43 protein-coding genes, 1 tRNA gene and 2 pseudogenes (2 of these 46 cut by a window edge) are annotated in these 57,671 nt (G+C 58.4%); 34 read left to right on the top strand and 12 right to left on the bottom strand.

The window, feature by feature from the left end:
- Positions 1-740 carry the beginning of a dolichyl-phosphate-mannose--protein mannosyltransferase gene (locus CJ187_RS05380; protein ID WP_102217173.1) on the bottom strand. Its footprint begins 997 nt before the window's first position, so the window shows 740 of its 1,737 coding nt (coding positions 1-740); it begins with the start codon at positions 738-740; the stop codon falls past the left edge of the window.
- A 72-nt stretch (positions 741-812) separates the two neighbouring features.
- On the opposite strand from CJ187_RS05380, the gene rsmI reads away from it, so the two are divergent.
- Together rsmI and metG are read left to right on the top strand one after the other, a co-directional pair.
- Positions 813-1,685 carry a 16S rRNA (cytidine(1402)-2'-O)-methyltransferase gene (rsmI, locus tag CJ187_RS05375; RefSeq protein ID WP_233187414.1) on the top strand — a complete coding sequence of 291 codons (873 nt, stop codon included), beginning with the start codon at positions 813-815 and terminating at the stop codon, positions 1,683-1,685.
- A gap of 157 nt (positions 1,686-1,842) precedes the next feature.
- Positions 1,843-3,656: pseudogene (metG, locus tag CJ187_RS05370) on the top strand (methionine--tRNA ligase).
- A gap of 39 nt (positions 3,657-3,695) precedes the next feature.
- Here the strand turns inward: metG and CJ187_RS05365 are convergent.
- Positions 3,696-4,295: a hypothetical protein gene (locus tag CJ187_RS05365; RefSeq protein WP_102217171.1), complete on the bottom strand. Its 600-nt coding sequence runs from the start codon at positions 4,293-4,295 to the stop codon at positions 3,696-3,698.
- A gap of 84 nt (positions 4,296-4,379) precedes the next feature.
- Positions 4,380-5,453: a PspC domain-containing protein gene (locus CJ187_RS05360; RefSeq protein WP_102217170.1), complete on the bottom strand. Its 1,074-nt coding sequence runs from the start codon at positions 5,451-5,453 to the stop codon at positions 4,380-4,382.
- A gap of 114 nt (positions 5,454-5,567) precedes the next feature.
- On the opposite strand from CJ187_RS05360, the gene CJ187_RS05355 reads away from it, so the two are divergent.
- The 6 genes and pseudogenes from CJ187_RS05355 (at position 5,568) to CJ187_RS05330 (ending at position 14,436) form a co-directional block, all read left to right on the top strand.
- Positions 5,568-6,782 (top strand): ATP-binding protein, encoded by a 1,215-nt coding sequence (locus CJ187_RS05355; protein WP_102217169.1) that lies wholly within the window; start codon positions 5,568-5,570, stop codon positions 6,780-6,782.
- Positions 6,779-7,425 (top strand): annotated as a pseudogene (locus CJ187_RS05350) (LuxR C-terminal-related transcriptional regulator). The gene CJ187_RS05355 and the pseudogene CJ187_RS05350 overlap by 4 nt, the downstream one beginning before the upstream one ends.
- 89 nt (positions 7,426-7,514) lie before the next feature.
- On the top strand, positions 7,515-10,133 hold the full coding sequence (locus tag CJ187_RS05345; RefSeq protein ID WP_102217188.1) for a UvrD-helicase domain-containing protein: 2,619 nt from the start codon (positions 7,515-7,517) through the stop codon (positions 10,131-10,133).
- A 185-nt stretch (positions 10,134-10,318) separates the two neighbouring features.
- On the top strand, positions 10,319-11,479 hold the full coding sequence (gene sucC / locus CJ187_RS05340; protein ID WP_102217167.1) for an ADP-forming succinate--CoA ligase subunit beta: 1,161 nt from the start codon (positions 10,319-10,321) through the stop codon (positions 11,477-11,479).
- 11 nt (positions 11,480-11,490) lie between these two features.
- The gene (gene sucD / locus CJ187_RS05335; protein WP_102217166.1) at positions 11,491-12,408 is read left to right on the top strand and encodes a succinate--CoA ligase subunit alpha; all 918 of its coding nucleotides are present in this window, start codon (positions 11,491-11,493) and stop codon (positions 12,406-12,408) included.
- A gap of 222 nt (positions 12,409-12,630) precedes the next feature.
- The gene (locus CJ187_RS05330) at positions 12,631-14,436 is read left to right on the top strand and encodes a cell division protein PerM (RefSeq protein WP_102217165.1); all 1,806 of its coding nucleotides are present in this window, start codon (positions 12,631-12,633) and stop codon (positions 14,434-14,436) included.
- Here CJ187_RS05330 and CJ187_RS05325 read toward each other — a convergent pair.
- Positions 14,433-15,041 (bottom strand): TetR family transcriptional regulator, encoded by a 609-nt coding sequence (locus CJ187_RS05325; RefSeq protein WP_158237762.1) that lies wholly within the window; start codon positions 15,039-15,041, stop codon positions 14,433-14,435. The two genes, CJ187_RS05330 and CJ187_RS05325, sit on opposite strands and share 4 nt — an antisense overlap.
- 271 nt (positions 15,042-15,312) lie before the next feature.
- Between CJ187_RS05325 and CJ187_RS05320 the strand changes: the two genes are divergently transcribed.
- The 13 genes from CJ187_RS05320 (at position 15,313) to CJ187_RS05260 (ending at position 36,085) form a co-directional block, all read left to right on the top strand.
- Positions 15,313-19,794: an acyl-CoA dehydratase activase-related protein gene (locus CJ187_RS05320; protein WP_102217163.1), complete on the top strand. Its 4,482-nt coding sequence runs from the start codon at positions 15,313-15,315 to the stop codon at positions 19,792-19,794.
- A 124-nt stretch (positions 19,795-19,918) separates the two neighbouring features.
- Positions 19,919-21,136: an NADP-dependent isocitrate dehydrogenase gene (locus CJ187_RS05315; RefSeq protein WP_102217162.1), complete on the top strand. Its 1,218-nt coding sequence runs from the start codon at positions 19,919-19,921 to the stop codon at positions 21,134-21,136.
- Positions 21,137-21,383: 247 nt separating this feature from the next.
- A complete protein-coding gene (locus CJ187_RS05310) occupies positions 21,384-22,460 on the top strand; it encodes a DNA adenine methylase (RefSeq protein WP_102217187.1) in 1,077 nt (358 codons plus the stop codon).
- A gap of 207 nt (positions 22,461-22,667) precedes the next feature.
- Positions 22,668-24,968 (top strand): 6-phosphofructokinase, encoded by a 2,301-nt coding sequence (locus tag CJ187_RS05305; protein ID WP_102217161.1) that lies wholly within the window; start codon positions 22,668-22,670, stop codon positions 24,966-24,968.
- A gap of 11 nt (positions 24,969-24,979) precedes the next feature.
- Complete coding sequence (gene pgi, locus CJ187_RS05300; protein ID WP_434737345.1) at positions 24,980-26,644, top strand: glucose-6-phosphate isomerase; 1,665 nt, start codon at positions 24,980-24,982, stop codon at positions 26,642-26,644.
- Positions 26,645-26,727: 83 nt separating this feature from the next.
- Entirely contained in the window at positions 26,728-27,714 is a 987-nt protein-coding gene (locus CJ187_RS05295; RefSeq protein WP_102217160.1) for a malate dehydrogenase, read from the top strand.
- 235 nt (positions 27,715-27,949) lie between these two features.
- Positions 27,950-29,038 carry a sugar-binding transcriptional regulator gene (locus CJ187_RS05290; protein ID WP_102217159.1) on the top strand — a complete coding sequence of 363 codons (1,089 nt, stop codon included), beginning with the start codon at positions 27,950-27,952 and terminating at the stop codon, positions 29,036-29,038.
- 17 nt (positions 29,039-29,055) lie between these two features.
- Complete coding sequence (locus CJ187_RS05285) at positions 29,056-30,117, top strand: NAD(P)H-dependent glycerol-3-phosphate dehydrogenase (RefSeq protein ID WP_102217158.1); 1,062 nt, start codon at positions 29,056-29,058, stop codon at positions 30,115-30,117.
- 138 nt (positions 30,118-30,255) lie between these two features.
- Positions 30,256-31,110 carry a formyltetrahydrofolate deformylase gene (gene purU, locus CJ187_RS05280; protein ID WP_102217157.1) on the top strand — a complete coding sequence of 285 codons (855 nt, stop codon included), beginning with the start codon at positions 30,256-30,258 and terminating at the stop codon, positions 31,108-31,110.
- A gap of 57 nt (positions 31,111-31,167) precedes the next feature.
- Positions 31,168-32,451 carry a serine hydroxymethyltransferase gene (gene glyA / locus CJ187_RS05275; RefSeq protein WP_102217185.1) on the top strand — a complete coding sequence of 428 codons (1,284 nt, stop codon included), beginning with the start codon at positions 31,168-31,170 and terminating at the stop codon, positions 32,449-32,451.
- Complete coding sequence (locus CJ187_RS05270) at positions 32,448-33,338, top strand: bifunctional methylenetetrahydrofolate dehydrogenase/methenyltetrahydrofolate cyclohydrolase (RefSeq protein WP_102217156.1); 891 nt, start codon at positions 32,448-32,450, stop codon at positions 33,336-33,338. Before glyA ends, CJ187_RS05270 begins: the two co-directional genes overlap by 4 nt.
- A gap of 163 nt (positions 33,339-33,501) precedes the next feature.
- Positions 33,502-34,326 carry an exodeoxyribonuclease III gene (locus CJ187_RS05265; protein WP_199171127.1) on the top strand — a complete coding sequence of 275 codons (825 nt, stop codon included), beginning with the start codon at positions 33,502-33,504 and terminating at the stop codon, positions 34,324-34,326.
- 112 nt (positions 34,327-34,438) lie between these two features.
- A complete protein-coding gene (locus CJ187_RS05260; protein ID WP_102217155.1) occupies positions 34,439-36,085 on the top strand; it encodes a Rib/alpha-like domain-containing protein in 1,647 nt (548 codons plus the stop codon).
- 332 nt (positions 36,086-36,417) lie between these two features.
- Here the strand turns inward: CJ187_RS05260 and CJ187_RS05255 are convergent, their stop codons facing one another.
- Entirely contained in the window at positions 36,418-37,719 is a 1,302-nt protein-coding gene (locus CJ187_RS05255) for a YihY/virulence factor BrkB family protein (protein WP_102217154.1), read from the bottom strand.
- A gap of 132 nt (positions 37,720-37,851) precedes the next feature.
- Positions 37,852-38,391: a 2'-5' RNA ligase family protein gene (locus tag CJ187_RS05250; protein WP_102217153.1), complete on the bottom strand. Its 540-nt coding sequence runs from the start codon at positions 38,389-38,391 to the stop codon at positions 37,852-37,854.
- Positions 38,392-38,522: 131 nt separating this feature from the next.
- On the opposite strand from CJ187_RS05250, the gene pth reads away from it, so the two are divergent.
- From pth to CJ187_RS05215, 7 genes are all read left to right on the top strand, one after another.
- Positions 38,523-39,122 (top strand): aminoacyl-tRNA hydrolase, encoded by a 600-nt coding sequence (gene pth / locus CJ187_RS05245; protein WP_102217152.1) that lies wholly within the window; start codon positions 38,523-38,525, stop codon positions 39,120-39,122.
- A 259-nt stretch (positions 39,123-39,381) separates the two neighbouring features.
- The gene (mfd, locus tag CJ187_RS05240) at positions 39,382-42,984 is read left to right on the top strand and encodes a transcription-repair coupling factor (RefSeq protein ID WP_102217151.1); all 3,603 of its coding nucleotides are present in this window, start codon (positions 39,382-39,384) and stop codon (positions 42,982-42,984) included.
- Between the two features lie 61 nt (positions 42,985-43,045).
- Positions 43,046-43,594 carry a hypothetical protein gene (locus tag CJ187_RS05235; RefSeq protein ID WP_102217150.1) on the top strand — a complete coding sequence of 183 codons (549 nt, stop codon included), beginning with the start codon at positions 43,046-43,048 and terminating at the stop codon, positions 43,592-43,594.
- A gap of 305 nt (positions 43,595-43,899) precedes the next feature.
- Entirely contained in the window at positions 43,900-45,180 is a 1,281-nt protein-coding gene (eno, locus tag CJ187_RS05230) for a phosphopyruvate hydratase (RefSeq protein WP_102217149.1), read from the top strand.
- A gap of 168 nt (positions 45,181-45,348) precedes the next feature.
- Complete coding sequence (locus CJ187_RS05225) at positions 45,349-46,017, top strand: FtsB family cell division protein (protein WP_102217148.1); 669 nt, start codon at positions 45,349-45,351, stop codon at positions 46,015-46,017.
- On the top strand, positions 46,007-46,597 hold the full coding sequence (locus CJ187_RS05220) for a DUF501 domain-containing protein (protein ID WP_102217147.1): 591 nt from the start codon (positions 46,007-46,009) through the stop codon (positions 46,595-46,597). The genes CJ187_RS05225 and CJ187_RS05220 overlap by 11 nt, the downstream gene beginning before the upstream one ends.
- 30 nt (positions 46,598-46,627) lie before the next feature.
- Entirely contained in the window at positions 46,628-47,557 is a 930-nt protein-coding gene (locus tag CJ187_RS05215) for a Ppx/GppA phosphatase family protein (protein WP_102217146.1), read from the top strand.
- 75 nt (positions 47,558-47,632) lie between these two features.
- Here the strand turns inward: CJ187_RS05215 and nhaA are convergent, their stop codons facing one another.
- Complete coding sequence (nhaA, locus tag CJ187_RS05210) at positions 47,633-49,021, bottom strand: Na+/H+ antiporter NhaA (RefSeq protein WP_102217145.1); 1,389 nt, start codon at positions 49,019-49,021, stop codon at positions 47,633-47,635.
- Between the two features lie 142 nt (positions 49,022-49,163).
- Here nhaA and CJ187_RS05205 point away from each other — a divergent pair.
- From CJ187_RS05205 to CJ187_RS05195, 3 genes are all read left to right on the top strand, one after another.
- Positions 49,164-49,237, top strand: a tRNA-Leu gene (locus tag CJ187_RS05205).
- 83 nt (positions 49,238-49,320) lie between these two features.
- Positions 49,321-50,235 carry a Bax inhibitor-1/YccA family protein gene (locus tag CJ187_RS05200; RefSeq protein WP_102217144.1) on the top strand — a complete coding sequence of 305 codons (915 nt, stop codon included), beginning with the start codon at positions 49,321-49,323 and terminating at the stop codon, positions 50,233-50,235.
- 58 nt (positions 50,236-50,293) lie between these two features.
- A complete protein-coding gene (locus CJ187_RS05195; RefSeq protein WP_102217143.1) occupies positions 50,294-50,701 on the top strand; it encodes an FKBP-type peptidyl-prolyl cis-trans isomerase in 408 nt (135 codons plus the stop codon).
- A gap of 21 nt (positions 50,702-50,722) precedes the next feature.
- Here CJ187_RS05195 and msrA read toward each other — a convergent pair whose 3' ends face one another.
- Positions 50,723-51,352 (bottom strand): peptide-methionine (S)-S-oxide reductase MsrA, encoded by a 630-nt coding sequence (gene msrA, locus CJ187_RS05190; RefSeq protein ID WP_102217142.1) that lies wholly within the window; start codon positions 51,350-51,352, stop codon positions 50,723-50,725.
- Between the two features lie 295 nt (positions 51,353-51,647).
- Between msrA and CJ187_RS05185 the strand changes: the two genes are divergently transcribed.
- Positions 51,648-53,012 (top strand): AI-2E family transporter, encoded by a 1,365-nt coding sequence (locus CJ187_RS05185; protein WP_284667102.1) that lies wholly within the window; start codon positions 51,648-51,650, stop codon positions 53,010-53,012.
- A 160-nt stretch (positions 53,013-53,172) separates the two neighbouring features.
- Here CJ187_RS05185 and greA read toward each other — a convergent pair whose 3' ends face one another.
- The gene (gene greA / locus CJ187_RS05180; protein ID WP_102217141.1) at positions 53,173-53,652 is read right to left on the bottom strand and encodes a transcription elongation factor GreA; all 480 of its coding nucleotides are present in this window, start codon (positions 53,650-53,652) and stop codon (positions 53,173-53,175) included.
- Positions 53,653-53,842: 190 nt separating this feature from the next.
- Positions 53,843-54,535 (bottom strand): PAQR family membrane homeostasis protein TrhA, encoded by a 693-nt coding sequence (trhA, locus tag CJ187_RS05175; RefSeq protein ID WP_102217140.1) that lies wholly within the window; start codon positions 54,533-54,535, stop codon positions 53,843-53,845.
- Between the two features lie 166 nt (positions 54,536-54,701).
- Here trhA and CJ187_RS05170 point away from each other — a divergent pair, with 166 nt between their 5' ends.
- Positions 54,702-55,469, top strand: a complete 768-nt coding sequence (locus tag CJ187_RS05170; protein ID WP_102217139.1) for an isoprenyl transferase — start codon at positions 54,702-54,704, stop codon at positions 55,467-55,469.
- Between the two features lie 146 nt (positions 55,470-55,615).
- Here the strand turns inward: CJ187_RS05170 and CJ187_RS05165 are convergent, their stop codons facing one another.
- Both CJ187_RS05165 and xseA read right to left on the bottom strand, forming a co-directional pair.
- Positions 55,616-55,870 carry an exodeoxyribonuclease VII small subunit gene (locus tag CJ187_RS05165; RefSeq protein WP_102217138.1) on the bottom strand — a complete coding sequence of 85 codons (255 nt, stop codon included), beginning with the start codon at positions 55,868-55,870 and terminating at the stop codon, positions 55,616-55,618.
- Positions 55,863-57,173: an exodeoxyribonuclease VII large subunit gene (xseA, locus tag CJ187_RS05160; RefSeq protein WP_102217182.1), complete on the bottom strand. Its 1,311-nt coding sequence runs from the start codon at positions 57,171-57,173 to the stop codon at positions 55,863-55,865. The genes CJ187_RS05165 and xseA overlap by 8 nt, the downstream gene beginning before the upstream one ends.
- A 149-nt stretch (positions 57,174-57,322) precedes the next feature.
- Between xseA and CJ187_RS05155 the strand changes: the two genes are divergently transcribed.
- Positions 57,323-57,671, top strand: the start of a protein-coding gene (locus CJ187_RS05155) for a 4-hydroxy-3-methylbut-2-enyl diphosphate reductase (RefSeq protein ID WP_233187412.1). 662 nt of this gene lie beyond the right edge of the window; 349 of the gene's 1,011 nt are visible here — the first part of the coding sequence; the start codon lies at positions 57,323-57,325; its stop codon lies beyond the right edge, outside the window.

Here is a 57,671-nt window from a genome sequence, read left to right as displayed (position 1 = left end):
GTCGTACCTGACTGGGGTGCGGTACTGGCAGCCCCGGTAGAGCTACTCGGATCCTGTGAGCCTGCACGGATGCGGTGGTCTAGCAAATGTGGAGGATTTGTGGTTTCCAAATACTTTTTACGCAACACGGCGCTGGAAGTGCGGTAATCCAAAACAATACACAAAAAAGCAGCGAGCGTGAACAAGGCCAGAAATACATCTAGCAATCCCGTGCGTGACAGCACGATGCTCACACCGTCTAACGCCACGAAACTGCCCGCAAGCGCCACGGCAATGCGCGAGTAAAACAAGTGCCACGCCAGCCGGCAAACCAGCATGACGCACAAGACTCCAGCGACCGCAGCGGCAATCCGCCACCCCAGGGGATTCGACTGGCCAAACAGACGCATCCCCATCCCGATCAGCCACTTACCTGTCTGCGGGTGCACCACGTACGCTGCCTCAGTGCTAAGCCCCGAGGTGTCGCCGCGTGCGAACGCTTTGTTAATCGCATCGCGTTCCGCCCCCGGATCCCCCTGAGCAACCGCGCTCGCATCCGCCGTTTCCCACTTACCCTCATATCCAAATTGCGTGAGGGACCACCCGTCTTTTACATAATAGGTTTCGTCAAAAACTATGGTTGGTATGGCGCTCAACCCCAGGATCCGGATTAACGCAGCGACCCCCATTATCACGAGCGTCAACACCCAGGCTTTAGAGCGTAACGGGTGGATTAGTGGTAGTTCGTGCACAGCCCTCATGTTACTTAAAATGCGCCTGTGGTTGTTGCACCCGCTGCTATAGGGGCGGGACGGGGATGCCCCGCGGGGTGTATGTGTGCGATGCTATTGCACGTGGAGCACAATAACTACGTTCAATCACCCGGAACGATCCTGCTGGCGGCAACCCCGATTGGGAAAACAGATGATGCCTCAACACGGCTCGTGCGTGCTATCGAGCAGGCGAATGTGATCGCTGCGGAAGATACGCGCAGGCTCCGCGGGTTATGCTCCCGGCTCGGAATTGAACCCGGTGGCCGCGTACTGGCACTGCATGAACACAATGAGAACCACAAGGCGCGGGCACTGGTGGAAACCGCAGCAACTGGCCAACGCGTGCTACTCGTGTCAGATGCGGGAATGCCCACCGTTTCGGACCCCGGTTACCGCGTGGTCCAAACCGCTATCGCAGCAGGCGTGCGGGTTAGTGCACTCCCCGGTCCCTCAGCGGTACTTACCGCACTAGCCGTTTCGGGTCTGCCCACCGACCGGTTTTGCTTTGAGGGATTCCTCCCTCGGAAAGGAAAAGAACGTAAGCACGCGATTGCGCAACTGGTAACGGAAGAACGCACCACAATATTTTTTGAATCCCCCCGTCGTCTGCACACAACTTTGGTGGATTTGGCGGCTGTGTGCGGGAAAGACCGGCAGGCGGTGGTGTGCCGGGAGCTGACAAAAACGCATGAGGAAATCTTGCGGGGCACACTACAAGAGTTAGCGCGGGCAACTGCGGGGGAGGTTCTGGGGGAAATCACGATCGTCATGGCGGGTGCGGCGCCGCAGGTGGCGGACCCTCAAGATCACGTGCAGACGGTACTGGAGTTAATGCAAGAGGGAATGCGGTTAAAAGACGCGGCCGCGCAAGTGGCTCGCGCGACGGGTCTGCGTAAAAACGAGCTTTACGATGCCGCGCTGGCAGCGAAATAGGTAGGGCGCTCGCTGCCAAATAAGAGGCGGTTCCAAAGGCGGAATAGGTAGCTGCAGTCGCTACGAATAAGAACCAGCGCTAGAAGCAAAAAAACTGCCAATGTAGGGGCGGGGCGCAAAGTAGTAAACGACGAGCGGAAAATAATAGACTGGGCGCATGAGTCGTATACTTTCAGCAGTTGCCTGGCCCTACGCGAACGGGCCGCGTCATATCGGACACGTAGCGGGTTTCGGAGTTCCCTCCGACGTATTCTCACGCTACATGCGCATGCGGGGCCACGACGTGCTGATGGTGTCGGGCACAGATGAACATGGCACCCCAATTTTAGTGGCTGCTGACCAGCAGGGAATGAAGCCGCGGGAACTGGCGGACAAGAACAACCGGATGATCGTTGAAGACCTGGTGGCGCTCGGCCTGTCGTATGACCTGTTCACCCGCACCACCACGGGTAACCACTACCGGGTGGTTCAGGCGATGTTTGAGGTTGTGCGCGACAACGGTTACATGATGGTGCAAACTACGCGCGGTGCCGTATCCCCGTCAACCGGACGGACGCTGCCGGACCGGTACATTGAGGGCACCTGCCCGATTTGTGGTACGGAAGGGGCGCGTGGGGACCAGTGTGATACCTGTGGGAACCAGCTGGACCCAACTGACCTGATTGATCCGCGGTCAAAGATTAATGGTGAGGTCCCGAAGTTCGTGGAGACTGACCATTATTTCTTAGACCTTCCCGCGTTGGCGCGGGCGTTGTCCGCGTGGTTGGATGACCGGGAGGAGTCCGGCAGGTGGCGTCCGAACGTGATCCGGTTTTCGAAGAATTTCTTGAGGATATCCGCCCGCGCGCAATGACTCGTGATATTGACTGGGGTATCCCCGTGCCGGGGTGGGAGGATCAGCCTAGTAAACGTCTGTACGTGTGGTTCGACGCGGTAGTGGGTTACCTGTCGGCCAGCATTGAGTGGGCGCGCCGCACCGGGGATCCGCAGGCGTGGCGGAAATGGTGGAACGATCCAGAGGCGTTGTCGTACTACTTCATGGGGAAGGATAATATCGTGTTCCATTCCCAGATTTGGCCCGCGGAACTGCTGGGTTATAACGGTGAGGGCGACAAGGGTGGAGAGCCCGGTGATTTTGGGAAACTGAACTTGCCGACCGAAGTGGTTTCCAGCGAGTTCCTCACGATGGAGGGGCGCAAATTCGCTTCTTCTAGAGGGATTGTTATCTACGTGCGGGACATGCTGGAGAGGTACCAGGCGGACGCGTTGCGGTACTTCATTTCCGCTGCGGGCCCGGAAACGTCTGACGCGGACTTCACGTGGGCGGAGTTTGTGCGCCGCACTAACGATGAGTTGGTCGCGGGGTGGGGGAACCTGGTGAACCGCACGGCTTCGATGATTGCGAAACGGTTCGGACAGATCCCAGCACCCGCGCAGCTGCAAGACATTGATAGTGCATTGCTGGCGGAAGTGCAGAGCGGTTTTGAAACCGTTGGTGGTTTGATTGAGCGCCACCACCAGAAAGCTGCGTTGGCAGCGATCATGAAGCTGGTGGCGAAGGCTAATAAATACGTGACGGAAACGGAACCATTTAAACTTAAGGCCGATGATGAGCGGGAGCGGTTGGGCACAATCTTATGGACGCTAGCGCAAGTGGTGGCGGATTTGAACCTCATGTTAAGCCCGTTCCTACCACATTCGGCGAACGCGGTGGACCAGGTGATGGGCGGCGCGGGGCAAGTGGCGCCGATGCCGCGGATTGAAGAAGTCACAGACCTGGATGCGAAAGCAGATGATGGGGCGGAACTTTCTTACCCTATAATCACCGGTGACTACACGAACGTCCCCAAGTGGGAGCGGCGCGAGGTTTCGGTGGGCACGCCTGTGTCCAAACCAAAACCGGTGTTCGTGAAGCTAGACCCGTCCGTGGTGGAAGAAGAGCTGGAGCGCTACGCGAACCTCGGGAAATAACGCGCGAACTTCGGGAAGTAAAACGCGGACGCTGCGGCGCTATTTTCGTCGGCGTGAACTGAAGAACGTGAACCCGGCGATAACTAGCATCACTACGCCTGCCGTGCCGAAGAATACGGTCGGTAACAACGCGGGGTTATACATTTGCAGGTTCGGGATAAACGGGAGTATCACGCACGCAAGCCCGATTAGAATGCACAAGATCGCCCAGGTTAACAGCCCGAAATGAATCGGCCGGTCCGGTGGTAGCGAACTGGTGCGCTCACCAGAATCCGCCTTGTACAAAGGCGTGCCCGCATCTGTTGCCTGCGTTTGCGCACCATAATCCCCGTGCGGGGCTTGTTCGCCCGTGGCCTCGGGGGAGAAAGCTGTGGTTGCCTCCGAGGCATCTGTCGGGTCAATCTCGGGTGAGTCTGTTGTGGCTTCCTCGGGTGAGTCTGTTTGGTCCCCCTCGGGGGGTTCTACCTTAGGAGCCTTTACCTCGGGTGCGTCTATTTGCGGGTTAAGAAACTCAGTCGTCGGCGTCTCGGCCTCGGCCGTGGCTTGTTGCTCGACTGGGGAAACCGGCGGTTCTTCGCTCTGCTGGTCTTGCGGAAGGATTTGCGTATCATCTTCAGGCTTCGTGTTGTCAGTGGTCATGTCTAATCCCTAGAACGGTCTTGGGTGTACAGATTATTAGTGTGCGCGAGGTGAACGCTGCAGTGCACCTGCGGCATAAAATACTTAGGCGCCGGTGAGTGCGATCAGTAGTGGAACTGGCACGAGGACCGCGCAGAATACGGTGAGGGCCGTCAGCCACGTACCGGGGAGGCCTTTCAATGCGCGGTACCCCAACGTGGAACCTGCCAAAATGAAACCGGAACCAGCCAGGATCGGCAGGTTGAACGGAGAAGTAATGTCGTACCCATCCACGCTGAAGTAAAACTGTGCTGCAAGCACAACCAGGAGCGCACCCGTTATCGCTAAAAACGTGGCTAAACCAGGGCCTTTCCGCGCGCGAACCGGCGGGTAATAAGGTGCGTCGGCGTATCTGTTGGCAGCGGTGTAACCGTTAGTGTCAGCGTGCGCGTTGGCAACAGTGTTGTGACCAGCCGCAGAATCAGTGGCCGCGTGGAAGCCCGCGATGTAGTCACCGTCCGCGTTCGTACGGGCAGCATCCGCATCCCCCGCAGGGACATTGCTAGCCTGCTGGCCCTCAGGTGAAAAAGCAGAATCTGGGCCGTTGAAACCGGTTTGGTTAGGTGCAAAACGGTCCCCATGCTGGCTGCCTGCATATGGCTGAGCGTGGGCACGCGTAAAGTCGCGACCATAGTTAGGAGTAGAACCGCGACGTTTCTTGGAACGGTGCTCCATCACCAGAATAAATACGATAATCGCGCCAATCGGCACCAGCGCGAACCCTAGAAGTCGGAACTGGAAAACCGGGGCGAAAGAATCAGACCCGGTAAAAGAAATGTTCAGGGGCGGCAAAATCAGTAGCGCTACGATCCCTAACAGCGCCACGTCCGCATTCCCACGCAGCAGTTCTTGAGCATGAATCCGCCCATCCACCTCCTCGGGTAAAAGGGCCCACGCCGCCGCGTACAACGTGCAAATCGCGGGCGCGAAAAACAAGGTAAGAACCACGCAAACGCCGCGCACAAGGGTCAGGTCCCAACCGTAACGCGCTGAAATGGCGGCACAAACTCCACCAATCCAACGATCATTCGGCCGACACCAACCCGTGCGCCGCACGGAGTTGAAAAACGCCTCACCGGCAGTGGGCCGATCTTGCTCAAACTCATTACTGCTGTCCATACACTCAATAATGCCCGCAAGCAGGTCATGAAACCATGGGGGAACCCCCTGAATAAACCCTGATTAACCACTAACAACTTCAGCTCCACCCGGAAAACTTGGCATGATAGACCTGTGAACAAAACCAGACCACCCCTACTGCGAACGCGGCGCACCGACCTGAATCGGCCCAAGCCGTGGATAGCGGGGGTGGCGTCTGGGCTATCCATACATTTAGGTGTTTCCGTCAAATCCCTGAGGCTGATTTTCACGCTCCTTGGAATAACCGGCGCGGGGGTTATGCTCTACCTCTGGCTGTGGCTTGGGCTGCCCCGCACCGGAAGTCTCGCCCCCGACCCGTCGCAGCGGATCGCTAAACCACCAGTAGAACAACTCAAACAAAAACGCGTTTCCACCTCCCGGTTGGCGCTGATAGTTGGTGGCGCATTCCTGCTCGTAGCGTTCATAACCGGGGTTGGACCACTGCTCGGACTCCAGCTGGTCAGTGGCCGGAATGCCGCGATCCTCGCGATCCTAGCGGGCCTCATGCTCATCTGGACGCAAAGCGAACACGTGCGCGCATGGCGGAAAAACCCGCAAGCGGCTGTGCTGGTGGGCCTCGGACTACTACTGCTACTGAGCGGCACCGTGGGGCTCGTCAACGTGTCCGCGTCCCGCTCCGAACTACTGTTCGGCATGGGCGTCGGCGTGGTGATTATCCTGGCGCTCGTGCTGGCATTCTTACCACCGTGGATAAAAATGAACCGCGAACTCACAGACACGTCCGTGGCCCGGGCAAAAGAAACACAACGCGCAGACATTGCCGCGCACCTGCACGACTCGGTGCTGCAAACCCTCACGCTCATAAAAACGCATGCGGACGAACCCGCGCGGGTGCGCGGGCTAGCGTTAGAACAAGAACGGGCCCTGCGGTCCTGGCTGTACACTGGGCGGGGCAAACCGGGGGATTCAACTCAGCAACTACTGCGCAGCGAAGTTGAAAAAATCGAAACCACGTACGGTTGCGAAGTGGAACTGGTGCAAGTGTCCGACGCGAAACCCACCTCAGGGTACCTAGCGGCGGTGTCCGCAGCTGCGGAAGCGGTGAAGAACGCGGTGCGTCACGGGCAACCCCCGATCTCGGTGTACTGCGAGGTTTCTTCTGGCGCCATGGCCGTGTACGTGCGCGACCGGGGCACCGGCTTTGACCTCGAAACAGTCCCAGCGGACCGGCACGGAGTACGCGAATCCATAATTGGCCGCGTGCGCCGCGCGGGGGGACGCGCTTCACTGCGCACCCTCACCCCGGGAACCGAAGTGAACATTTCAATGCCGAAGGAGGGCGCGTGAGCTTACGCGTAGTGATCATCGACGACCACCCATTGGTACGAGCCGGAGTGCTAAGTGAGCTGCAAAAACACCCCCAGCAGGTGGAGGTCGTGGGGGAAGCTGAAGACGTCGACTCGGGCGTGCGGTGCGTAACTGACTTAGAACCAGACGTGGCGTTACTAGACGTGCACATGCCCGATGGTAACGGAGGTGGAGGCGCTGAGGTGGCGCGCCGATGCGCAGATGGGCCCACGCGGTTCCTCGCTCTCTCGGTTTCAGACGCCCCGGAGGATGTGGTGGCAGTGATCCGCGCGGGCGCTCGCGGGTATGTCACCAAATCCATCGCTACCGCAGACCTGGTGCAGGCAATCGAACGCGTCGGTTCGGGCGACGCGGCTTTTTCCCGCGCCTAGCCGGATTCGTGCTAGACGCATTCGGAACCGCGCAAGTGTCGCAAACAGATGAGGAACTGGACCTGCTGTCGAAACGTGAGCAGGAAGTGATGCGGCTGATCGCCCGCGGTTTCACCTACAAGGAAGTGGCCAGTGAACTGTTCATTTCAATCAAAACGGTAGAAACCCACGTGTCGGCGGTGCTGCGGAAACTACAGTTATCCAACCGCAACGAACTAACCCGGTGGGCGGCCCGCCGGGGCGTGGTGTGAGCATCGCGGTGTCGTAAGGTAGAGCCGTGATGAATAACGACCGTACTTTCGCTTCGCAACTACCGGGTCTACCGGCCTTGACCGACCAGATGCTCGCCGGGCAGGTTCCCGCGGGTTCACCGGGCCAGTTTTCACCAGCGGCCCCCCAGTTTTCCCCTGAGGCAAATGGGCCGGGCGGGGGGAGCGGAACCGCTTTCGGTGGGCCAAGCGGGGGAGCGGCGGACCCGGCGGAACTGTTAGAAGGGTTGAACGCCCAGCAGCGCGAGGCCGTGGAGTACGCCGGGGGACCACTTTTGGTTGTGGCAGGCGCGGGGTCGGGGAAAACCCGGGTGCTCACCCACCGGATCGCGTACCTGCTGCGCACCGGGCGGGCCCAGCCCGGGCAGATCCTCGCGATCACCTTCACCAACAAGGCTGCGGCGGAAATGCGCGAACGCGTGACCCAACTCGTTGGTCCCAACGCGGCACGCATGTGGGTGTTCACCTTCCACGCGGCGTGCGTGAGGATTCTCCGGGAATCTCACGAGGCCGCTGGCCTGCGGTCTACGTTCAGTATCTACGACACGCAAGACTCGCAGCAGCTGTTGAACGTGATCTTAAAAGATAAGCAGGTGGACACCAAACGGTTCGCCGCAAAAATGCTACGCGGACGCATCTCGGACCTCAAGAACGAACTCATCACAGCCCAGCAGTACGCCAAAACCGCGCCCAACGACCCGATTTCACGAGTTGTCGAAGAAGTGTATCCGGAATACCAGCGTCGGCTAGAGAACGCGAACGCACTAGATTTTGACGACCTCATAATGCGTACGGTGCAGATGCTGCAATCAAAACCCGCGGTGGCGCAGCATTACCGGCGCCGCTTCCAACACGTGCTGGTTGACGAATACCAGGACACGAACCACGCGCAATACGTGCTGATCCGCGAACTCATTGGGGCAGATGAGCAGCAGCAGGGTGAACTCACCGTGGTGGGGGATTCGGACCAGTCAATCTACGCGTTCCGCGGCGCCACAATCCGCAACATTGAGGAGTTTGAAAAAGACTTCCCCGGCGCGCACACCGTGCTGCTAGAACAGAACTACCGGTCTACCCAAAACATTCTGAGCGCCGCTAACGCGGTGATTGCTGCGAATAAGGGGCGGCGGGCGAAAAACCTGTGGACCGGCCGGGGCGATGGAGCGCCCGTAGTGTATGACGCCGCTAATTCCGAACACGACGAAGCCCGGTTCGTGATCGCAGAAATCGACAAGCTCACCGATTCAACCTACCACTACGGTGATATCGCCGTGTTTTACCGCACTAACGCGCAGTCGCGGGCTCTGGAGGAAATGCTCGTGCGGTCCGGCATTCCCTACCGCGTGGTGGGCGGCACCAAGTTCTATGAACGCAAAGAAATCAAAGATGCGCTCGCCTACCTCGCGTCCGTGTCCAACCCCGACGACACGGTAGCGCTGCGCCGCATCCTCAACACACCCCGCCGCGGTCTGGGCGCCAAAGCGGAACAAACTCTCGTGGCCCACGCCGCTGCCCTCAACGCGAACCTGGGGGATGCGCTGCGTGACGCGTGGGTACAGGCGGGGTGTCCGCGCGGTGAAGGTAGTGAGATTGACCTGGAGGAAACCGCGTGGGCGGATGCGGTGGCGCAAGAAAAAGCGCGTGCTTCCGGGCGGGAAATATCACTTACCTCGCGCGCATTAAAACAGGCCGCGGGTTTCTACGGGCTCCTGGTTTCCCTGCGCACGTATGCGGATGCGGGCGCCTCTATCGCCGAGTTGCTGGACGAGGCGATGGAAGCCACCGGGTACCTGGTGCAACTTCGAGAATCCGAAGACCCTCAGGACGCATCTAGGGTAGAAAACCTGGCGGAACTACATGCAGTGGCGGCAGATTTTAAGAAAACTAACCCACAGGGGTCGCTCGCGGACTTTTTGGAACGCGTGTCCTTGGTGGCGGATTCGGACCAGGTTGCGGGCGCGGAAGACAGCGGGGAGGTCACCTTGATGACCGTGCACACTGCGAAAGGACTCGAGTTCCCCGTCGTGTTCGTAACCGGTATGGAAGATGGCACGTTCCCCCACCAACGGTCCCTGTTGGACGAGTGGGAATTGTCTGAGGAACGGCGCCTCGCGTACGTGGCGTTCACGCGGGCGCGGGAGAAACTGTATTTGACGCGCGCGGCTGTGCGAACCACGTGGGGAACCCCTTCTGATTTACCGCCCTCGCGTTTTCTTGACGACGTTCCCCTTGAGGTACTGGAGGTTCGCCGTGGTTCCACGCAGATGGATAGTTACCGAACCGGGGGTTCGGGTGGGTCCTTCGGCGGGTTCTCTAACGCCGTCCGCGGGCGCGGCAGCTTTGGCGGTAGTAGCACTGACCCGTGGGAGGATGATTTTGCCCCTGCGATCGGTTCCGGAGGGGGCCTGTCCGCCCGGGGATTCAAACGCACCGGTAGTCGCGGGCCGCGCGCTGGGATGACGAGTGGAACTGCAGGAGGCGGATTGAAACGCCTGGGGGTGTCGAAAAAAGACGCGGATAAACCCAAGGTCGCATTGAAGATTGGGGATCGGGTGAAGCACGGTTCCTACGGTGAAGGCACGGTAGTTGGCTTGGAGGGGGCGGGTGCGTCGCAAGTGGCAAAAGTGGATTTCGGTGACGCCAAACCACGGCGCTTACTGTTGCGTTACGCGCCGATTAAGAAGATCTGACGGGGCCAAAACCTCAAACTGACTATTGTGCTCTAGGCGATACAGATGATTCCCGTTTCTCGTGTGCGAGTCCGATTGGGACGTTAATCTAGTACTAGATGTCTCGATGTCGAGGTTTTAAGTGACCTGAGGCACATCGTGGTCGCGACACAGAACAGCCCATCCCGGGCAGAAAGGTGAACGGAGTGGATCTCTACGAATACCAGGCTCGTGAGCTATTCAAAAAGCACGCAGTGCCCGTTTTAGATGGCGTTGTCGTGCAAACGCCCCCTGAGGCCGAGCAGGCGTGGTCAACGTTAGGCACCCCCCTGCAGGTTGTGAAAGCGCAGGTGAAAACGGGTGGGCGTGGTAAAGCCGGCGGGGTAAAACTTGCCCACAGCGCAGATGAAGCCCGCGAGTACGCCGAGCAGATCCTCGGGATGGACATTAAAGGCCACACCGTCCACCGGGTCATGATCGCAGCGGGAGCGGATATTGCACAGGAGTATTACTTCTCAATCCTTCTTGACCGGGCGAACCGCCGGCACCTCGCCATGTGCTCTAAAGAAGGTGGGATGGATATTGAAACGCTCGCGAAGGAACGGCCCGAAGCACTGGCGAAAGTCCCGCTGGATCCCGCGGTTGGGATTGACGAAGCCAAGGCACTTCAGATTGCTGGTGAAGCCGGATTCACTGACGAGCAGGCCCGTGAACTAGCGCCCGTGCTGATTAAACTGTGGGAAGCGTACGCTGAAGAAGACGCCACGCTCGTCGAGGTGAACCCGCTGGTGAAAACTGAGCAGGGTGAGGTGATCGCGTTGGATGCCAAAGTGTCGTTGGATGACAATGCGGCGTTCCGCCACCCCGAGCACAGTGAGTACAAAGACACTTCAGCGCAGGACCCGCGTGAACTCATGGCGAAAGAAGCGGGTTTGAACTACGTGCGGCTCGAAGGTGAAGTCGGGATCATTGGCAACGGAGCTGGCCTGGTTATGTCCACGCTCGACGTGGTGGCTTACGCGGGCGAAAGCTTCGGTGTGCGGCCCGCGAACTTCCTCGATATTGGCGGGGGTGCGTCCGCGGAAGTGATGGCTAAAGGCCTGGAAGTGATCTTGGGTGATGAGCAGGTTAAGTCCGTTCTCGTGAACGTATTCGGTGGGATCACGGCTTGCGACCAGGTTGCTAACGGGATCGTGGGCGCACTCGACATGCTGGGGGAGTCGGCGACTAAACCAATAGTGGTGCGGCTCGATGGTAACCGCGTGGAAGAGGGACGCAAGATTTTACAAGAAGCGAACCACCCGCTGGTGACGATGATTGACACGATGGATGGCGCGGCTGCGAAGGCCGCTGAACTGGCTAAGTAGGAGAGGCGCAGATGTCGATTTTTTTGAGTAAAGAAGACCGCGTGATCGTGCAGGGCATGACGGGTTCGGAAGGTATGAAGCACACGACCCGTATGCTCGCCGCAGGCACCCAAGTGGTGGGTGGAGTGAACCCGCGTAAAGCCGGGCAGATCGTGAAGTTCAATATTGAACCGTACGGGCCGATGGCGGACCAGGTTGAAGCTGGGGAGCATGAAGTTGAGGTGTTCGGCACTGTGGCCGAGGCGAAGGCTGCGACGGGCGCGCAGGTGTCCGTAGTTTTTGTGCCTCCGCGGTTCGCGAAAGACGCGGTAATTGAGGCGATTGATGCGCAAATGCGCTTAGTTGTGGTGATTACCGAGGGTATCCCGGTGAAGGACGCGGTGGAGTTCCGCCAGCGCGCCGCAGACGCGGGCGTGCAGATCATCGGTCCGAACTGCCCGGGCATTATTTCACCAGAGCAGTCAAACGTGGGGATCACCCCGGCTGACATTACGGCTGCTGGCCCGCTCGGACTCGTGTCGAAGTCGGGTACTTTGACGTATCAGCTGATGTACGAGCTGTCCGACCTGGGCTTCACCACGTGCATTGGTATTGGGGGCGACCCGATTATTGGCACCACGCACATTGATGCGTTGCGGGCGTTTGAGGAGGACCCAAACACTAAAGCGATTGTGATGATCGGTGAGATCGGTGGGGATGCGGAAGAACGCGCCGCCGAGTTCATTAAGGAGCACGTGAGCAAACCCGTGGTGGCGTACGTCGCGGGATTCACCGCTCCGGAAGGGAAAACCATGGGGCACGCGGGAGCGATTGTCTCTGGTTCTTCCGGCACCGCGCAGGCGAAAAAAGAAGCGCTCGAGGCCGTGGGCGTGAAAGTGGGGAAGACCCCCACGCAGACCGCGCAGCTGGCACGTGAACTTTTGAAATAATCTAGAACGCGTTAGGTAAGTGGGCGCGGGGAGCGATCCTCGCGCCCACACGCATACCCGCGCTTGCCCTTTTGTTTGGTGGTGGATCCCATTTTCCGCAGCGCGGGATTTTACTTGCGCCCGGTCCGGGGCCGTGCCAGCCAGGCTGGGCCGCAGTTCACACGGTGGGTTTCGAAGTGCCTCGGAGCGCCTTGGGTGCAAAAGCTTGGTGAAAAGGCAAAAATGGAGGAGATGTTTGAAACCACCCGCACTCGTCTACGCCAGTTACGCCAACGCGTCTGGCGCCCTCAGGATCCCAAAAAATCAACCGAAACCGCATCTAAACAAAACGAGGATTCGGCGGTGCAAACGGAAACTGAACCGGTCGAGCTGAAAACTGAACTGCTAGAGCCAGAAACTGAGCCGGTACGGAAGCGGGAAGACAATGTGGGCGCGGCGTTCGAAACCACAGTGAATTTGCAGCGGCCCGAATACGTGATCTCGCTACCTAAAGGGTGGGCGCGCGTGATGGTGGCAGCAATTGAGGCATCGTTGTTCACGTGGGCACTGGGAGCGGGGTTGACGCTGGTCGCGTTCTTGCTCACCGCTAACAACTCGTGGGTGCTGTCGGTGGATTGGAACACGGCAATGAGCACCGGGGCGGACATCGTGGCCCTGGGCTACTTGTCGCCCCTGCGGTTCGCGGGCGTGAACCTCTCGTTCTACCCACTGGGGCTAACGCTCTTGTTCATCCTAATGGGCGTGGTTGGAGTGCGGTATTCGAACGCGATTTCCTCGCGGGTGAGCGCGCTGTTCATCCCGTTCTACACCGTGACGTCCGCCGTGGTGGCGTTCTTCGCCGCCCACCACGCGCAGGTGTGGCGGGTTGCGTTAGGCGCGGCCCTGGTATCCACAATCGCGTGGGCGTGGACGGCACGCAAGTCGTTGAGGTCCCTGCGTAGCCCGCGGAGCAAACTACTGGTCCGGGCACTGCGAGATAGCGCGATTGCGTTAGGTGCGACGACCCTGCTGGGCTTGGGATTAGTTTTGTATGCGACGGTCTCCTCGTGGAGCCAGATCGAGGACATTTCTGCCCTGCTGGGGGCAGCGGGGTGGGACCAGGTGTTCGTGTGGCTCGCACAGATCTTGTATGTGCCGAATGCCATCGCGGCAGCCCTGTCGTGGCTGGCGGGCCCGGGATTCGTGACGTCTGTAGGCGCTGTGCATGCGCCGTCGAAAGTGGTGTCCGCACCGATTCCGGCGATTCCTTGGTTGGGGGCCGTACCTCATGGCACTGTTACCGCGTGGGTAGTAGCGGTACTGATTGTTCTGGGGCTAGTTCTGGGTCTGGTGCACGTTTGGAAGTGCCGCGAATCGTCCCTGGGGGCGCACGCAACCCGGTTGGCAGTGGGGCTGGGGGTGTATGCGGCAGTGATGTTCGCGTGGATGTATGCATCGAACGGGGCATTGTGGAACGGGCAGATGGCTGATTTTGGCCCCCGATCCCTGCTCGGAGCTTTATTCGTGACGCTAGAAGTGGGGGGTGTTGGCGCCGCCGTTTCACTATTGCTGCACCCCGTTTGTTTAGCGCTTTACCGCCGGGGAGCGCAGGCTGCTGCAGCAAGTTTGCGTGTTGGGTCCAGTAATTTGAAGGATGAGGTTCGCGCTCGCGTGCAGGCTCGGCGCGCCAAGTCCGCGCCGCGGTCAGAAACCAGTGCTGTCCCTCAGGAAGCGAATCCTGTTAGTGAACAGGAGGTGAACCCGTCGCCTGATACGCAACTGCAGTCGCAAGACCAGGGCAGTGCCGCCGCGCACCCAGAATCGGGCTTGGAGGCCAACCCGAGGCAGGTGCCACAGCCAGAAACGGAGCCGGATCAGGCCCTTGAGGATCTGGGGGAGCAGCGGGGCGAACGGAAGGGGAAAGCAGGTCAACCGGCGGGCTCAGGAAGCGACCAGGCGGGGAAATCCCAGGCAGCCGCACCAAAGAGCGATCGGACCGAGGAAGACCAACCTGAAGCACGGGAAAGCGATCAGATTGGGGACGCCTAGCTCTTGGCGGAAAACCCCCAGGTGAATAAGAGTTGGACAATGGGGGTAAGGCGGTCGTGGAGTTCGCTCGCGGGGATGGAGGCGAGCGGTTCAATCCGTGCGACGTACCGCATCATCAGCACTCCCACTAGAGATCCGGCTACGAGTTCAGCTAGAAGCGCCGAATCTTCCCCTAGGGACGCTTCCACTTGCGACAGGATCTGCTCGCGAAAATACTGGTCGAACGTGCGTTGCGTATCCGCATCGTGCATCACCATACGCAGAAGAGTCGCTAAAGTACCGGCTGTAGATGCTTGCTCCCAGTTCTCTAATGCGGCGGCTATCAGCCGTGAAGCTAACCCGTCCACTCCCGGTTCGAGGATTTCCCTCACCTGCTGCGCCGGGTCTTCCGGCAAAGACATGGCTTCTCGGAACAACGCTGCTTTGCTTGGGAAATAATAGGAAGTCATCGCGGGGTCCACACCGGCCTCCCGGGCAATTTTGCGCATCGACGCCCGCTGATAATCGTGGGTAGAAAACACGCGGTGTGCGGCCCGCACAATTTCGTCCCTCACCTGGCCCCGAGCCGCCCGCGGCCCCCTTCCAGCCCGATTTTCTCTAGGCATACGTGGGCTCCGCCCAGCCTGAGCCGTTTGAGGTTCTCGCCTAGCCTGAGGTGCCCTGGTGGTCCCAGGTTCACGCTCCCTGCCCTCATTTTTCGAAACATGTTTCGTTTCATAATTAGGAGGGGTAGTTTCAACATTCGACATCTCTAATCTCGCTATCTATGCAGCTCAACCACTGTCGGGTAAAGAATAAAACCCTTAATTTCATCATGATTGAAAATAGATGTGTGCCTCCATAGTGTCACAGTAGGCAACCAGAGGGGCGAAAACGATGGCGAATTCCTTGACCACGAGCAGCAAAACAATCCCGAACGCCTTGCATATCGGCATCGACGTGGGGTCGACAACTGTCAAAGCGGTGGCGATGAGCAATACTGGCAAACGCGTGTTCGCAGACTACCGGCGTCACAACGCAGACGTGCGCCGCGAACTTGTGAAACTCCTGCGCGACGTCCTGCAGGACGTGGGGAATACGCCCGCACTAATGGCAGTTACCGGCTCGGGTGGATTCGCAGTTGCCCAAGCGATGGGCGTTCCCTTTGTGCAAGAGGTAATCGCTGAAACAGAAGCCACCCGCGTGTTCCACCCCGACACGGATGTGATCATCGAGCTTGGCGGTGAGGACGCCAAACTCACCTACCTGCACCCCACCCCGGAACAGCGCATGAACGGCACGTGCGCCGGGGGAACGGGCGCGTTCATCGACCAGATGGCCACCCTGCTGGACACCGACGCGTCCGGCCTAAACGAGCTGGCTGCCCAGGCGAAAACCCAGTACCCGATCGCCAGCCGCTGCGGTGTGTTCGCTAAATCTGACGTGCAGCCCCTGCTGAACCAAGGAGCTGCCCATGCTGACATCGCCGCGTCCGTATTCACCGCTGTAGCCACGCAAACCATCGCGGGCCTGGCTTGTGGGCGGCCGATCCGGGGCAACGTCATGCTCCTGGGTGGCCCCCTGCACTTCCTCCCTGAATTGCGGGAAGCGTACCGCGCGCTGCTACCTAAAGTGGAGAGCTTCATAACCCCACCGGATGCACAACTGTACGTCGCCCTCGGCGCAGCCCTCATGGCAACGCACACCAAACCCGGGCAAGATCCGCAAACCCCGCGTCCCCTCAAAGACCTCATCAAAGACCTGGTAGAAGCCGAAGTCGTAGCCGAATCCACGCGCATGCGGCCACTGTTCAAAGACACGGCAGAACGCCAGGCGTTCGACACCCGCCACGCACAAGAAACCATCGAACAAATCCCCGCTTCCCAAGCTCACGGGCGCTGCTGGTTAGGGATCGACGCGGGGTCCACTACCATCAAGGCGGTAGTTATAGACGAGCGCGACCGCATCGTGTTCACCCACTACGCTTCCAACGAAGGGGATCCACTGCGTGCCGCCATTGAAATCGTTAAACAAGTGCGGACGCAACTGCCAGAGGACGTGGTGATTGGCCGGTGCTGCTCAACCGGATACGGCGAAGGGCTCGTCAAAACCGCGTTGACCATGGATGAAGGCGAAGTGGAAACCATGGCGCACTTTAGGGCTGCGAACTACATGTCGCCCGGCGTTTCCTCCGTAATCGACATCGGTGGGCAAGACATGAAGTACATCCGGATCAAAGACGGCGTGGTGGATTCAATTTCCGTAAACGAGGCCTGCTCCGCCGGATGCGGCTCGTTCCTGCAAACCTTCGCCGCCTCCATGGGGGTCAGCGTAGAAGAGTTCGCTAACCTCGCCACGCAATCACCCGCCCCCGTAGATTTGGGGACGCGCTGCACCGTGTTCATGAACTCCTCGGTTAAACAAGCACAAAAAGAGGGGGCGGACACGGGAGCGATCGCCTCCGGCCTATCCTATTCCGTAGTGCGCAACGCACTGTACAAAGTTATAAAACTAAAATCCCCCGAAGATCTGGGCGAAAAAGTAGTTGTTCAAGGCGGCACCTTCCTCAACGACGCCGTGCTGCGCGCCTTCGAACTGCTCACCGGCCGGCAAGTAGTTAGGCCCAACATAGCGGGCCTCATGGGGGCGTACGGGGCGGCCCTCACGGCAAAAAACCACGACGACGGCACGGGCGTGTCCTCACTGGTGCAGTTAGAGGACCTCAAGAACTTCCAAGTGGAAACCACCCGCAAAACCTGCCGACTGTGCCAAAACCACTGCAACATGACGATCTCAACGTTCTCAAATGGGGAACGGCACGTGTCTGGGAACCGGTGTGAACGCGGTGCCTCCCTAGAGCGGATCCCAAAGAAATCCGAACTTCCGAACCTGTACGAATGGAAGTACAAACGCATGTTTGGGTACCGGCGGCTGCGTGAAAAAGACGCGTACCGCGGCGACATGGGGGTGCCGCGCGTGCTGGGAATGTACGAAGACTACCCACTGTGGTTCACCGTGCTCACTAAACTCGGGTTCCGCGTAATGATTTCGGGACGGTCAAACCACGAACTGTTCGAACGCGGGATGGAATCCATTCCGTCCGAGAACGTGTGCTACCCCGCTAAACTTGCGCACGGGCATATCGAAAGCCTGCTCGATAAGGGGCTGAAGAACATCTTCTACCCGTGCGTGAACTACAACCAGAAAAAAGACAGCCACGACGCGAACTTCAACTGCCCCATCGTTGCCACCTACCCGGAAGTGCTGCGGCACAACATGGAATCGCTCGCGGACGGACGGGCGAATTTCATTAGTCCGTATATGAATCTAGATAACCGTGAGGCCATGGCCCGGCAACTAGTGAAAGCGCTCGCGCCGTGGGATGTGGAACTAGAAGAAGCACTGGCCGCAATTGAAGCGGGGTTTGAGGAACAAGAGGCGGTGCGCGCCGAAATCGCGCAGAAGGGGCGCGAAACGCTCGCGTGGATGCGTGAACACGACACGCGCGGCATCGTTCTCGCGGGCCGCCCCTACCACTTGGACCCGGAGATTAACCATGGGATACCCGAGGTCATCGTGGGCTTGGGGATGGCGGTGCTCACCGAGGATTCAGTTATGGACCAGCGGTTAGCACGCCCTATTCGGGTGCGAGACCAGTGGACGTACCACTCGCGGTTGTACGAAGCGTCCGCCACCGTGTCCATGAGCCCGGATCTGCAGCTGGTTCAACTAACCAGTTTCGGCTGCGGCCTAGACGCGGTTACTGCCGAGCAAGTGCTAGAGATCTTGCAGCAAAACGGTGATATCTTCACCCAGCTGAAGATCGACGAAGTGTCCAACCTGGGGGCGGCAAAGATCCGGTTGCGTTCCCTAGACGCAGCCGCGGCCGAACGCGCCACCTCCTCCCAGGTGCTGGCCACGTATCCGGCTGGGAAAGGACGTGAGGACGGGGTTCCCTCCCCACTGGTACACACTGACTACGACCCGGTTGAGTTCACGAAGCGTATGCGCGACGAAAAGTGGGAAGTCCTGGTACCCCAAATGGCACCCATCCAGTTCCGACTCGCCGAAGTGGCGTTACGCAAAGCCGGGTATAACGTGCGGCTCTTAGAGCAAACCACCCCGGAGTCGAACGAACTGGGGTTGAAGTTCGTTAACAACGACGCCTGCTACCCCGCGATCGTGGTGATTGGACAACTGATCGACGAACTGGAGTCCGGGCGGGTAGATCCCAACCGGGTTGCGGTTGCGATCTCACAAACGGGGGGCATGTGCCGCGCCACCAACTACGCGTCACTGCTACGCAAAGGGTTGCGCGACGCCGGTTACGGGCAAGTGCCCGTCCTGCCCGTCTCACTGCAGTCAGTGGAGAAGGCCTCCGGGTTCTCCCTCACGCCAGCGATTGTGCACTCCGTTATCCAATCGATCGTCATGGGTGATGCGCTGCAGACCATGGTGTTACGCACCCGTCCATACGAAGTGGAACCCGGATCCGTGATGGCCCTTTACGAACGGTGGAACACGCTGATGCGCTCTTGGCTTGCTTCTGGCCGCGCCGGTGAGTTTGGACGCATTCGCTATAGCCGCCTAATCGCCCAGTGCGTAAGCGAGTTCGACAACCTCCCGATCGCCGGGCCGCGCAAACCACGAGTCGGCTTAGTGGGCGAGATCCTCGTGAAATTCCACCCCTACGCGAACAACCACGCGGTCGGCACCATTGAAGACGAAGGCTGCGAAGCCGTCCTCCCCGGACTGCTGCAGTTCTTCCAATCCGCCATGTCAGACGGCGATTGGCGGGCAGAAAACATGGGGGAGACCGGTGGGCGCCGCCTGAAAAAACTCGTACTCGCAGCCCTGTCACTGTACGAACGCCCGGTGCGCAAAGCGTTTGCGAAAACCAACGGGAAGTTCGAAGCCTCCACCCCAATCGACCAGATGGCTAAACGCGCCGCCGATATCGCGCCTCAAGGTCTGCAGGCGGGGGAGGGCTGGTACCTGGTCGGAGAAATGATGGACATGATCGAAAACGGGTGCCCCAATATTATTTGTGCGCAACCGTTCGCGTGTCTTCCGAACCACGTGGTGGGGAAAGGGATGTTCCGTCCGCTGCGGAAGAAGTATCCGCAAGCAAACATTGTGGGGATAGATTATGACCCGGGCGCGTCCGCAGTGAACCAACTGAACCGCATTAAACTCATGATTTCGACGGCGCTCATGGCCGACGGGTCGCTGCAGTGGGATGAAGCGGCGGTGGAAGCTCAGCCTGCGACTAAACCTGGAGCGGTGCCCGCATGTGGGGCCGCGTGCGGATGCGCTCCAGCGGGCCGTGCGGCCGGCCCGGTGGCAATTGGGATGCCGCGTGTGCGCAGCGCCCGCTAGTGGTTCAAAACCCCAAAAAGTATCTTGATGTCGAGTAATCTTGAGGTGTGTCCGAATGTGTTGCTGACGGCTTACCCGCAGTAACACGTGATGCCTAGTTAGGGATGCTGGAGTTAGGAGAGCCATGTCGAAGATCAAGGTAGCAGGCCCAGTAGTGGAGCTTGACGGCGACGAAATGACGCGCATCATGTGGCAGTTCATCAAAGACCGCATGATCCACCCGTACCTCGATATCGATCTGAAATACTACGACCTCGGGATTGAAAACCGCGACGCCACGAACGACCAGGTGACGATCGATGCGGCGAACGCGATCAAAGAACACGGGGTGGGCGTCAAATGCGCCACCATCACGCCGGACGAGGCGCGCGTCAAGGAGTTCAACCTCAAGGAAATGTGGAAGAGCCCGAATGGAACTATCCGCAACATCCTCGGGGGCGTGGTGTTCCGCGAGCCCATCATCATTTCGAACGTACCCCGCCTCGTTCCGAACTGGACGAAACCCATTGTGATTGGCCGTCACGCGCACGGCGACCAGTACAAGGCCACTGATTTTAAAGTTCCCGGCGCGGGCAGCGTGACTTTGACGTTCACCCCAGAAGATGGCAGTGAACCGATTCAGCATGAGGTAGTGAAGATGCCTGAGGGCGGTGGCGTCACAATGGGCATGTACAACTTCAACGAGTCAATCAAAGACTTCGCCCGCGCATCCTTCACCTACGGTCTGCAGCGCGGCTACCCCGTGTTCTTGTCGACGAAGAACACGATCCTCAAGGCCTACGATGGGGCGTTCAAAGATATTTTCCAGGATATCTACGACTCCGAGTTCAAAGAGGAGTTTGAAAAAGCGGGGTTAACGTACGAGCACCGGCTGATTGACGACATGGTGGCCTCGTCCCTCAGGTGGGAAGGTGGCTACGTGTGGGCATGTAAGAACTACGATGGCGACGTGCAGTCCGACACAGTAGCTCAAGGGTTCGGGTCGCTGGGGCTGATGACGTCCGTGCTGATGACGCCCGATGGGAAAACTGTGGAAGCGGAAGCGGCGCACGGCACGGTTACCCGCCACTACCGTCGTCACCAAAAAGGGGAACCTACCTCCACTAACCCAATCGCGTCGATTTTCGCTTGGACCGGAGGGTTGAAGCACCGCGGTAAACTCGACAATACTCCGGAGGTAACTGGTTTCGCCCAAACCCTGGAAGACGTGATTATAAAAACCGTTGAGGGTGGGCAGATGACGAAAGACTTGGCGCGACTCATCGGGCCGGACCAGGAGTGGTTAACGACCGAGCAGTTCCTGCAGGCGCTAGACGAGAACTTGCAGGCGCGGTTGAAGTAAAGCGCAGCAAAACGAGGTTGCATCGCCACCCGCGAACCATCATCTAAGATGGAGCGGGTGGCGTTCGCGTGGGCCAACGGGGTGCGGCGCCCCGCGGGAGTAAACGAGCGTGGCACCCTCTGGGTGTGCGGGCACGGTTTTGTAAGCACCAAGCTGGCAGCGCGGGCACGGTTTTGTAAGTACCAAGCTGGCAGCGCGGGCACCGCAGGTGCAGGCGAACGAAAAAGTAACTTATGGAAGGGCGGACTTGTTCAAGTACTTAGGGTCAAAGCGGCGGCTTGTGCCCGCACTGGCACAGATTGCGCAGACCTTGGGTGCCGAAACAGCGGTGGACCTTTTCACTGGAACCACGCGGGTTGCGCAAGCGTTTAAAAAACTCGGGATCCACACCACCGCTTGTGACATTGCCACCTATTCGCACGTGCTGGCGCAAACATACGTGCAAACAGATGCTCGCGAACTCGACATGCGGGCGTTAGAAAAAGCCGTGGAGCAACTCAATGCCCTCGAGGGTAAAGACGGGTACGTGACTGACACGTTTTGTAAAAAGGCGCGGTATTTTCAACCCAAAAACGGGCGGCGAATAGATGCGATTCGCGACCAGATTGAACACCGGTACGCCGGCAGCGCGCTGTACCCGATCTTGCTGACCTCCCTGATGGAAGCTGCGGACCGGGTGGATTCCACAACGGGGGTGCAGATGGCGTACTTGAAACAGTGGGCGGCGCGGGCTTACCGCGATATGCATCTGCGGATCCCACATTTGCTGCCCGGTGGGGGCCGAGCCGTGCGAGGTGACGCCATGCGGCTGGTGGACGAACTGGAACCGGTGGACCTCATGTACCTGGATCCGCCGTACAACCAACACCGGTACTTCACGAACTACCACATTTGGGAAACACTGGTGCGCTGGGATGCGCCGCAAACCTACGGGATTGCGATGAAACGCGTGGACGCGCGCGAAGACGCCACGAAATCTGTGTTCAACTCAAAACCGCGGATGAAACGCGCGTTCTTCGATCTCTTAGGCCGCGCTCGCGCGCGCACACTCGTGGTGTCATACAACGACGAATCTTGGATTGAAGCAGATGAAATGCGCACGCACCTAAAAACCGTGGGCTTCGAAGACGTTGCCATGCTCGCGTTCGACTACAACCGGTACGTGGGGGCGAAAATCGGGATCCACAGCCCCACTGGTAAGCGGGTGGGGAAAGTGTCGCATACGCGCTGTAAAGAATGGGTTTTTGTGGCGGGGCCGCGCCAGCAGGTGAGCCGCATCCGTAACCTAAAAGAGATCGTGCCAGCAGGCGAGCCGCATCCGTAACCTCAAAGGAATCGTGGCAACAGGTGCGCCGCATCCGTAACCGCAACGAATAGTGAGGGACGTTAGCCCGAAATCCAGCGTGAGTACACCACAGGATTATTTTGAAACCTAAGAATTCTGTGTTGGGGATCGCGCATGAGGCACTGGGTTCGACATAATGGTGTGGGGCGCCTGGAAGGTAGCCGGGCGCATAACCGAAGGGGTGCTATGTCGAAGGTTCAAACACGCGCAGCAAAACCAGACGGGAAGAAACGCATTGGGATCCTCACTTCGGGTGGGGATGCGCAAGGCATGAATGCCGCGGTGCGGGCTGTTACCCGCACTACCCTCGAACTTGGTGGGCAGCCGTACGCGATCCTCGAAGGGTGGCAGGGCGCCGTGGATGGGGGCGATGGGATCCGGCAGATGCACTGGTCGGACGTGTCCTCGATCCTCAACGAAGGTGGCACTGTCATCGGCACTGCGCGGTGCGCTGCGTTTCGGCAACGCGAAGGGCTGCGGGCGGCGTGCAAGAACTTGATTGAACGCGGCATTGACCGACTCGTGGTGATCGGTGGAGACGGGACCCTCACGGGTACGAACGAGTTCCGGGAAGAATGGCCATCACTCGTGCAGGAACTGGTGGTGGATGGGCAGATCACAGAGCAGACCGCGCAGGCCCACCCGCAGCTGATGATCGTGGGGCTCGTGGGGTCGATTGATAATGACCTCGTTGGATCCGACATGACGATCGGAACCGACTCGGCGTTAACTCGGATCTTGGAGGCCATGGACGATATCGCTTCCACCGCTGCCTCCCACCAGCGCACATTCGTTATTGAGGTGATGGGGCGGCACTGCGGGTACCTCCCCCTCATGGCCGCGGTTGCGGGGGGCGCCGACTACGTGTTTACCCCCGAGAATCCCCCTTCCTCAGAATGGGCGGCAGACTTAGCGCAAAAACTACGGAAAGGCCGGGCGGCGGGCCGGCGCGATTCCATAGTGATCGTTGCCGAAGGAGCTCAGGACGCGGACGGGAACCGCATCACGTCCCGCGATGTGGCGCAGGCAATCAAAGATGAACTGCAACTGGAAGCGCGCATCACCATTTTGGGGCACGTGCAACGCGGTGGTACCCCATCGGCGTACGACCGGTGGATGCCCACCCTAATGGGGTACGGGGCGGCCCAAGAACTCATGGACGCTAACCCGAATGATCCGGCTTACATAATTGGGGTGCGGCACAACCGGCTCACCCGCATTCCCCTCATGGAAGCGGTAGAGGCAACCCGTAACGTTTCCGCCCTCGTGAAAGACAAGCAGTTCGACCAGGCCATTCGCGCACGCGGAGTTTCGTTCACCCAAATGGTGCGCGTTAATGAAGTGCTTTCCACACCTCCTCAAGATCTTGAGGGCGTGCCGGAGGGGGCGAAACGCGTGGGGATTTTGCACGTCGGTGGGCTTGCACCAGGGATGAACACGGCGGCTCGGACGGCGGTGCGTGCTGGGTTGGAAGCCGGGATGGAGATGGTAGGAATCCACGGTTCATTCCAGGGCCTCATGGATTCTAACGTGCAGACTCTTAAGTGGTCGGATGTGGAAGGTTGGGCATTCAAAGGGGGTGCGCAGCTGGGAACGCGCCGGCACATTCCGAAACTGGAGGAGTTCTACGCGCTGGGGCGTGCGATAGAGAATAACCGCATTGACGCCCTGCTGGTAATCGGTGGTTTCAACGCGTACCTGGCAGTGTACAACATGGTGTCGGAACGCGACCGGTACCCCGCGTTCAACATTCCGATGATGCTGGTGCCCGCCACGATCGATAACAACCTGCCGGGTTCAGAACTGTCAATCGGGGCGGACACGGCGTTGAACAACGCGGTGTGGGCACTGGATCGGATTAAAGAATCGGCGGCCGCGTCTAAACGCTGCTTTGTGGCGGACACGATGGGGCGCCGCTGCGGGTACTTGGCTTTAATGGCAGGCCTGGCCAGTGGGGCCGAGAAAGTGTATTTGAATGAGCAGCCGCAGGATTTAGCGTCGATTAGTGAAGACGCGCAGAATCTGAAAGAGAGCTTCCAAAATGGACGCCGCCTGTTCCTTGCGGTGCGGAATGAGGACGCGCACCCGCGGTACAACCGGGAGTTTTTAGCGCGCGTGTTCCTGTCTGAAGGGGAGGGGCTTTACGACGTGCGCCATTCCGCGTTGGGACACATGCAGCAGGGTGGGGCCCCGTCTGCGTTCGACCGGATTTTAGCGACTCGCCTGGTGTTCAATGCGATTGGTGAACTAGCGCAGCTGCTGGTGCGGGGAGAGAAGCAGGCGCTTTATATTGGGCAGAGTGGGGGGACGATTCGTTCCCACCCGGTTACGCACATGTTAGATGAGATAGATTTAGAGGCGAGGAGACCCATTAGCCAATGGTGGATGGGTTTGGCACCGGTTGTGCCCGTGGTGTCGATGCCGGGGGTTAAACGTAAACCCGCGCGCATTCCGATTGGTGACCCGGTTTCGTTAACGCAATATTAGAGAGGATATTGATCGTGAACATTGTGGATCCCACGAAGTTGGAGGCGTGGCAGGCCCTGAAGCAGAAGGCAGCGCAGTTTACGCCGAACTTGCGGGAGTGGTTCGAGCAGGACCCGCAGCGGTACCAGAAGTTCAGTTTTGATGCTGCTGATTTGCATGTGGATTTGTCGAAGAACCTGGTGGATGACGAGCTGGTGGAGTTGCTGACGGATTTGGCGCGCCAAGTGGATTTGGAAGGCCATCGGGAAGCGATGCTGCGTGGGGAGCACATTAATGTGACGGAGGACCGCGCAGTTTTACACACGGCGTTGCGCCTTCCAGCGGATGCGCAGTTGCGGGTGGATGGTCAGGACGTGGTTTCGGATGTTCATGAGGAATTGGCGCGGATCTACGCGTTTGCTAACCAGATCCGCAATGGGGAACGCAAGGGTGTTACGGGTAAGTTAATTAAGACGGTTGTGAACATCGGGATCGGTGGTTCAGACCTGGGGCCCGTGATGGTGTATGAGGCGTTGAAACCCTATGCGAGCAAGGGGATGGATGCGCGTTACATTTCTAATATTGATCCGCAGGACGCCGCGGAGAAGCTGGCGGATTTGAATCCGGAAACCACGTTGGTGCTGGTGGCCTCGAAGACGTTCACGACATTGGAGACGCTGACGAACGCGCGGGTGGTGCGCGGCTGGCTGTTGGATTCGTTGCGGAAGGTGGATCCGGAGGTTGATGAGGCGCAGGCGGTGCGGTCGCATTTCGCGGCGGTTTCCACGGCGCTGGATAAGGTGGAGGCCTTTGGGATTGACCCGCAGAACGCGTTTGGGTTCTGGGATTGGGTTGGCGGCCGCTACTCGGTGGACTCGGCTGTGGGCACGTCCTTGGCGATCGTGTTTGGGCCGGATGTGTTCCGTGAGTTCTTGGCGGGTTTCCACGCGATGGATGAGCATTTCAAGTCCGCACCGCTGGAACAGAACGTGCCCGCACTCATGGGGCTGTTGAATGTTTGGTACACCAACTTTTTGGGGGCGCATTCGCATGCCGTGCTGCCGTACTCGCAGTACCTGCATCGGTTCCCCGGGTATTTGCAGCAGCTCACCATGGAGTCGAACGGTAAGGGCGTGCGGGCAGATGGAAGCCCGGTTACCTACGATACGGGGGAAGTGTTCTGGGGGGAGCCAGGTACTAACGGTCAGCACGCGTTCTTCCAGTTGATTCACCAGGGGACGCGGCTGATTCCGGCGGACTTCATTGCGTTTGCGAACACGAAGGCGCCGTACCGTGATGGGGAAGCAGACATGCACGAACTATTCTTGTCGAACTTCTTCGCGCAGACCCGGGCGTTGGCGTTCGGCAAGACTGCGAGCGAGGTGCGGGCAGAAGGCACGGATGAGGCGATTGTGCCGGCCCGGGTGTTCGCGGGTAACCGGCCGACAACGTCCATTATGGCGCGGCGTTTGGATGCGCGGACGCTGGGAGAGTTGATCGCACTTTACGAGCACATCACGTTCACGCAAGGAGTTGTGTGGGGCATTGATTCGTTCGACCAATGGGGCGTGGAGCTGGGTAAGCAGCTTGCCAAAGAGCTTACACCTGCGGTTGGGGGCGATAAGTCGGTGATTGACCAGCAGGATAGTTCCACTGCCGGGCTGATTCAGTACTACTTGGAGAAGCGGGATAACTAGGACCACTTTCGCGCTCTCGAAGTAGGGGAGCGCACTAATATTAGTAATGAGACAGAGACAACAACGTTGAAGGAGTTTTTGGTATGTCTGAACCTCGCGTCGTTACGGTAACGGGTGCGGCCGGTAATATCGGTTACGCTCTTTTGTTCCGCATCGCTTCGGGCCAGGTGTTTGGCCCGGATACGCCTGTGAAGTTGAATTTGTTGGAGATCCCACAGGCAGTAAAAGCCGCTGAGGGCACTGCGATGGAGTTGGATGACTGCGCGTTCCCACTGCTGTCTGGGGTGGATATTTACGATGATGCTGCGAAGGCTTTTGAGGGCACGAACGCGGCGTTCCTGGTGGGTGCGCGTCCACGCACGAAGGGGATGGAGCGTGCTGACCTGCTGGCTGCAAACGGTGGTATTTTTGGCCCGCAGGGCAAGGCGATCAACGATGGTGCGGCTGATGACGTGCGTGTGCTGGTTGTGGGTAACCCCGCGAATACGAACGCGTTGATCGCTGCTTCGGCGGCACCGGATGTACCGGCTTCGCGGTTCACCGCGATGATGCGTCTGGATCACAACCGGGCTTTGTCGCAGCTTGCACACAAGACGGGGAAACCGGTTTCAACTATTAAAGACATGGTGGTGTGGGGCAACCACTCCGCAGACCAGTACCCGGACGTGTCTTATGCAACTGTGGATGGTCAGCCGGCGGCGAGCCTGGTGGACGAAGCTTGGCTTGATGACTACTTCGTCCCCACGGTTGCGAAGCGGGGCGCTGCGATCATTGAGGCGCGTGGCGCATCGTCCGCGGCTTCCGCTGCGGGCGCGGCGATTGACCACATGCACGACTGGGTGCAGGGCACGCCCGAGCACACGTGGGTGACCGCGGGGATCGCGTCCGACGGGTCGTACGGTGTTCCGGAAGGTCTGATCTTCGGGTTCCCGGTGCGTTCCAACGGTGGTGAGTGGGAGGTCGTGAAGGACCTCGAGATCTCCGACCTTACCCGCGCTGGGATTGAACGGAACGTGAAGGCACTGGAGGAAGAACGCGACGCCGTGCGTGAACTCGGGTTCGTTAAGTAACCACGAGATTACAGCTGCTAACACTAAGCGCGCCTGGGGAGTGGCCAATTGGCCCCCCAGGCGCGCACTCTTATGCCGCTGGAAGTGCAGGTGATAGAGAACTGCTGTCTCGACGCACAATAAGCTGGCGCTCAAAACCACTTTCTTTCAAGAAGCCTGCACTTATGAGCAGAATTGGCGTTCGTGTACACATGTGCGCACTCGTGTGGCATGCTGGAGGTGAGCTTGCAGATATATGCAAAAAGCCGCGGGCTATATGCGGCGGGCTTTATGCACAAATCCGCGGGCGTCACAGCTTAGCTGCGAAGCGACGATTTTGCCGGAGGAGGCGGGTAATCCGATGCGCGAAGACGACATGGTGACCGCCGCCGAACTTTATTACTTTGAGGGACAAACCCAGTCTGCGATTGGGAAAAAACTCGGCTGCACCCGCTGGACCGTCGGGCGATTGCTGGAGCAAGCCCGCGCGAGCGGCTTAGTGACGATCACGATTAATCACCCGCGGGCCCGTAACCGGGAGCTGGAACAAGGGCTGGAACAGGGCTTCCACCTGGAGCGTGCGATCGTGGTGGCGTCCCCTGACGCGGGGAATGTGGCGCAAGTGGCGGCGCGTTACCTGGCGGATCTGGAGCCAACACCAAAACGCGTGGCGGTGTCGTGGGGGCGAACAGTCGGACGGGTGGCGGAGGAACTACCGCAAGGCTGGGCACCTAACGCGAAGATTTACCAAACCAACGGCGGCCCCGTGCAAACGGGGGACGAAGCGGTGTCCCGTTCAATCGGGGTGATGGCCCGCCGCGCCCCCGGGGTGGGGTACTCCCTACCGGCCCCGGCCATCACGGCAAATAAAACACTTGGGGACGCGCTGCGCGGCGAACCGAGTATTGCCCGCACCCTGGTGAACGCCGCGGAAGCTGAGCACATCATCTACTCACCCGGAGCCGTGTCCGTAGATTCGGTGCTGGTTGAATCCGGCTACTTGGACGCCAGCGCAATTGAAGCAATTCAAAACCGTCAGGGCGTCGCAGACGTGCTGTCGCACTACGTGGATGCAAACGGTGTGCCCCTTTCGCAATCCCTTGAGAACCGCACGATTTCAATTTCACTGCAGCAGCTGCGGCAAGCCCACGCGATAGCCATTGTCGATGAGGTTGAGAAAGCACCGGCACTCAGCGCCGTTTTAGCCGGTGGGTATGCCCGCGTGGTGATCACCGACGCCACCGTGGCGCGCCGCGTACTGGATGGCTGTGCAAACACTCCGCAGGGGGCACGGGATTTAGATGTAGCGACCCCCTCAAGCAAAAATAGGTTTCAAAAACAGTAATTAAAAGGAGAATGAATATGGCGAAAATAGCGATCCTCGGTGCGGGCATCATGGCGACCGCGTTGACATTTCCACTGACTGAAAATGGGCACGAAGTTCACCTGGTGGGTACGCACCTGGACCAAGATATAATCGCATCTATCCAAAAGGATGGGACCCACCCGAATCTGGGGTTGAAGGTGAACGACGGGGTCACGGCCTACCAGCTGGAAGACGCGGATGAAGCGTTTGAAGGTGCGGACGTGGCAATGTCGGGAGTGAACTCGTTCGGCGTGCATTTTGCGGGCAAACACCTGTCGCAACTGGTTAAACCAGGTATGCGCGTGCTGTCGATCACCAAGGGAATGGAAGCGGACGAAGACGGTACGCTGCACATGCTGCCGGACGTGCTGAAAACCTACTTTACGCCCGAGCTGCGCGATTCCGTGTCGTGGTCAGCGATTGTGGGGCCTTCCATTGCGGGGGAACTGGCGGTGCATCACGATACGTGCGTAGTTTTTTGCGGTGAGGACCAGGCGGCACTCGACTACTTAGCAGGCCTGTTCCGCACGGATTACTACCACGTGTGGACGTCAACAGACTTCTTGGGCCACGAAATCGGGGCGTGCATGAAGAACATTTACGCGTTCGCCGCAGGGCTTGGGCAGGGCCTGACAATTAAAGAAGGTAAGCAGGACGACCGGTACATTCGTTACAACTACAACGCAGCCGTTTTTGCGCAGGGGCAGAAGGAACTGCGCCAGTTCATGCAGCTGCTGGGCGGGGTGCCAGAAACCTCCGATGGCCTAGGCGGGGTTGGGGACATGTTCGTAACCTCCATGGGCGGGCGCAACGTGCGCGCTGGTGAATTCGTGGGGCAGGGGCGCCCGTTCTCGGAGGTCCGCGATTCGCTCATGAAAGGCGTGACCCTGGAAGGTGTTAACGCGATCCGCGTGGTTGGGGGCGCGTTGAAACCACTGACGGAACGAGGTGTGGTGAAACCACAGGACTTCCCCCTGTGCCGCTACCTGTACTCAATCATTGAAGAGGACGCGCCCCTGGACATGCCGTGGTCCAAATTCTTCGGAGGCGAAAAGTAGCCTGAGGGCACACGTGCCCGGGCCGGCTCCGATGCGGGTCAGTTCAACTCGATAATCGGACGCGTCCGGGCTTAACACCCGACGCAACAGTGCGGACGCGTGGGCGTGGAGAGCGCGAAGTGTCCTATGGTTAGGGCTATGGAATCTAACGATGACGCTTTCGTGCTGACCCTTTCTTGCTCCGACCGTCCCGGTATCGTAGCTAGAGTGACGGGACTGATCGCAGCTGCGGGTGGGAACATTATTCAATCCCAGCAGTTCGGTGATCCGCATACGCACCTGTTCTTCATGCGCGTGGAGCTTTCGATTGAGGCGGGCCGCCACCGGATTGAGCAGGCCATGGCTGAGTTCGCTGCGGAGTTTGAGGCCCGGTGGGAACTGCACGGGTTGGGAGAGCAGCTGCGTACCCTAATTATGGTGTCGCGGGAAGGGCATTGCCTGTCCGATCTGCTGTACCGCCATCGGGAGGGGCAGCTGCCGATCAACGTGGTGGCGGTTGTGGGGAACCATCCGGATTTGGCACCGCTCGCCCAGTTCTACGGCGTGCCTTTTCTATGCATTCCCGTTACGCCAGAGTCTAAACCGAAAGCGGAGCGGGAACTACTGAACCTAGTGCATTCCGAACGCGTGGAACTCGTGGTTTTGGCGCGGTACATGCAGATTCTTTCCGAACAGCTGTGCCGGGAATTAGAGGGCAACGTGATTAATATTCACCACTCGTTCCTACCGTCTTTTAAAGGCGCGAGGCCGTATGCGCAGGCACACGATCGGGGCGTGAAACTGATAGGGGCAACCGCTCATTACGTGACTGCGGATTTGGATGAGGGGCCGATAATTGAACAGGACGTCACGCGGGTAACGCATCGGGATACGACGCAGGACCTGGTGGCGCGCGGGCAAGATGTGGAGCGGCGGGTCCTAGCTCAGGCGGTGAGGTGGCACAGTGAGCACCGGGTGCTGCTTAACGGAGACCGCACCGTAGTTTTCGACTAGTCGGATTCTGGAAAAGCGTGATTGCGTTACACTAAATCTGGACTTCAGGAGGTTTACGTGACAAAACTTAATGATCTGCCCTTGGCGGAACTTGATCCTCAAATCGCACAGGTTCTAGATGGTGAGCTTGAGCGTCAACGCGGAACTTTGGAAATGATCGCGTCGGAAAACTTCGTGCCCCGAGCCGTGCTGCAGGCACAGGGGTCGGTGCTGACGAATAAGTACGCGGAAGGCTACCCTGGGCGCCGTTACTACGGTGGTTGTGAGCAGGTGGATATCGCGGAGAACTTGGCGATCGAACGCGCTAAGGAAGTGTTCGACGCGCAGTACGCAAACGTGCAACCCCATTCGGGTTCGCAAGCGAACGCGGCGGTTTTAGCTGCGCTCGCTAAACCTGGGGACACGATTCTGGGGCTCGCGTTAGATAACGGGGGGCACCTGTCGCACGGGATGCGGCTGAACTTTTCGGGCAAACTGTACGACGCCCAGTTTTACCACGTGAACGAGAAGTCCATGCGTATTGAAATGGATGAGGTTCGAGCCGCTGCCATCGAGCATAAGCCGAAGGTGATTATTGCCGGCTGGTCCGCTTACCCACGAGTGTTGGATTTCCAAGCGTTCCGCGAGATTGCCGATGAGGTGGGAGCTTACCTGTGGGTGGATATGGCGCATTTTGCTGGCTTAGTGGCTGCGGGTTTGCATCCAAACCCGGTGCCGTACGCGGACGTGGTGACCACCACGGTGCACAAGACGATTGGTGGGCCGCGGTCCGGAATGATCCTTTCGCGCGACCCGGAGCTGGGGAAGAAACTGAACTCCGCGGTGTTTCCCGGTCAGCAGGGCGGGCCGCTCATGCATGTGGTGGCTGCGAAAGCGGTGTCTATGAAGGTGGCGCAAACCGAGGAGTTTAAAGACCGGCAGCGCCGCACTGTTGAGGGGGCGCGCATCATTGCGGGCCGGTTGTTGCAAGATGATGTGAAACGTGCGGGCATTACCCTGGTTACCGGGGGGACGGACGTGCACTTGGTGCTAGTGGACATGCGCAATTCTAAGTTGAATGGGCAAGAAGGTGAGGATGCGTTGCACGCAGTTGGGATCACCGTGAATCGTAACGCAGTGCCGTTTGACCCGCGCCCACCCCGCGTTACTTCGGGTTTGCGTCTTGGCACGCCGGCGCTTGCAACCCGTGGGTTTGGCGCCGCCGAGTTTGAAGAAGTTGCCGATATTATTGCGCAGACCCTGGTGCAAGCGGCGGCCGGCCAGGTGGACACCGAACGGTTGCGTGGCCGCGTGAAAGCGTTGACGGACGCGTTCCCACTGTACGAAGGGTTGCAGCAATGAGGTATCCGTGGGCAGGAGCGGCGAAGCCTTTAGATGGGAAGCGTTGCGCCGCGCAGATTAAGAACGAACTGAAGGCCCGGGTGCAGGACCTCAAGAATAAAGGTATAACCCCAGGTTTGGGAACGATTTTGGTGGGGCAGGATCCAGCTTCGCAAGCGTACGTGGCGGGCAAACACCGGGACTGTAAGGAAGTGGGGATCGAATCGTTCCGCATTGACTTACCGCAGTCCGCCACGCAGGAGCAGATTTTGCGTTCGATTGAGGCGTTTAATCGCAATCCGGCGCTCACGGGCTACATTGTGCAGTTGCCGTTGCCACCGCAGGTGGATACGAATTTGTTGCTTGAGGCGGTGGATCCAGCTAAAGACGTGGACGGGCTCCACCCTACGAACTTGGGGCGGATGCTGCTGTCGGTAGATGGGTTGATTGATAATCCGCTGCCATGTACGCCCCGGGCGGTGGTGGAACTGCTGCGGCGCAATAACTTGTATCTGAACGGTAAGCACGTGTGCGTCATCGGGCGTGGGACCACGGTTGGCAGGACGATCGGGTCGCTGTTGACCACGCGGGAGGTAAACGCGACGGTGACTTTGTGCCATACGGGGACGCGGGATCTGAACCGGCACGTGCGGGCTGCGGACGTGGTTGTGTCTGCTGCGGGGGTCGCGGGGATCGTTACTGCGGACATGGTGAAACCCGGAGCGATTGTGTTGGACGTGGGGGTGTCGCGTGAAACGCATGAGGGGAAAACCCGGATTGCCGGCGATGTTGCGGACGGTGTCGACGCGGTGGCCGGGTGGATCACCCCGAATCCCGGTGGGGTGGGGCCAATGACGCGGGCGATGCTGCTGGCCAACGTTGTGGAAGCTGCGGAACGCACAGCTTAACTGGCTCGACCCCGCCTAGCGGTGGCGGGGAGCGCTGCGGCTAACCGACCCAACTGGCAAGCCGCGTTGAAGCTGCGGAACGCCGCAGCTAACCGACCCGACCGATAATCGGTGGAACGCCGCGGCGGATCGGCCCGGTCTGGATGCATGGGATAATCGTGGTATGAGTATTGAGATTTCGACCTTTAATGTGAATGGTATCCGTGCGGCTTCCCGCAAAGGATTTGCCGAACTCATGGACGTAACTGGCCCGGACGTGGTTGCGTTGCAGGAAGTGCGCGCGTCTGACGAGATTGTCGACAAGCTTTTGGGGGAGCAGTGGGAGGTAGTTAATTTTCCCTGTGAGGTCAAGGGCCGCGCCGGGGTAGCACTCGCGGTTCGTAAGGAAGGGCGGGTGCAGATTGACCGCCAGAGCGTACGGTTCGGAGCGCAGCCCGATGGGGTTGATGCGGTAGCGGTTGACACGGGCCGGTGGCTAGAAGCCAACGTTCGTGCAGGTGATGAGGTTGTGCGCGTGGTCAGTGCGTACCTGCATTCCGGCCAGGTGGGTACCGAGAAAATGGATCAAAAATACGCGCACTTAGAGTTGGTTACCCGGCGGATGCAAGAGCTGCTGGATGCAAACGTACCCACTGTGGTGTGCGGTGACCTAAACATTGTGCACACGGAGCGGGATATTAAGAACTGGAAGGGGAACCACAATAAGTCCGCGGGCGTGCTGGATGAGGAGATCGCGTATGTGGACGCGTGGTTAAACCAGGGATGGCGTGACGTGGTACGAGACCTGGTGGGGGAGGAGCAGGGCCCGTATACGTGGTGGTCTTACCGGGGAAAAGCGTTTGATAACAATGCGGGCTGGAGAATTGACTACCAGTTAGCGTCCCCAACGCTAGCTAAGCGGGCGCAGGCGTGGCACGTGGACAGTGCGGATGCGTATGACGCGAGGGTGTCAGATCACGCTCCGCTACGTATCGCTTATGAAGTGTAGTTTCAACGAACCACTTATATAAGCAGTGTCTCTTCGTATTCCTCCAGATGAGAGCGGTTGCGGTGAGTGATATTTTCGAGTTGTCATTGCCGACAATCGTTTAGGAGAGATTATGAGGTTAGAAAAGTGGTCGGCTAGTTCACCCAGGGCGCTGCGGCGGTCTTGGCGCGCAGTGCTGTCCGCGTTCGCGGTGGGTGGTTTAGTGGTTGCGGGTGGAGCAGGTGTATCTGCGACCGCGTTCGCCCAAGAAAGTACTGGTACCCCCGCAGCTGTGGATAGGGCAGAGGATCCCGCGTCCAAGCAGGCAGCCTTGGATGTGGTTGATTCGTATCAGGTGAATGCTGGGCAGAAGATTTGGAACATTGGACTGGTAAAAACTGCGCAGTACGCGGACGGTAGTGATGCGAAGAAGGCTGTGGAGATCGTCAAGGACCCGGCCTTGGAGGGGAAGATTGAGTTTTCTAGTCCCAGCCAAATTGTCGCCCAGGTACCGGGTGACTATCAGCTGAAACTACGGCTCACTTTGAAGACCGGGAACCCGATTGAACGCACGGTAGCGCTGAAAGTATGGCCTGAGTACACGATAGCGCCGACGCTCATGAAATACATTACGGTGGACGACGTGACTTTGAAGTCCGATCAGACCCCCGCGTTGAATGAGAAGTTTAAGAATGTGGCGTTGAATCTGACTTCCGAGGATGGGCAGAGTAAGTACACGTTCGATAATCTGTTCGCAAACGTTGGTACTTACAAGGACTTTGAGTCTGAAAGGCAGATTATTCGTTTAGATAAGGGCTACACCAGCGCTGCGGCGAATATTCCTGAAGGGTACTTCTTTGCTGGGTTGCTTCGAACCGGTTGGGATGGAGCCACTAGAACTCCACGGAAGGTGCTGCGGTTTAGTGCGAATACGATTGGCGTACCGTATATCCGCCCCTTGTTCTACAGTCAGCTTTCGTATGCGGATTTGAATTTAAGTGAATCCGATGAGGGGAAGAAGACCGTAACGCCGAAGCTGGCGCATGAGGATGCGGGAATTGCGTTAAAGTTTATTGCCAGCAACTTCCCGAAGTGGGCGTCACTCGACGAGGCGACGGGTGCGGTGACGGTGGATGCGAAGTCGGTTCCGGCTGGCACGCGAGAGCTGAGTGTGATCACGAAGTATGGGGATCACGAGGTCACTCGCGTGACGAAGCTGAAGGTTCGTAAGACCGTGGATGCGGGGGTAGTTACTCCGGTCCCACAGATTTCTAAAGATCAGATTGTGCCTGCGGTGATTCACAAGGGTGATGATTTAACCCTTGGGGCGGCTAATATTAAAGATTTGCCTGAGGGTGCGAAAGCGGAGGATGTTACCGCGGATGGCGCTGTAAATACCGCTAAGCCAGGTGAGTACACGGGGAAGATTAAGGTTACGTTTAAGGATGGTTCTTCTCGTGTGGTTGAGGTACCCGTGACTGTTAAAGACCGCGTTCCCGCAGCAACCTTAGAGCCTGCACAACCGATTAACCCCAGCGAGCAACCCGGAAATGGTGGTAACTCGAGTGAGACTCCAGGTTCTGAACCGGGTACGCCAGGGAAACAGCCCGGAATCGGTGAATCTAGTAGTAACTCTGGGCAGCAAGCGGGTGGTGCAAACACTTCGAGCACGCCGGAAGGGAATAAACAGCTAGCTAAGACTGGTGTCGCTGCCGGTGCTATCGGTTTAGCTGCAATCGCGGTTACCGGTGCTGGGGTTGGACTCGCTAGGCGCCGTTAAGTAACGGAAATATTTGTCGCACAACTTTATGCGATTAGTTTTTAAGAGGAAAACATACGTATTCGAAACATTAATTGAGTAGTTAATGGAAGGAGCGCATAGTGAACACCGCAGTTTTCTTTTCCGTACTTACGATTGTTCTTTATATAGTGATTGCCGTTGCTGTTGTTGCCTTGTTTATTGCGGTTTGGCGGTATATTCACCGAACCAAACAATAGGAGCTATACGCAAATAGCAGGAGCAAGCAAGCTAGAAACCGGATCAAGATAGCTAGAAAAACCGTGGGGCTGCGGAAATGAATCCGCAGCCCCACGAAGTTTGCCTATCTGCACCTACTTTTTGTTTCGGCGTTGAATCTTTCCCAGCGTCCATAGTTGCCGGCGGTAGCGGTCCGCTTTTCCGGTGTGCACGTCTATGCGCTGACGTAACCGGCGTGCCTGCGGTGAATGCCAAGTAGCGGAATCCAAAACAATTTCCGTAGTGTTCGGGTCCATCAAAGGGTCGGGTTCCAGGTCGCCCGTCATGGTGTGATGCGGCCACTGCAATGTGCGCCGGTCCGAGTCAGTAACGTAGTTAGGGGACTCGTACCCATGCATGTGCTGCACTGATTCCGGTGTCGGAGCAATCGGCGGATTCGCCATCCAAGCAGCAGACATTAAAACAATCCGCGCCAACAAGTTCACCCACAGGAGCACCGTCACAATCGCCACGGACGCGCCTGTAAGGGCACTATCCGCCGACCCCAACGCGGAAGTACCTAAGAAACGCACTACCGAGGAACCTACCCCAGCGATCAACGCTCCGAGCCACAAATCCTTCGCGGGCGCCCTCATTCCCGCGATCAGCCGGATCAGCCCAGCAATCACCAGCGTGTCAACCAGCAACCCCACCAGGATCGACAGGATCCGAAGTAGCACCTGTCCCAGCGTCCCAGAAATCCCAAGCCACTCCAGTACCTGAGAGCCGAGAGTGGATGAAACAATGCCCAGCACCGCGGTGAGTAGCACCCCTCCGGCAATTAAAACGAAACCAAACAGGTCGCGCGCCTTAATCCACACTGCGTTCTCCGGGATCTTAACGATCCCAAACATGGACCACAACGACTTCTTCAACGCATCCATAACCCTAGATGCAGAAAACAAAAACAACACTAGAGCAATGAACCCAGTCAAAGTGAACGGAGAATCTGCCACTAAAGAATCGGGATTAACTAGACCCTCGGGGTGGCCGGATGTTTGAATCAAACCGGGCATAGAAGAATCGATCGCGTCCAACACCGCGTTGCGAAGCTCCGCGTTAGAACCTAAAACCGCCATAAAAATCGTCCACCCCACGGTTAAGGCCGCGGTGATAGAGAAAATCGCTACGTAAGAAATGCCCCCAGCCAGCAGGTTCCCGCGTTTAACACTGTAGCGGTCTAAACCACGTGCCACGCGCGTGTGCTTCCACCACGACAGCGCTAACTTAGCTTTCTCTCCCCACGTCTTCGCAGCCCAAGCTGCTTTCAAGGAAGGGCCTTGCACGTGGTGATGCTCCGCCTGGCGGGGAGCGTAAAGGTGATGAACCGGTTCAACATCAATCTCATTCGCCGGTTTCGAATGCGCAACCAGTGGTGTCTGTGAAGATTTCGGCATACTGAAAACCTACCTGATTTCGCTCGCTTCTGCCGTGTCAACCACGATTGCAACCCGGCCAAGCGATGGCGCAATCTCGCTGATCAACAACACCTCTTGGGCCTCCCCCCAAAATCTGCACAGGCGGATTCTCTAAGAGTTCAGTTCAAAAAGTGCCCTCGACTCGTACGCCCCACCCGCACTGACCGTATCTAAATGAAGCGACCGAGCTACCCAGGACGCCTCAAAATCCGCGCATTCTTGCGCCGCAAAATCCAACTGTTCCGGTGGCACAGACTGGGCAATAGTCACATGAGGGTGGTACGGAAACCGCGTGGGCCTATCCAGAACTCCACTGCGAATGTCACTCTCTAACGCCACCAGCTCATGCACCCCACCCACAACTTGAATGTAAACAACGGGGGACACGGGTTGGAACGTTCCGGTTCCATGCAACGTGATTTGGAAAGGTACGCTCCCTGCCGCCGCTTTTTGCAAGTGCTGCCGAACGCGCACGCGGTCCGCCACTTTCACCACAGTCGGTGGCAGCAACGTAATGTGCGGCACAACCTGGTTTGCTAGCGGGTCACCGAACTGTAGACGCCAGTTAGTTAGCTGACTTCGCCACGGTTCTGGTACGGGGATCAGCACACCAATGACCTCCTCATCGGGGCCTGGTTGCGGCAAATACATGCAAATCCCTCATACAGAAACGAACAAAAGAACGTAACTATTGTTCCCCGTTGTCACTCTAGGTGCAAATACCAGCGTCGCGGTAAGATTCCGGTTAGGACCTAGAGGGAAAAAGAAACTCAGGAGGGAACGTGGCTAACAGTGGGCCGTGGCTAATCGTCGGACTGGGCAACCCGGGTGAAAAATACGCGCGGAACCGGCACAACATCGGCCACCAGGTTGTGCAGTACCTGGCAGAAAGTAACAGTGGCACGTTCACTCACCACAAGGCGGGAGCGTGCGCCGCGCAAGTGCGTCTTGGTATGCTCCCGGGTGGTCGCCCCGGCCCGGCTGCGATAGTGGCATACCTTGACAGCTACATGAACGTGTCGGGTAGGCCAACGGCTGCCCTCATGAAATTCTTTAAAATCCCCACCGACCGCCTGCTGGTAGTACACGACGAACTGGACCTAGACGAACACGTACTCCGGCTGAAAAAGAACGGTGGGGAAGGGGGCCACAACGGGTTGAAATCCATTTCCGCAGCCATCGGCACCCGCGATTACGCGCGTTTACGAGTCGGGATTGGGCGGCCACCCGGGCGTATGAACCCCGCGGACTACGTGCTCAGCGACTTCCCACAACGCGACCAAGTGGAATGGGAAATAACCGTTCGGGAAGCAGCGGATGCAATCACGGACGTGGTGAGCACAGACCTTCCGGCCGCGCAGCAGCGCCTCCACACCCGGTAATACCGCGCTCATTTGAGCCACGCAGTTATGAATCGGGGGCGGATGGGGCGCACTCAGGTGGTGTGGGTTTGAAATCCACCTGGGCGGACGGTCCGCACTCGGGCGGTTGCGGATGGAAAGCGGCGTGCGCAGACGGTTCGCACTCGGGTGGTGCGAGTGGAAATCGGCGTGGCGCCAATGCGTCCTCGGTGGGCAAGGGCTTAAGTGACGGGCGGTGGGGAACGCTATGTAGGCGCGATAGACTGTGGCGGTGGAGAGCATGAAACTAACGGGTTTACTTGAAGAAATAAAGACGGACCCCGCGGCGGTGCAGGCGGCGCAAAGTATCAATGAGGGCGTCACCGCCACGGTCGTGGCACCCACGGGGGTACGCGCCTCCCTCGCTGCGCTGGCTGCCGCACATTCGCGCGCTCGCAAACAAGTCATCATTACAGCCACCGGCCGTGAAGCCGAACAATTAGCCGCAGCGTTGCGATGCTACACCGACGGCGTGGCGGTGCTGCCCAGTTGGGAAACGTTGCCGCACGAGAGGCTCTCTCCGCAGGCAGACACGATGGCTCAGCGGGTTGCTGTAATGCGCCGCTTAACCCATCCGGAACCGCGCGGGCGAGCGGGTGCCATCCAAATCCTAGTTGTGCCCCTGCGCGCATTCTTGCAACCCATTATCGGTGGGCTCGGAGAGCTAGAACCACTGCGCGTTCACGAAGGTAACATCGTGGACCTAGACCACCTGGTTGAGCAGCTGAAAAACCTGGGGTACGAAACCACGGATATGGTTCGCTCTCGCGGGCAGATGGCGGTGCGCGGCGGAATCCTCGACGTTTTCGCTCCTATCGACCCCCACCCAATCCGCGTGGAACTATTTGGCGATGAAGTCGACGACATCCGCTACTTTTCTGTATCCGACCAGCGAGCCGTAGGGAAAGCCCCGGATGGCCTGTGGGCACCCGCTGCCCGCGAGCTTCTGCTAACCCCAAAAGTTAAAGAACGCGCCGCAAAGCTCGTAGGACAATTGCCGGGATCCGAAGAAACTCTGGAACTCATTGCCCAGGGCATCGCGGTTCAAGGAATGGAATCGTTAAGCCCCGTTCTGGTCGACCAAATGGTGACGCTACTTGACCTGGTGGATAGTAACACCACCGTGGTGCTGTCCGACCCCGAACGCATCGCCGCACGCTCAGAAGACCTCGTGGCCACAACCGAAGAATTCCTCTCTGCCGCCTGGAGCGCAGCCGCCGCCGGAGGGGACATCCCCGTACAAGCCGGCGCGGCATCCTTCAAAACACTCGAAGAAATGCACACTCAAGCCGATGATCAACAACTCGGCTGGGTGCAACTAACCGCCCTGCCACCGGCTGCACTCGCAGGCGCGATTCAAAATCAAGTTGAAACCCAACAATCCGACGGGCAGCACGGACCCATTGTCGTGTCCAAGCATCTAATGCAGGTGGGGGCTCGTGCCGTAGTGCCATACCGCGGCAACATCGAAGCAGCCACAAAAGACCTCGCAGATTTAGAACAACAAGGCTGGCGCCTGGTCCTCACCACAGCCGGCCCTGGCCCGGCGAAACGGTTGCGCGACGTGCTGGCCGACAAAGATGTAGCAGCCCGGCTCGTAGACGCGATCCCGCAGGCCGTGGAACCAGGGGTGGTGCACGTCCTCGCCGCCAGCGCACACGTGGGATTCGTGCTCGAACAACACCGCCTCGCGGTCATCACCGAATCCGACCTCACCGGCCGATCGGGCCCATCCACCGCGGACATGCGGAAAATGCCGTCCCGGCGCAAACGCGGCCTCGACCCCCTCACATTAAAAAAAGGCGACTTCGTGGTCCACGAGCACCACGGGATCGGCCGGTTCATTGAAATGGTGTCGCGCACCATGGGTAGTGGAAAGCAGGCAGTGACGCGCGACTACCTCCTAATTGAATACGCGCCCACGCGGCGCGGACAGCCGGGAGACCGCCTCTACGTGCCCACCGACCAGCTCGACCAAGTTTCCAAATACTCAGGTTCCGACGCTCCCTCCCTGTCAAAAATGGGCGGGGCCGAATGGGCGAAAACTAAAGCCCGAGCCCGCAAAGCCGTGCGGGAAATCGCGGGTGAACTCGTGCGTCTCTACGCGGCTCGGCAAGCCACGAAAGGCCACGCATTCAGCCCGGACACCCCGTGGCAACGCGAACTGGAAGACGCGTTCGAACACGTGGAAACCCCCGATCAGCTGGTGACGATCGACGAAGTTAAATCCGACATGGAAAAACCCGTGCCGATGGACCGGCTGCTGTGCGGCGACGTGGGGTATGGGAAAACGGAGATCGCAGTGCGCGCGGCGTTCAAAGCCGTGATGGACGGTAAACAAGTTGCCGTGCTCGTCCCCACCACGCTGCTCGTTCAGCAGCACATGGAAACGTTCACGCAGCGTTATGCCGGGTTCCCGATCGAAGTGGCGTCCCTATCGCGGTTTTCAACCCGCAAGGAATCGCAGGAGGTTCAGCAACGTCTCCTCGACGGACAGATTGACATTGTGATTGGCACCCACTCCCTTCTGACCGGTGCGGTCCGGTTCAAAGATCTGGGGTTGGTAATTATTGATGAGGAACAGCGTTTCGGCGTGGAGCACAAAGAAACCCTCAAACAATTACGTACCAACGCGGATGTACTTTCTATGTCTGCAACCCCGATTCCACGCACCTTAGAGATGGCGGTTACGGGCCTGAGGGAAATGTCTTTGCTGCAAACCCCACCGGAGGATCGCCATCCGATTTTGACGTTTGTGGGGGCGTATACGGATCAGCAGGTCAGTGCCGCCATTAAACGGGAACTCCTGCGCGACGGGCAGGTGTTCTACGTGCACAACCGGGTGAATGATATCGATAAGGTGGCGGCGCACCTACAGGAGCTAGTGCCGCAAGCACGCGTGCGGGTTGCGCATGGGAAGCTGTCTGAATCCCAGCTTGAGGCCGTGATCGTGGACTTTTGGAATCGGGAATTCGACGTCCTCGTGTGCACCACGATTGTCGAAACCGGATTGGACATTTCAAACGCGAACACGCTGATTGTGGATCGGGCGGACGCCATGGGCCTTTCGCAACTCCACCAACTGCGTGGCCGCGTGGGACGGGGCCGGGAACGAGCCTACGCGTACTTCCTCTACCCGGGGGACAAGGCACTCACAGAAACGGCGCACGAACGTTTAAGCACAATCGCGGCGAACACGGATTTGGGGGCGGGTCTGGCGGTAGCGCAAAAAGATTTGGAGATCCGCGGGGCCGGTAACCTGCTTGGCGGAGAACAGTCCGGGCATATCGCGGGCGTCGGATTCGACCTGTACGTGCGGATGGTGGCCGACGCGGTAACCGCCTTCCGAGGTGGGGAAGAGGAGAAACGGGAGGACTGCCGGATCGAACTACCAATCGATGCGCACATTCCAGTTGAGTACATAAAGGGCGAGCAACTGCGGCTCGAAACGTATGCAAAAATCGCCGCTCTCACGTCCGCACAAGACGCGGCGGACGTGCGCGACGAACTCACCGACCGGTACGGGCCGATCCCAGAGCAGGTGCAACTGCTGTTCGCCCTGTCTGGCTTGCGTGCTCACGCCCGGGCGGAAGGGATTGAGGAGGTCGTGGCGCAAGGCAAATATATTCGCTTCGCCTCCGCAGAACTGTCAGATTCAGCTGCAATGCGCCTCAAGCGCCTGTACCCAGGGGCGATTCAAAAAGCGGCGGTTCGACAAGTGCTGGTACCCGCCCCCACTACCTCGCGCATAGGCGGGAACCCGCTGGTGGACCAAGAACTCATCGACTGGGTCGACCAGTTCATTGACTCCATCGTTGCTTACAAACCCGCCCAGAGCCACTGAATGGGTACCATAGGGTGCAGCGGGTAGCATAGAAGCGGTGAGAAAACTTTTGGGAGGATTAGTGAAAAAGCGGTTTTTAGCAGCAGGTTTGCTAGCAGCCACACTGGGAGTATCAGCCTGTGGCACACACCCCGGGGCAGCGGTTATTGTGAACGGGACGCAGTACTCGCAGGCAGATGTGAGTGAAGCTTCGCAGCAACTGTCGCAGGCGCTGCAGAATAATATAACGCCCGCAATGGTGGTGAACTACCTGTCGTACAAAGATGCGTTCGAGCAGGTAGCGAAAGATCACAACGTGGCAGTAGCCGTGGGGGATGTGCGCAACCAGTTCACTGAGCAAGAGAAACACTTGGGGGTAAAGTTCACTCCCACAACGGTTGACCTACTGCATTTCTTCAGCAACAACCAAGCCGTGCAGCAAGTTGCGCAAGACCCGAAGAGCGGGGGTGCAGACCAGCTCAACGCGGAGTTAGCGCAGGCGCAGGAGAAGCAGCACCTCAACGTGAACCCGCGGTACGGGCAGTTAGCCCCCGGGAACGTGCTGACGGCCTCCACACTGCCCGGGGTGCTGGCGCAAAATGTGCCCGCTCAAATGTCCGGTGATAACTAAGCTCGAGGAAACACGCCCTTTAGGCCGTGGGCGGGATCGATTGTAGGCACACCCACCAGGGTGAGGTGACTGCACTTGAACGAGATAGTGGGTTGCCCTATTGGAATCTGAGACGGATCTACCGGTTAGTAATGTCACGTTAAATCCGAGTTGAGCTGGGACCATGGGCTTTAGTTACCCAGCGCACCTTTAACCTCGGTTGGGCTGGCGCGGGGAAAACCTTGCCTATGCTTTCACCGCGGCCAGAAACGTAATAACGTATAAGTAGTGCGACGATATCGCAAACCAAAAGAAGGAGATAGACTGTGGCACTTATTGAAGCAATCGGCGCTCGTGAAATCCTAGATTCACGCGGCAACCCCACTGTTGAAGTTGAAGTGGAGCTTGAGGACGGTACCACGGCCCGCGCGGACGTGCCTTCGGGCGCATCCACCGGTGCTTTCGAGGCAGTTGAACACCGCGACGGTGACAAGGAACGCTACCAGGGCAAAGGCGTTCAGGAAGCTGTGGACGCTGTCATTGAGGTGATTGCTCCTGAGCTGATTGATGAGGATGCTGCTGAGCAGCGCCGCATCGACGAAATCATGATCGACCTCGACGGAACGGACAACAAAGGCAAACTGGGGGCCAACGCAATCCTCGGGGTTTCGCTCGCGGTTGCGAAAGCTGCGGCTAACTCCGCTGGCTTGCCACTGTACCGCTACCTGGGTGGGCCAAACGGCCACGTGCTTCCCGTTCCGATGATGAACATCCTCAACGGTGGTGAGCACGCAGACACGAACGTGGACATTCAAGAGTTCATGATCGCACCGGTGGGTGCTCCCACTTTCCGCGAAGCACTGCGCTGGGGCGCGGAGGTTTACCACCAGCTGAAAGCGGTACTCGGTGAACGCGGGCTCGCTACCGGCCTGGGCGATGAGGGTGGTTTCGCCCCGAACCTCGATTCGAACTCCGCTGCGTTGGACTTGATTATTGAAGCGATCGAGAAGGCTGGTTACAAGCCGGGTTCGGACGTGGCGTTGGCACTCGACGTGGCCTCCACCGAGTTCTTTAAGGACGGTGCCTACCAGTTTGAGGGCGCTGCTAAGACCACGGATGAAATGGTGAAGTACTACGAGGAACTAGTTTCCAAGTACCCGCTGGTTTCCATTGAAGATCCGCTCTCTGAGGATGAGTGGGACGCCTGGGCTTCGCTGAACAAGGAGCTCGGCGACCGTGTGCAGCTGGTGGGTGACGACCTGTTCGTAACGAACCCGGCGCGGTTGAAGAAGGGCATTGAGATGGGAGCGGCGAACGCTCTGCTCGTCAAGGTGAACCAGATTGGTTCGCTAACTGAAACCCTCGCCGCCATCGACATGGCTCACCGCGCGGGCTACCACACGATGACGTCGCACCGCAGTGGTGAAACTGAGGACACGACGATCGCGGACCTGGCTGTGGCAACGAACTCCGGTCAGATCAAGACGGGCGCTCCTGCTCGTTCTGAGCGCGTAGCTAAATACAACCAGCTGCTACGCATTGAGGGCCAGCTCGGTGACGCAGCGCAGTACGCGGGACACACCGCGTTCCCCCGCGCGAAGTTCTAAGCACAAACCTGCGTTTGGTTTAAGAGCGTCGTCTAGCGACGCTGGGCGCGCCGTCTCCGAGTGAGGCGGCGCGCCTGCTTGCGCGTGGCGATCATCTCAGAAGCCTATCTTCTGATCCGAGCGCGCGCCGCCTAGAGGGACCGCAGTGGAAGGTGAGACACTACCGGTATGTCTGAGTACTCGAGGCAGTCGGCACGCCGCCCCCGCACCCCACGGCCGCGTGCACCTCGTGCGCAAACGGGGCGACCAGCGTCTATCAGTGCCCCCACGCGCGGGTGGAAACGCGCGAAGGCGGGTAAAAAACCGGGCCCACCGGTTGGGAAACAGCGCGTCAAAGCGGTCAACAGCCTCAAGGTACCGCGGGTTGAGCGGGAGAAACCGAAACCGGATCCGACGAAGGTTCCGTTCAAAAACCTGGGGGTGGCGCTGCTGGTGATTCTCGCGCTGTTGGCGGTAGTTGATCCCATTCACCTGCGGTGGGAGCAGCTGCGGGAAAAGAAGAATGTGCAACTGCAGATTGAGCAGGCGACGCACGATAATGCGCAGCTGCGTTCGCAACTTGAGCAGTGGAAAGACAAGAACTACATTGCCGCGCAGGCACGAGCCCGCCTGGGGTACGTGCAGCCGGGGGAAACGCAGTATTCCGTGGTGGATGCGGGGGAGGATCTGAACAAGCCGTTTGAAGCCACCCGCCCAGCTGCGAAGGATGGACCTGCGAAACCCTGGTACTTGGTGGTCAGTGACACCGTGAAGATGGCGGCCGAACCAGACCAGTTGACCGTGCCGCCTCCCACCGTGATGCCAAAAATCAAGAAGGATGCCGCAGATGAGCAGTAATCGCCCTCCAGTTAATGCTATTAATAATGAGGACCAGGGCAGGCCTCCAGCGCAAGCACAGAAGCGAACCGCGGGGGTAGCATCGGGGCAAATCAGTGCGGCAGACTTAGAAGCTGTGCGTGAGCAGTTGGGGCGCGAACCTCGGGGAGTGCTGAAGGTGGCTGCCCGGTGTGCGTGCGGGGCTCCGGCGGTTGTGGCGACAGCGCCGCGTTTAGACGATGGGACGCCGTTCCCAACCATGTTTTACCTAGCTCACCCGGCAGCGGTGAAAGCCTGTTCAGTGCTAGAAGCCGAGCATTGGATGGACGAGTTAAACGAACAGTTGCGGGCGGACGAAGGTTTGCAAGCTAAGTACCGCCGGGCGCACGAGCAGTACTTGCAGGCTCGAGATGCAGTGCAGGTAGTACCGGAGATAAGTGGTGTTTCTGCAGGTGGGATGCCTACGCGGGTAAAGTGTTTGCACGCGCTGGTGGGCCACGCACTCGCAGCGGGCCCGGGAGTTAACCCGATTGGGGACATGGCGTTAAAACGCATGGAAGAGCGGGGCCTGTGGAACCCAAATCAGTGCGCGGACAAGTAGCGTTGCACGTTAAAACCTTGGGGGTAGAGATTGAGTAAGCCAATCCCGGTGGCAGCGGTGGATTGTGGGACTAATACGATCCGACTGCTCGTGGGGTACGAACAGCGAGGTAAGTGGCACGACCTGGAACGTACGATGCAAATCGTGCGGTTGGGTGAAGGTGTGGACCGAACCGGGTATTTGAGTGAGGCCGCAATTGAGCGCACAGTTGCTGCCGCACGCCAGTACGCACACACCTGCCGGCAGTACGGGGTGGATTCGGAGCATATCCGGTGTGTCGCCACGTCCGCGAGTAGGGATGCGAAAAATGCAGCCGAGTTCAAATCCAAAATGCGTGAGGTACTGGGCGTCACCCCTGAGGTAATAAAAGGCCAAGAGGAAGCGCGGCTGTCTTACGCAGGTGCGCTTTCTACTTTGAGGGACGCGGCCGAACCAGCGTTGGTGGTGGATATCGGTGGGGGATCGACCGAGTTTGTGGTTGGTGACCACGGGCAGGTTCAAGCGGTTTCAACGAATATGGGTTCCGTGCGAGTAACGGAACGTCTTGCAGCTGGCAGTGGGATTGAGTTCGTGGATGATTTACTGCGTGAGGCCGATGACGAACTGGATTTCTCGCGGGTACGCACCGTGATTGGGGTTGCGGGAACGGTAACGACAATTGCGGCGCACGCGTTAGACCTGAGTGAGTATGAACCGCAGAAAATACACGGTTCCGTGCACAGCGTTGAGCAAATGCTGCGTTCGTGCGCGTACATGATCGACACGCCTGTCGAGCAGAAAGCACAGCTGGGTTACATGGCGAAAGGCCGCGCCGACGTGATCGGGGGTGGCGCACTGATTTGGCGTGCGATTGTGCGTCGGCTCGAAACCCGTGCGGGCACTCAGAAGATCATCGTTTCAGAAAACGATATTCTCGACGGCGTCGCCCTCTCGTTAGTTCACGCGGATTCCTCGCGGTAAACCCGTCCCCTCACAAGCTCAGCCGGCATATTCCGGGCTGTGTCGCTTAGGTTGTGCTGAACCGTGCCGCTCGGGTTACCGAACCGTGCCCCGCGCATATGCGGCTGGGCCACGGGCGTGTAGCTTGGCGCGCCGGTGTACTGCGTACCCACCGAAGATTGCGGCGGATGCGGTACCGAGCATGACGCCCAGTTTTGCGTGTGGAATGTGCGTGCTGCCCTCTGGGAATGCCAGCCCGGCCACCAGCAGAGCGACTGTGAAGCCAATGCCCGCCAGTAGCGCAATCGCGTTAATGTCACCCTGGTCCACGCCCGCGCCCAAACGTAGGCGAGTAAATTTCGTGAGGATGAACACGGAACCTGCGATTCCGAGTAGTTTACCGATGGGGAGGCCGAACAAGACCCCCAGTGCAACCGGATCAACCAGAGTTTCGTGGATCCCACCGGAAGAACGTATGTCTACCCCAGCGGCGAAGAACGCGAAGATCGGAACCACGATCCCCGCGGAAATCGGGTTCAGTTTTTCCGCCAGGTGATGCGACCACTGGGGTTCGCGCCTGCGCCGCGCCGCCGGAACCAGCAGGCCCATCGCAACCCCGGAAATGGTGGCGTGCACACCGGATACGTGCATGAATCCCCACGCGATCACCGCAATCGGGATGAGCGCCCACCAGTGCATGAAGCGTTTTTGTACCAGCACGCCAAACAGGACGATTGCCAGAAGGGCGCAGCCGAGGGCGATGAAGTTCAGTCCGGTCGAGTAGGCAACTGCGATCACGATGATGGCGAGCAGATCGTCCACCACCGCGAGGGTAAGTAGGAACGTGCGGGCCGCGGGCTGTAGGCCCTTACCGAATAAGCCCAGTAGGGCAACTGCAAACGCAATGTCTGTTGCCGCGGGAATCGCCCACCCGTGGTACGCCTCGGAACCAGTGAGCACTTGCGTTAGTAAGTACACGGATGCGGGCCCCACCATGCCGAAGAACGCGGCGAGCATCGGCAGGGCAGCTTCGCGAATGTCCCGCAACGCACCGGTTACGAACTCGGTTTTCAACTCGAGCCCTACTACGAAGAAGAAGATGGTCAGAATCCCATCGGCAGCCCACGAGTTTAGCGGCAAGTGCATGTGCAACGAAGCGGGCCCGATTTCGTAGTTGGCGATTGCCTCATATATCCCAGAAAAAGGTGAGTTTGCCCACGCCAAAGCCAGTAGTGCGGCGGCAACTAAAAGTAACCCAACTTTCGTTTCGTCCTTCGTGGCCTGTGTGAACGCATTGGGGATCGAACGGATCCGCTCGCCAAAACTAAGTTCGCGGCGCGGGTCGGTTGTGAACCGGTGGCGGCGCGCAGCTGCTGACATGTAGGGGCGTTGCGTTTTGCGTAAAACCCCTTGATTGTGTCGAGAAGCTCGGATTATTGAGGGGTCCGCTTCGAATCTCCAGTGTCGTTTCCCGTCGGACCACATGGTGCTAACCCCTCCGTCAATATTTGCGCTCGTTAAAATCTACCCACTAATACTAATGGTTCTTGCCCTTTGACGCGCCGTCCACTCAGAGCGTAATCACGAATGAGACTTATAGGCCTCAAATTTGTACAATAGAAACCACGCCCCCATAGCCCAATTGGTAGAGGCAATCGGCTTAAACCCGATCCAGTGCCGGTTCGAACCCGGCTGGGGGTACTGTCTTTAGCGGTTTTCCAGGTTGGATTTGTATATTTCTCGTAGATGCTTGAAAGATTTTGTTCTCGAGGGAAAGGGCAGTGATGGCAAACCCGGTAATGAACTCGCTCGAAAAAACGTTTACGTCCCGCACTCCGGCGGGGTATCCGACGATGCCAGGATACGAACCTGGAGGTTCGGGCCAGCAGAATCAGACGTCGGGTCAGGGGCGATTTGGGCGGCGAGCCCAGGCGGAACCGTCGGCGGGATACTCGGAGGAAGATTTCGAGCAGGTCCAGAGCGCGTACTACGCTCCATCTGCGGATGCGGTGGATCGCGGGGTCATGACGTATGACGACGTGATCGTAAAAACTGGTTCTATGCTTGCGATAGTGGTTGCTGCTGCGGCGGTCACGTGGCTGGTTGCAGCTGCGAACCTGGGCGCAGGTATGGCCATGTTGGCGGTGGGTGCGATCGCAGGTTTTGTGCTTGCGATGGTGAACATTTTTAAGCAGAAGATCTCCCCGATTCTCATCTGCCTCTATGCCGCGGCAGAAGGGATGAGTTTGGGTGGGGTTTCATTTGTTTTTGAAACCACTTACCCCGGGATTGTGGTGCAAGCAGTACTGGCTTCATTTGTGGTTACCGCGGTGACGCTGGTTCTGTTTAAGTCTGGGCGCGTGCGCAATAGTGCCAAGCTCAGCCGGATTGCCCTCATCGGTCTGCTCAGTTTAATTGGCTACCGTGTGCTCTCGCTGATCTTGACGGCCACGAACGTTATTTCGGAACCGATCTCGAATCAAACCGTGTTTGGCATCCCAATTGGGGTGTTCGTAGGGGTGGTCGCAGTCGTGCTTGGGGCGATTTGCCTGATTGGTGATTTCGACGTGGCCCAGCGCGGCGTTGAGGCGGGGGCTCCGAAAGTGTATGCATGGCGGGTTGCGTTCGGCATTATGGTGACCCTCGTGTGGTTGTACTTAGAGATCTTGCGGCTGCTTTCGTACCTGCGCGATAACTAGGGCCACGCGCCTGCTCGATAACTAGACCTATATAAACCGATAAACGAGGGGAGTTCCCATGAGTGAAATTGTGAATGTATCTGACAACTTCATGCGCAAACCAACTGTTGAGTTCTTAGTGGACGAGGCTCCGGACGTGCTGGTTGTGGATGTGATCCGCGAGGGTGCGGGCCCAGAGGTCACCGCGGGCTCGCAGATTTCCGCGCACTACCTGGGCCAGGTTTTTGGCGGTGAGGTGTTTGATAACTCGTACGATCGCGGGCAAACCCTAGATTTCACCGTCGGTGTCGGAATGGTGATCCCCGGTTGGGATCAGGGCCTGTTGGGAGTGCGGGAAGGCTCCCGAGTTGTCCTCTCGATCCCATCGGAGATGGGCTACGGTGACGCCGGGGTACCTCAGGCTGGTATTAAAGGAGGGGACACGCTCCTGTTCGTAACGGACGTGGTGAAAGTAAACCAGCGGTAGGTTAACCAAAATCTGCGCGGATTAAATGATGCCGATTGGGCACGTCATTCCATTTGGTCCGTGGTTACAGTACCCACCGGGTACGTGATGCAAATATGCCTGATGTGAGCCCTCTGCAAGGTAGAACGGGCCCGCTTCAGTAGCTGTCGTAATTTCGGTTGTGATTTGCCCGTGGCCCGCGTCCGCCAGAACTTTCTGGAATGCGTCGCGGGTCTTCTGCGCGGCCTGTAGCTGCCCGTCAGTTGTGCAGAACACGCATGAGCGATACTGACCGCCAATGTCGTTTCCCTGCCGATCTGCTTGCGTGGGGTCGTGGTTTTCCCAAAACACCTTCATCAACTGGGCGGCACTGACCTGGGTCGGGTCGTACACCACGCGCACAACTTCCGCATGGCCCGTAGCGCCCGTGCAAACCTCTCGGTAAGTTGGATTCTTCGTGGTTCCACCCATGTAGCCCGCAGCGGTGGCAATCACCCCGTCGACGTTCCAAAAGATGCGTTCCACACCCCAAAAACACCCCATCCCGACGTACAGGATTTCGTGCGGATCCGCCCACGGACCGTCGATAGGGGTACCCAGCACGGGGTGGTTACCGGGCGCGGCGTTCACCGGCCGGTCAGTCCCCGGAATTGATCCCTCGCGTGTGGCCATTTCGAACCTCCAAAAATTGATGGTTAAACGACGTGGCTTAAGACTACCGCTAAATCCCCGCTTCCGGTTACTTGGAACAGGCCGAGGCGGAACCCTGCGGGTGCTAGCAACAGGCGCAGACGGTACAAGCCGAGACGGTACCGGGCGAGTGCATGAACGGGTCTAGTCGGAATTGGAGTGTGTGGTTCATCTAATTTGCTGGCGGAACCCGTCTCAAATGTAAATCTGTACTTAGCGGCTACGGTAACGCCGCTATACTTGACTAGAGTTAATGACCAGTCAATACGGAGGCGTTGTGCAAGAACCACAGTCCAAACCGACTCTTGCGGAGTTTCTTCAGCCCTTCAAAAAAAAGTATGCGGACCTGCGTGAGCGCAGACAAGAACCGCGGGTTGTGCAGCGAGTTGTTTACGAGGGTGAACTCGCGGAACCGGAAGAGACAGTACCGCGGTCACTGCGGATGAGCGCCGAGTGGGCGTGGCGTTTCCTAGTGGTTATCGCGGCGGTCGCTGTCGGTGGGTACCTGCTGTCGTACCTCACGCAGATCGTTATTCCCGTTCTGTTGGCATTACTGTTCGCGGTGCTTTTGGACCCGGTGAACCGGTTCTTACAGCACTACCTGCATTTCCCCCGAACCCTGTCGGCAGCCGTAAGTTTGCTGCTTGGTATCGGGTTCGTAGGCGGGTTGATTTCGGTTGCATCCACGCAGATTATTCTGCAGGTGGGTACGCTCGCCCAGCGCGCACAGCAGGGCGTGCGGGAGATCCTGGATTGGCTGGCGCAAAGCAATCTGGGGCTTAATGCAGACATTATTCACAGTTATGTTGCGCAGGCCACTGACGAGATTACGCAGTGGGTACAGGCGAACACATCTCAACTCGCATCCGGTGCCCTGTCGGTAACGGCGTCGATTGGGACCGTTCTGTCGGGGTTGTTGATCGCCCTGTTCTGCCTGTTCTTCTTCCTCAAAGAAGGCCGTCGGATTTGGTTGTGGTTCGTCCGCATTCTTCCTGAGGGGGCGCGCGTGCCCGTACACGAATCCGCGATCCGAGGGTGGATAACGCTGGGCTCTTACGCGCGCACGCAGATTCTGGTGGCAGCAATCGACGCGGTCGGTATCGGGTTGGGCGCCTACTTCTTGAACGTACCGCTGGTGATTCCCCTGGCTGTGCTCGTGTTCGTCGGTGCGTTCATCCCGATTGTGGGTGCGATTTCTACGGGGGCGATCGCGGTGATGGTTGCTCTTGTGGACCAGGGGTTGCAAACCGCTGTGATCATGTTCGTGGTGATTTTGCTGGTCCAGCAGATTGAGGGGAACTTCCTCCATCCTCTGCTGATGTCAAACGCGGTGTCTTTGCACCCGATTGCGGTTTTGCTGGCGGTGGCTGCCGGTGGCTTCATGTTCGGTATTCCCGGGGCGTTGTTCGCAGTGCCGATCTTGGCGTTTGTCAACACGTCCGTGCTGTACCTGCATGGTTACGACAAGTTCCCGGAGGTCGCTACCCAAGAGGACCGGCCCGGGGGTAAGCCCGGTGAGCTCGACGACCTGGTACGGGGGACATACGATCCGAAGATGATGAAGGTGGATCCGGAAACGGAAGAAGCGGATGCGAAACCTGTGAACCCGCAGGCCTATGAGGAAGCAACGAAAGAAGAATAGCCGGTAAGAGTACGGTCGTTTTCAAAACACGCACAGAAAACGCTCTTAAAATGAGCATAGAAATGAGGCGGAGATTTAATCTCCGCCTCATTTACTTGTATTTTTGGCTTTTAAGCGGCCAATGAGCAGCCTTTCAGCTGCCCGCAAGCCGATACTTGCTTTAGCCTTTGAACGGGACGGCGTTGATGATCTTCACTGAGATTTCTTTACCGTTCGGGGCGTAGTAGCTAACTTCGTCTCCCTTCTTGGCGCCAATTATGGCTTGCCCAAGAGGTGCGTCAGGGGAGTACGTTTCCACGCCCAGGCCGGTGCCGGCCATGCGGGTGGCCAGTAGGAACTCGTTCTTTTGCCCAGCTATTTCTGCGGTGACCATCATGCCGGGTTCTACGACGCCATCATCCGCAGGAGTTTCCCCAACTTCTGCTTCCCGCAAGAGCGTGTCCAGCTGCTGGATGCGGGTCTCGTTCATGGACTGTTCATCCCGAGCCGCGTGGTAACCACCATTTTCCTTCAGATCACCCTCTTGCCGGGCGTTATCAATTTTCTTCGTAATCTCGTTACGCAAGGTCGTGGAGCGGTATTCCAGTTCCTCTTTCAAATGCTCGTACGCATCTTGAGTGAGCCACGTCTTGTCTGCCATCAAGACCTCCTAATACTTCTAACAGGGCAATCAGAGATCAGCTCCGTGCCGTGCGTCATTTTCCCTAGTGGGTGGTTTGACTTATTGGTGATTAAAAGCGAGGCCCCAACGGGACCTCGCGTTTAGTAACGGTCAATACCTTAGCAGGTTTACCCGGGCGGTGTTGACACCCACCGCCTCTTGAGGTGGTTTAAACAGCGGTGAGTACCGCCAGGTAAGCAGCAACACAGTGGCACACCCAGCCGGCGACCGTGAATGCGTGAAAAATCTCGTGAAAACCGAACGCGCGAGGCGAGGGATTGGGCCACTTGAACCCGTACACGAGCGCCCCCACGGTGTAGGAAAGCCCTCCGGCAATAAGAAGCCAAACGATTGCGGCGCCTCCGGTGTGCCACAAGGCGGGTAGGTACCACAATGCAACCCAGCCGAGCACCACGTAAATGGGGGTGACGAACCAGCGTGGCGCGCTCGGCCAAAACACGGCGGTGCCGATGCCTAAAGCAGCGCCGATCCACACGATGCTCAGCACGCGTGTAGCCGCTCCGGCTTCTAGTAGCGCAACACAGATGGGGGTGTAAGTGCCAGCAATGAGTAAGAAAATGTTGGAGTGGTCAAAACGCCGCAGCAGCTGCTGCGCTTTCGGCCCCCAGTACAAACGGTGGTAAAGAGCGGACACGCCGAACAGCAGGAGGGTGGAGGCCAGGTAAACAACGGAAGCCCACCGCGTGGGAGTGGTGGGCGCGAGGATCAGCAGGACGAGCGCCGCTGCGAACGCCAGTGGGGTGGCAACTAGGTGGATCCAGCCGCGCAGTAAAGGTTTTGCCGTTACACGAGCGCGCGCCGCTGTGAAGTGCGGTCGCCACGGGTGGCGGTAGGTTGTCATGAAACACCTGCTTTCTGGTTCGTTTTGACCTCAAGAATCGTGTCTTCGGATCCAGCACAGACCCATAACTTACGGTACCGTAACTTAGGTTCAGTTTCGAGACCTCAGATATATTTTGATCCTCCAGTAAAATAAGGGTGAGTAACCGATCAAGTTTGGGGGAAGCGTGAAGAATCATCTGCTGTACCGCATTTACGAACGCCGGCTGGTGAAGCAACTGGCGAGTGATAGCATCCCCAAACACATCGGCATCATTTTGGATGGGAACCGGCGTTGGGCAAAACAGGCAGGTAACGCGGCTACTTACGGGCACCGCAAAGGGGCGGATAAAGTAACGGAAGTGCTTCAGTGGGCAGAAGAAACCGGGGTGAAAATAGTTACCCTGTGGATGCTTTCGACGGACAATCTGGAACGGGACCATAAAGAGCTGGAACCGTTGCTCGCGATTATTTCGGACACGCTCGCGAACTTAGCTGCGGATGGGCGGTGGCATTTACGCGTGGTAGGGGACATGTCTTTGCTGCCCGAATCGGTGGCGCAGTCCCTGTGCGAAACGGTGGAATCGAATCAGATTGAAGGTCAGGATAACCGGATGACGGTGAATGTAGCTATTGGTTACGGTGGCCGGCACGAGATCACGGACGCAGTCCGGTCGTTACTGCGTGATCAGTCTGCAAAGGGAATGACGATCGACCAGGTGGCGGATGTGCTCACGGTTGACGACATTGCGGACCACCTGTACACGCGGGGCCTACCGGATCCGGACCTGGTGATCCGCACGTCGGGGGAGCAGCGTTTGTCGGGGTTCCTGCTGTGGCAGTCCGTCCATTCGGAATACTATTTCTGCGAGGTGTACTGGCCAGATTTTCGTCGCGTTGATTTCTTGAGGGCCCTGCGCGATTACGCGCAGCGGGAACGACGCATGGGTAAGTAGGTATTCCCCGCGGGACTGTGTCGGCGCACTAGCGCGGGGCGAGTTCGGGGCTGCGGTGGCGAGGAACGGCAGTCAGTATTGCAATTGGGTCGTCGCTGCTAGCTCGGTGTGGACACGCAGCGAGTACTGCAATTGGGTCGTCGCTGCTACTGTTGTGCGGGCTCGGGCTCTGTGGTTGGTTGCGGGGTGTCCGCTTTTGTTGCCGCTTCCATGCGGGTTTGTGCACTGTCGAGGATGGATTCGCAGTGGCGCGCTAGTGCTTCCCCGCGTTCCCACAGCGCCAGGGTCTGTTCGAGGGGGGCTTGTCCCCCTTCTAGTTTGCGAACAATGCTTACTAGTTCGTCGCGCGCAGCTTCGTACGATAGCTGCTCCACTTCGGGTGCTTGGTTGTTGTCAGTCATGAATGTCCTCTTTCGTATCCGTATTTTTATTTGTCGCTAAAGCCTGCGGGCCCGGGTCAGATTCTGCGCCGGGGTTGGTGCCGAACACTGTGACGATCATTGATCCGCGAGCCAGTGTCGCTTGCAGAATCTCCCCCTTTTTCACTTGCGCCGCGTCCGTGAGCACACCCTTTCCGGGGGCTTTCAAAATTGAGTATCCGCGTTCCAAAGTCGCTTGAGGGCTCATGGCTCGCAGTGATGCCAGGGCGGAAGCTAACTGGGTGCGGGCGGCAGACAGGCGTTGGCCCGCGGTGTTGCGCAGGCCAGTTAGCGCTTGCTCAAGGGTGGCGCGGTGGCCTTGCAGGGAGGCGGTTGGGGAAGTGAAAACTGGACGGGAGGTCAGCAGGTCGAGGTGGTTGCGTTCCACCCCGATGCGTCCCAGTACTGCTTGACGCAGTCGCGCGCGTGCCTGCGCCAGCCCGTCACCTTCCGCCTCCAGGTCAGGTACCGTTTTTTTCGCCGCATCCGTTGGGGTGGACGCGCGCAGGTCCGCCGCCAGGTCCAGTAGTGGTGCGTCACCTTCGTGGCCGATCGCGGACACGATCGGGGTGTGCGCGTCCGCCGCGGCCCGCACCACAACCTCCTCCGAAAACGGCAGTAGGTCTTCCACGGAGCCGCCGCCGCGCGCCACAATAATCACATCCACGTGTTCCAGCCCGTCTAGTTCCGTGATCGCACGGCTCACCTGCGCAGCAGATTGCGGGCCCTGCACCAGAACTTCACGAATCTCAAACTTGGTTGCGGGCCAACGCAGTCGCGCGTTAACAATCACGTCGTCTTTCGCTTTCGCGTTCCGCCCGCAAATGAGGCCCACGGTGCGTGGTAGAAACGGAAGTGGTTTCTTGCGGGAGGCTGCGAATAATCCTTCTGCGTCGAGTTTTTTGCGTAACTGTTCGATTTGCGCCAGTAGGTTGCCAACGCCCACCGGGTGAATCTCTTTTGCCTGCAGGTTGAGCCGCCCAGAGCGGGTCCAGAACACTGGTTTTACGCGCGCCACAATCCGCGACCCCGCGGTCAAGTTGCCTTGGGTTTGCGCGATCACCGTGCCAAATGCGGTCATGTCCATAGACACGTCGGCGTCCACGTCGCGGATAGTTAGAAACGACATTTTTGTGGGCGGACGTTCGTTGAACTGCACCACTTGCCCCTCGACCCACAGTTCCGACATGCGCTCCACATACGCTTTAATATTCTCGCTCAGCAAATGCAGGGGCCACGGATTATCCCGCGTCGTGTCGCGCGCCATTTTCGCCAACGGTTTCATTTCTGCCACGCCTCCCACTATCTCACACGCGCATTACCTATGTTGCCTGTGCTGTGGATATCGGCTGGCTGCTTTACGGTTGTTGTGAGGTTAATGGTCAGACGGATGTGGGGCAGAGAAAAACTGTGTCGGAAGGTAGATTAAGAGGCGTGAGTGAAACGACTGGGAAGAAAATTCTGCTGGCCTCTCCGCGTGGCTACTGTGCGGGCGTGGACCGAGCGGTGGATGCGGTAGAGAAAGCATTGGATCTTTACGGCCCACCGATTTACGTGCGTAAAGAGATCGTTCACAACCGCTATGTGGTCGAGACCCTCAGTGAACGGGGCGCGGTTTTTGTAGACAAGACTGATGAAGTGCCTGAGGGCGCGCGCGTGGTGTTCTCAGCCCACGGGGTGTCTCCCGCGGTGCGCAGCGAAGCCACGGCCAGGAACCTGAGTACGATCGATGCCACGTGTCCTCTCGTGTCTAAAGTGCACAAGGAAGCTATTCGCTTCGCGA

It is taken from the genome of Gleimia hominis (genome assembly GCF_002871945.2).
In the GTDB taxonomy this organism is placed as follows: domain Bacteria; phylum Actinomycetota; class Actinomycetes; order Actinomycetales; family Actinomycetaceae; genus Gleimia; species Gleimia hominis_A.
Note: the sequence above shows the minus strand (reverse complement) of the source record. Positions and strands in the feature narration are given on the sequence as shown.

Coding starts and splice junctions, on each gene's coding strand:
- CJ187_RS05195 (WP_102217143.1), top strand. CDS start 50,294: ATGAGTGAAATTGTGAATGTATCTGACAACTTCATGCGCAAACCAACT.
- CJ187_RS05360 (WP_102217170.1), bottom strand. CDS start 5,453: ATGGACAGCAGTAATGAGTTTGAGCAAGATCGGCCCACTGCCGGTGAG.
- rsmI (WP_233187414.1), top strand. CDS start 813: ATGTGTGCGATGCTATTGCACGTGGAGCACAATAACTACGTTCAATCA.
- purU (WP_102217157.1), top strand. CDS start 30,256: ATGGAATCTAACGATGACGCTTTCGTGCTGACCCTTTCTTGCTCCGAC.
- xseA (WP_102217182.1), bottom strand. CDS start 57,173: ATGAAACCGTTGGCGAAAATGGCGCGCGACACGACGCGGGATAATCCG.
- CJ187_RS05200 (WP_102217144.1), top strand. CDS start 49,321: ATGGCAAACCCGGTAATGAACTCGCTCGAAAAAACGTTTACGTCCCGC.
- CJ187_RS05345 (WP_102217188.1), top strand. CDS start 7,515: ATGCTCGCCGGGCAGGTTCCCGCGGGTTCACCGGGCCAGTTTTCACCA.
- CJ187_RS05250 (WP_102217153.1), bottom strand. CDS start 38,391: ATGTATTTGCCGCAACCAGGCCCCGATGAGGAGGTCATTGGTGTGCTG.
- CJ187_RS05255 (WP_102217154.1), bottom strand. CDS start 37,719: ATGCCGAAATCTTCACAGACACCACTGGTTGCGCATTCGAAACCGGCG.
- CJ187_RS05315 (WP_102217162.1), top strand. CDS start 19,919: ATGTCGAAGATCAAGGTAGCAGGCCCAGTAGTGGAGCTTGACGGCGAC.
- CJ187_RS05330 (WP_102217165.1), top strand. CDS start 12,631: ATGGAGGAGATGTTTGAAACCACCCGCACTCGTCTACGCCAGTTACGC.
- msrA (WP_102217142.1), bottom strand. CDS start 51,352: ATGGCCACACGCGAGGGATCAATTCCGGGGACTGACCGGCCGGTGAAC.
- CJ187_RS05265 (WP_199171127.1), top strand. CDS start 33,502: ATGAGTATTGAGATTTCGACCTTTAATGTGAATGGTATCCGTGCGGCT.
- CJ187_RS05225 (WP_102217148.1), top strand. CDS start 45,349: ATGTCTGAGTACTCGAGGCAGTCGGCACGCCGCCCCCGCACCCCACGG.
- nhaA (WP_102217145.1), bottom strand. CDS start 49,021: ATGTGGTCCGACGGGAAACGACACTGGAGATTCGAAGCGGACCCCTCA.
- mfd (WP_102217151.1), top strand. CDS start 39,382: ATGAAACTAACGGGTTTACTTGAAGAAATAAAGACGGACCCCGCGGCG.
- CJ187_RS05305 (WP_102217161.1), top strand. CDS start 22,668: ATGTCGAAGGTTCAAACACGCGCAGCAAAACCAGACGGGAAGAAACGC.
- CJ187_RS05270 (WP_102217156.1), top strand. CDS start 32,448: ATGAGGTATCCGTGGGCAGGAGCGGCGAAGCCTTTAGATGGGAAGCGT.
- CJ187_RS05320 (WP_102217163.1), top strand. CDS start 15,313: ATGGCGAATTCCTTGACCACGAGCAGCAAAACAATCCCGAACGCCTTG.
- CJ187_RS05295 (WP_102217160.1), top strand. CDS start 26,728: ATGTCTGAACCTCGCGTCGTTACGGTAACGGGTGCGGCCGGTAATATC.
- CJ187_RS05365 (WP_102217171.1), bottom strand. CDS start 4,295: ATGACCACTGACAACACGAAGCCTGAAGATGATACGCAAATCCTTCCG.
- CJ187_RS05260 (WP_102217155.1), top strand. CDS start 34,439: ATGAGGTTAGAAAAGTGGTCGGCTAGTTCACCCAGGGCGCTGCGGCGG.
- CJ187_RS05290 (WP_102217159.1), top strand. CDS start 27,950: ATGCAAAAAGCCGCGGGCTATATGCGGCGGGCTTTATGCACAAATCCG.
- CJ187_RS05220 (WP_102217147.1), top strand. CDS start 46,007: ATGAGCAGTAATCGCCCTCCAGTTAATGCTATTAATAATGAGGACCAG.
- sucD (WP_102217166.1), top strand. CDS start 11,491: ATGTCGATTTTTTTGAGTAAAGAAGACCGCGTGATCGTGCAGGGCATG.
- CJ187_RS05165 (WP_102217138.1), bottom strand. CDS start 55,870: ATGACTGACAACAACCAAGCACCCGAAGTGGAGCAGCTATCGTACGAA.
- greA (WP_102217141.1), bottom strand. CDS start 53,652: ATGGCAGACAAGACGTGGCTCACTCAAGATGCGTACGAGCATTTGAAA.
- CJ187_RS05325 (WP_158237762.1), bottom strand. CDS start 15,041: ATGCCTAGAGAAAATCGGGCTGGAAGGGGGCCGCGGGCGGCTCGGGGC.
- trhA (WP_102217140.1), bottom strand. CDS start 54,535: ATGACAACCTACCGCCACCCGTGGCGACCGCACTTCACAGCGGCGCGC.
- CJ187_RS05285 (WP_102217158.1), top strand. CDS start 29,056: ATGGCGAAAATAGCGATCCTCGGTGCGGGCATCATGGCGACCGCGTTG.